This window comes from Collinsella sp. AM24-1 (assembly GCF_003470325.1).
Taxonomy (GTDB): domain Bacteria; phylum Actinomycetota; class Coriobacteriia; order Coriobacteriales; family Coriobacteriaceae; genus Collinsella.
Genome location: NZ_QRHM01000008.1, coordinates 57672 through 108153, shown reverse-complemented (window position 1 = coordinate 108153; position 50482 = coordinate 57672). Strand labels below are relative to the sequence as shown.

40 protein-coding genes, 6 tRNA genes and 1 pseudogene are annotated in these 50482 nt (G+C 59.0%); 43 read left to right on the top strand and 4 right to left on the bottom strand.

Annotated elements, in window-relative coordinates:
* A pseudogene (locus DW661_RS04785) lies at window positions 1-360 on the top strand (IS30 family transposase); the annotation flags it as partial.
* A 265-nt stretch (window positions 361-625) separates the two neighbouring features.
* On the opposite strand, the gene DW661_RS04780 reads toward DW661_RS04785, so the two are convergent.
* Window positions 626-2779, bottom strand: a complete 2154-nt coding sequence (locus tag DW661_RS04780) for an LTA synthase family protein (RefSeq protein ID WP_158551695.1) — start codon at window positions 2777-2779, stop codon at window positions 626-628.
* A gap of 193 nt (window positions 2780-2972) precedes the next feature.
* On the opposite strand from DW661_RS04780, the gene uvrA reads away from it, so the two are divergent.
* The 35 genes from uvrA (at window position 2973) to nrdD (ending at window position 43823) form a co-directional block, all read left to right on the top strand.
* Window positions 2973-5852, top strand: a complete 2880-nt coding sequence (uvrA, locus tag DW661_RS04775; protein ID WP_118934823.1) for an excinuclease ABC subunit UvrA — start codon at window positions 2973-2975, stop codon at window positions 5850-5852.
* Between the two features lie 132 nt (window positions 5853-5984).
* Window positions 5985-6485: a Cys-tRNA(Pro) deacylase gene (ybaK, locus tag DW661_RS04770; protein ID WP_089573609.1), complete on the top strand. Its 501-nt coding sequence runs from the start codon at window positions 5985-5987 to the stop codon at window positions 6483-6485.
* Between the two features lie 105 nt (window positions 6486-6590).
* The gene (gene murJ, locus DW661_RS04765) at window positions 6591-8171 is read left to right on the top strand and encodes a murein biosynthesis integral membrane protein MurJ (RefSeq protein ID WP_117564878.1); all 1581 of its coding nucleotides are present in this window, start codon (window positions 6591-6593) and stop codon (window positions 8169-8171) included.
* A 6-nt stretch (window positions 8172-8177) separates the two neighbouring features.
* Window positions 8178-10118, top strand: coding sequence for an excinuclease ABC subunit UvrC (uvrC, locus tag DW661_RS04760; protein WP_324249369.1), 1941 nt, complete (start codon window positions 8178-8180; stop codon window positions 10116-10118).
* 365 nt (window positions 10119-10483) lie between these two features.
* Window positions 10484-12097 (top strand): ABC transporter substrate-binding protein, encoded by a 1614-nt coding sequence (locus DW661_RS04755; RefSeq protein WP_117564876.1) that lies wholly within the window; start codon window positions 10484-10486, stop codon window positions 12095-12097.
* Between the two features lie 157 nt (window positions 12098-12254).
* On the top strand, window positions 12255-13211 hold the full coding sequence (locus DW661_RS04750; RefSeq protein WP_055251823.1) for an ABC transporter permease: 957 nt from the start codon (window positions 12255-12257) through the stop codon (window positions 13209-13211).
* Window positions 13212-13214: 3 nt separating this feature from the next.
* On the top strand, window positions 13215-15230 hold the full coding sequence (locus DW661_RS04745) for a dipeptide/oligopeptide/nickel ABC transporter permease/ATP-binding protein (protein ID WP_035138893.1): 2016 nt from the start codon (window positions 13215-13217) through the stop codon (window positions 15228-15230).
* Window positions 15231-16058 carry an ABC transporter ATP-binding protein gene (locus DW661_RS04740; protein ID WP_089573612.1) on the top strand — a complete coding sequence of 276 codons (828 nt, stop codon included), beginning with the start codon at window positions 15231-15233 and terminating at the stop codon, window positions 16056-16058.
* A gap of 80 nt (window positions 16059-16138) precedes the next feature.
* Window positions 16139-17116 carry an acetylxylan esterase gene (locus DW661_RS04735; RefSeq protein ID WP_118934821.1) on the top strand — a complete coding sequence of 326 codons (978 nt, stop codon included), beginning with the start codon at window positions 16139-16141 and terminating at the stop codon, window positions 17114-17116.
* Window positions 17109-17960 carry an acetylxylan esterase gene (locus DW661_RS04730; RefSeq protein WP_118934819.1) on the top strand — a complete coding sequence of 284 codons (852 nt, stop codon included), beginning with the start codon at window positions 17109-17111 and terminating at the stop codon, window positions 17958-17960. The genes DW661_RS04735 and DW661_RS04730 overlap by 8 nt, the downstream gene beginning before the upstream one ends.
* A 68-nt stretch (window positions 17961-18028) precedes the next feature.
* Window positions 18029-18949, top strand: a complete 921-nt coding sequence (locus tag DW661_RS04725) for a dihydrodipicolinate synthase family protein (RefSeq protein WP_035138887.1) — start codon at window positions 18029-18031, stop codon at window positions 18947-18949.
* A 173-nt stretch (window positions 18950-19122) separates the two neighbouring features.
* The gene (locus DW661_RS04720; RefSeq protein WP_117584276.1) at window positions 19123-20088 is read left to right on the top strand and encodes an ROK family protein; all 966 of its coding nucleotides are present in this window, start codon (window positions 19123-19125) and stop codon (window positions 20086-20088) included.
* A 140-nt stretch (window positions 20089-20228) separates the two neighbouring features.
* Window positions 20229-20915, top strand: coding sequence for an N-acetylmannosamine-6-phosphate 2-epimerase (locus DW661_RS04715; protein ID WP_022094877.1), 687 nt, complete (start codon window positions 20229-20231; stop codon window positions 20913-20915).
* A gap of 101 nt (window positions 20916-21016) precedes the next feature.
* Window positions 21017-21937, top strand: a complete 921-nt coding sequence (rapZ, locus tag DW661_RS04710; protein WP_022094878.1) for an RNase adapter RapZ — start codon at window positions 21017-21019, stop codon at window positions 21935-21937.
* A gap of 6 nt (window positions 21938-21943) precedes the next feature.
* Window positions 21944-22873, top strand: a complete 930-nt coding sequence (gene whiA, locus DW661_RS04705; protein ID WP_099431435.1) for a DNA-binding protein WhiA — start codon at window positions 21944-21946, stop codon at window positions 22871-22873.
* Window positions 22874-23066: 193 nt separating this feature from the next.
* Entirely contained in the window at window positions 23067-24092 is a 1026-nt protein-coding gene (gene gap, locus DW661_RS04700; protein WP_022094880.1) for a type I glyceraldehyde-3-phosphate dehydrogenase, read from the top strand.
* Window positions 24093-24232: 140 nt separating this feature from the next.
* A complete protein-coding gene (pgk, locus tag DW661_RS04695) occupies window positions 24233-25423 on the top strand; it encodes a phosphoglycerate kinase (protein WP_099431437.1) in 1191 nt (396 codons plus the stop codon).
* Window positions 25416-26183, top strand: a complete 768-nt coding sequence (gene tpiA / locus DW661_RS04690) for a triose-phosphate isomerase (RefSeq protein WP_089572945.1) — start codon at window positions 25416-25418, stop codon at window positions 26181-26183. Before pgk ends, tpiA begins: the two co-directional genes overlap by 8 nt.
* Window positions 26184-26188: 5 nt before the next feature.
* Window positions 26189-27742 carry a 2,3-bisphosphoglycerate-independent phosphoglycerate mutase gene (gene gpmI, locus DW661_RS04685; protein WP_118934817.1) on the top strand — a complete coding sequence of 518 codons (1554 nt, stop codon included), beginning with the start codon at window positions 26189-26191 and terminating at the stop codon, window positions 27740-27742.
* 164 nt (window positions 27743-27906) lie between these two features.
* Window positions 27907-28161: a preprotein translocase subunit SecG gene (gene secG, locus DW661_RS04680; protein ID WP_006236144.1), complete on the top strand. Its 255-nt coding sequence runs from the start codon at window positions 27907-27909 to the stop codon at window positions 28159-28161.
* Window positions 28162-28453: 292 nt separating this feature from the next.
* Window positions 28454-30130 carry an ABC transporter substrate-binding protein gene (locus tag DW661_RS04675; protein WP_118934815.1) on the top strand — a complete coding sequence of 559 codons (1677 nt, stop codon included), beginning with the start codon at window positions 28454-28456 and terminating at the stop codon, window positions 30128-30130.
* A 157-nt stretch (window positions 30131-30287) separates the two neighbouring features.
* Window positions 30288-31325 (top strand): ABC transporter permease, encoded by a 1038-nt coding sequence (locus DW661_RS04670; RefSeq protein ID WP_089572952.1) that lies wholly within the window; start codon window positions 30288-30290, stop codon window positions 31323-31325.
* Between the two features lie 14 nt (window positions 31326-31339).
* On the top strand, window positions 31340-32275 hold the full coding sequence (locus DW661_RS04665; RefSeq protein ID WP_117584279.1) for an ABC transporter permease: 936 nt from the start codon (window positions 31340-31342) through the stop codon (window positions 32273-32275).
* A 2-nt stretch (window positions 32276-32277) separates the two neighbouring features.
* Window positions 32278-33369 carry an ABC transporter ATP-binding protein gene (locus DW661_RS04660; protein WP_117564867.1) on the top strand — a complete coding sequence of 364 codons (1092 nt, stop codon included), beginning with the start codon at window positions 32278-32280 and terminating at the stop codon, window positions 33367-33369.
* The gene (locus DW661_RS04655) at window positions 33370-34398 is read left to right on the top strand and encodes an ABC transporter ATP-binding protein (protein WP_006236139.1); all 1029 of its coding nucleotides are present in this window, start codon (window positions 33370-33372) and stop codon (window positions 34396-34398) included.
* Between the two features lie 591 nt (window positions 34399-34989).
* Window positions 34990-35079: transfer RNA gene (locus DW661_RS04650), tRNA-Leu, on the top strand.
* A 59-nt stretch (window positions 35080-35138) separates the two neighbouring features.
* Complete coding sequence (locus tag DW661_RS04645) at window positions 35139-37484, top strand: GAF domain-containing SpoIIE family protein phosphatase (RefSeq protein ID WP_117776463.1); 2346 nt, start codon at window positions 35139-35141, stop codon at window positions 37482-37484.
* Window positions 37485-37561: 77 nt separating this feature from the next.
* Entirely contained in the window at window positions 37562-38308 is a 747-nt protein-coding gene (locus DW661_RS04640; protein ID WP_117776469.1) for an anti-sigma factor antagonist, read from the top strand.
* A gap of 105 nt (window positions 38309-38413) precedes the next feature.
* Window positions 38414-38489 (top strand) — tRNA-Gly (locus tag DW661_RS04635).
* A gap of 34 nt (window positions 38490-38523) precedes the next feature.
* Window positions 38524-38597 (top strand) — tRNA-Cys (locus tag DW661_RS04630).
* 42 nt (window positions 38598-38639) lie between these two features.
* Window positions 38640-38715 (top strand) — tRNA-Gly (locus tag DW661_RS04625).
* Window positions 38716-38893: 178 nt separating this feature from the next.
* The gene (locus tag DW661_RS04620) at window positions 38894-40627 is read left to right on the top strand and encodes a glycoside hydrolase family 13 protein (protein WP_233540518.1); all 1734 of its coding nucleotides are present in this window, start codon (window positions 38894-38896) and stop codon (window positions 40625-40627) included.
* Window positions 40628-40767: 140 nt separating this feature from the next.
* A tRNA-Gly gene (locus DW661_RS04615) sits at window positions 40768-40843 on the top strand.
* Window positions 40844-40846: 3 nt separating this feature from the next.
* A tRNA-Val gene (locus DW661_RS04610) sits at window positions 40847-40921 on the top strand.
* A 679-nt stretch (window positions 40922-41600) separates the two neighbouring features.
* Entirely contained in the window at window positions 41601-43823 is a 2223-nt protein-coding gene (gene nrdD, locus DW661_RS04605) for an anaerobic ribonucleoside-triphosphate reductase (protein WP_117757387.1), read from the top strand.
* Between the two features lie 138 nt (window positions 43824-43961).
* On the opposite strand, the gene DW661_RS10150 is transcribed toward nrdD, so the two are convergent.
* Window positions 43962-44135: a hypothetical protein gene (locus tag DW661_RS10150; RefSeq protein ID WP_158568412.1), complete on the bottom strand. Its 174-nt coding sequence runs from the start codon at window positions 44133-44135 to the stop codon at window positions 43962-43964.
* Between the two features lie 116 nt (window positions 44136-44251).
* Between DW661_RS10150 and nrdG the strand changes: the two genes are divergently transcribed.
* From nrdG to folB, 4 genes are all read left to right on the top strand, one after another.
* A complete protein-coding gene (gene nrdG, locus DW661_RS04600) occupies window positions 44252-44833 on the top strand; it encodes an anaerobic ribonucleoside-triphosphate reductase activating protein (RefSeq protein ID WP_117735798.1) in 582 nt (193 codons plus the stop codon).
* A gap of 66 nt (window positions 44834-44899) precedes the next feature.
* Window positions 44900-45457: a GTP cyclohydrolase I FolE gene (gene folE, locus DW661_RS04595; protein ID WP_117735797.1), complete on the top strand. Its 558-nt coding sequence runs from the start codon at window positions 44900-44902 to the stop codon at window positions 45455-45457.
* 2 nt (window positions 45458-45459) lie between these two features.
* Complete coding sequence (locus DW661_RS04590) at window positions 45460-46041, top strand: HD domain-containing protein (protein ID WP_171021502.1); 582 nt, start codon at window positions 45460-45462, stop codon at window positions 46039-46041.
* A gap of 43 nt (window positions 46042-46084) precedes the next feature.
* Window positions 46085-46570, top strand: coding sequence for a dihydroneopterin aldolase (gene folB, locus DW661_RS04585; protein ID WP_055251396.1), 486 nt, complete (start codon window positions 46085-46087; stop codon window positions 46568-46570).
* A gap of 6 nt (window positions 46571-46576) precedes the next feature.
* Here folB and DW661_RS04580 read toward each other — a convergent pair whose 3' ends face one another.
* Both DW661_RS04580 and DW661_RS04575 read right to left on the bottom strand, forming a co-directional pair.
* Entirely contained in the window at window positions 46577-47353 is a 777-nt protein-coding gene (locus tag DW661_RS04580) for a M48 family metallopeptidase (protein WP_158568411.1), read from the bottom strand.
* Window positions 47354-47427: 74 nt separating this feature from the next.
* Complete coding sequence (locus DW661_RS04575) at window positions 47428-48441, bottom strand: dipeptidase (protein WP_118934811.1); 1014 nt, start codon at window positions 48439-48441, stop codon at window positions 47428-47430.
* Between the two features lie 120 nt (window positions 48442-48561).
* Here DW661_RS04575 and DW661_RS04570 point away from each other — a divergent pair, with 120 nt between their 5' ends.
* The 3 genes from DW661_RS04570 to DW661_RS04560 all read left to right on the top strand — a co-directional run bounded on the left by DW661_RS04570 (window position 48562) and on the right by DW661_RS04560 (window position 50452).
* Window positions 48562-48990: a peptidylprolyl isomerase gene (locus tag DW661_RS04570; protein ID WP_118934809.1), complete on the top strand. Its 429-nt coding sequence runs from the start codon at window positions 48562-48564 to the stop codon at window positions 48988-48990.
* 3 nt (window positions 48991-48993) lie between these two features.
* Window positions 48994-49572 (top strand): urease accessory protein UreE, encoded by a 579-nt coding sequence (locus DW661_RS04565; RefSeq protein WP_117776461.1) that lies wholly within the window; start codon window positions 48994-48996, stop codon window positions 49570-49572.
* 82 nt (window positions 49573-49654) lie between these two features.
* On the top strand, window positions 49655-50452 hold the full coding sequence (locus DW661_RS04560; protein ID WP_117776460.1) for an HAD-IIB family hydrolase: 798 nt from the start codon (window positions 49655-49657) through the stop codon (window positions 50450-50452).
* The last annotated feature ends 30 nt before the right edge of the window (window positions 50453-50482 follow it).

Sequence of the window (50482 nt, the reverse complement as noted above, 5' to 3'; positions counted from 1 at the left end):
GGCGAGGGGCCGGGCGAGACGAGGCTGTTCTACTGCGACCCGAGGCGCAGCGACCAGAAGGGCGCCTGCGAGCGAAACCACGTCGAGATAAGGAAGCTGCTGCCCAAGGGCTCCGGACTCAGGTTCGACCGGCTCGCCCCGGCGGACCTGGCGCTGGCCATGTCGCACGTGAACTCCGAGCCCCGCGGCGCGCTCGGCTTCTCGACGCCCGCCCGCGCCTTCAGGGCGATGCTCGGGGAGGACGCGGCGGCGCTGCTGGACGCCTACGGCGTGGAGGACGTGGCGCTCGTCGATCTCGACCTGACGCCGGGGCTCATCGAGAGGGCGCGCGCCGAGAGGGGCGATGCCCCGCTGTCCTAGCCTAGAAGGAAAAACGGAATAGACGGACCGACCGTCCGGCTGAGTCTGGGAAGAGGCGCCGGGCGGCGGGCGGAGCATGGCCACCGGACCCATCGAAACACATCTCCACCGTTCCTTCAACTGGGAAAACGGCGCCCCCGGACCCCAGGAGGGGCCGCGGGGGCGTTCGGCTAACTGCGGGAATGGCCTATCCGCTCAATGTGTTCGGCTGAGATCGGAAATCAACCGTGCTTGCAATACGATGGGCCCAAGCGAATGGGCGGGCTTACTGAACTTTGCTGGCGAACTCGAGGTATTGCATGCGCTGCAGCTTGTCGATCGTCGAGGCGTAGGGGCTGTCTTCCGATTCCAAGTCGTAGCGCAGCCCGTCGGCACCGAGATAGCCGGCGACATTGATGGTGGGCACATCTGACCTTGTCGCAAGCAGGGCCTTTTGGTAATTGGTGAGCGGGGCGCCGATCTTATTAAGGGTAATGGCTGCAATCTCGTTTGCCCCGACGGTGTCGTAGACGTTGAGCTCGGTATTGCCGGCGATCTCATAGTTAGCCCAGACGAGATATGTCGACTGATAGATACGGAAAGCGTGGCTTGCCGTATCTTCCTGAGGGTACAGCTCGTCGTTGAGAGTCGTTGCGGCGCTCGGCTGATGGTCGCCAAAAAAGACAAGAACAACCGGTCTGCCGATGTTGCGGAGCTCGTTGATAAAGTACTCGAGGTCCCGGTCGGATGCGTTGATGCAGGTGAGATAGGTGTTGAGCGCGCTGTTGGCGCCTTCGCTGGCTCCCTCGACCCAATAGTTTGTCAGCTCTTCGGCGGGAACGGTGCCATGGTCGTAGCCGCCGTGATTTTGCATCGTGACGTCAAAGATGAACTGCGGCGCTTCGTCGGTTCTAAGCAGGTCGAGTATCTTGTCGTAGGTGGCGTAGTCGCATACGCCGGCATGGTAATAGGGCGCACCTTCGAAATCGCCGATTGAAAGAAAGTCTCCAAAGCCCAGCTGCTGATAGATTTTATCTCGATGGTAGTTGACGGGGTTTTGCGGGTGCATAGCGGTAGCGGTATACCCAAGCTCTTTAAGGTCCTTTGCCAGGCTGTTTACGCCATTCATCTGATACAGCTGATAGGGGATCTTGCCTAATCCGACAAAGGCCGTTGTCGCTCCGGTCAAAAATTCGAATTCGGAGTTCGCCGTTCCGCCACCGGCGACCGAAGCGAGCATGGTGCCGCGAACAAGTGTGTCGGGAAGCGAGTTGTAGAATGCGGGGCCGGTGTACCCGGCCGCCTGGAGCTGCTCAAAGCACGAAAGGTCGCTAAAACTCTCGTTCATGACGGCAACAATCGTCGGCTTGATTTCATTGAACTGGGCAACGGCCGCCGCGCGCTGCTCGCTCGAGCCGTATGCGCTGTCGTAGGCGGCGGCGAGCTCCTGCTCGATGCTCTGCGCCTCATCGGGCGTATAGCCTTCGGGCTTCTCAATGGGCAACTCGTTGACCATTTCGGTGAACGAAGTGATAAAACCCTGAGACGCATACGTGGTGATGGGCTGCCAACGGTCAAATCCAAAATCCAGCGCCTGCTCCAAGTCGATGTTGGAAAAGCCTGAGAGCCCCACAACGGTCACTAGCAGAAAAGCACAGAGGTTAGCGGCGATAGCGGGGAAGACATGGGTGGGCGTACGGAGCTTTCGCGGTCGGATGAGCGAAAGAAGCCCCAGGGAAATCTCCAGCAGGGCGAGAGAGGTTACGATTCCGGCGGTAAAGGTAAACTCGTATCCCTCGCTCACTTCCATTGCGGTGCCAAGGGCCAAGATATCGCTTGGCAGGATGGCTTCGCCTTTAAACGTTATGACGAAGTGCTCGGCAATGCCAAGGATGCAACAGACGACGGGCACGAGGGCCATGACGCCTCCATGACGCTGCCCCACCAAATAAAGGGAGAGCAGAACCGTCGCGAGCAGCCCGACGGAAAACCCGAATGAGTTGGCGGGAATGCGATAGAACGTTTCGTTGCAGGCAATTTCGAGTGAAACGAACGAGAGCGCTGAAACAGCGGCGATGACAAGGATGTCACGGCAAATACAGGCAACCGTTCCCGTCGCAAGGTCGGTTTGGTCGATAAGTCCCGAAACCAAGGGCTCGACAAGAAGCATGACGGCGGCAGCACCGAGCGCCGAATAAGAAAGGACCCATAGGGAGCTGCCCTCATTTACGAGCAATTGATTCGTAACCCATGCAGCTACCACGCCGAGCGGGATGAGGAGCGTCGCGCACCAAAAGACGCGGGCAATGGGTGGCTTTTCGTTGCGTTTGATTGAAAAATACACGCGCACGACGACGGCGGCCACGATAAGGACGGCGATGAATATGGGCAGATTGGCCATGTCGCTCGAAGTGATTTCAAGGGGGATATCTTCGGTCATGGACGTTCCTCTGGTACAGCAAATTAAGTTCAGCATTAGATTACTGTAACCTTTCCACGGCATTTCGAGAAACAAAGCGCCCGATACGCAAAGCTAAAGGTCTGCGAATCTTGTATCACGAACATCTGTGCGCGTTGAGTGCGCTAAACTCATCGGCAGTATGATTCGATGCAATAGGAGGCAAGGAGCTTCCATGTCTGATTCCTCTATCGTTATTCGCGGCGCTCGTGAGCACAACCTCCGTGATATCGATGTTTCCATTCCGCGTGACCAACTCGTGGTCATTACCGGTCTTTCTGGCTCGGGCAAGAGTTCACTGGCATTCGACACTATCTATGCCGAGGGCCAGCGTCGATACGTCGAGAGCCTTTCGAGTTATGCGCGCCAGTTCTTGGGCCAGATGGACAAACCCGACTTGGATTCAATCGACGGCCTTTCGCCGGCGGTGTCGATCGACCAAAAGACGACATCTAAAAACCCTCGCTCGACGGTTGGCACCGTAACCGAGATTTATGACTATCTGCGTCTGCTGTTCGCCCGTGTGGGCACCCCGCACTGTCCCGAATGCGGCCGCGTCATTGAGCGCCAGACGACCGACCAGGTTGCCGACAAGGTCTTGGCGGCGGGGGAGGGCCGTCGCGCGTTTGTGCTGGCACCGGTGGTGCGCGGGCGAAAAGGCGAGTACACCAAACTGTTTGAGGACCTTCGCGCCGAGGGCTTTAGCCGCGTGCGTGTCGACGGTGAAGTGCGCTCGCTCGACGATCCGATCGATCTGGACAAGAAGTTCAAGCACGATATCGAGGTCGTGGTCGATCGCATCGTGATCCGTGAGAACTCTCTGGGCCGTATCGCCGAGTCTGTTGAGCAGGCGACCGCGCTGGCTCACGGCAATGTAAACGTGTACATGCTGCCCGATCGTGATGCTCCCGAGGGGACCGAGGGCGAGCTGCTGGAGTATTCGTTGGCCTTGGCGTGCCCGGAGCATGGTCACTCCATTGACGATCTTCAGCCGCGTGATTTTTCGTTCAACGCTCCCTATGGCGCATGTCCTGAGTGCGACGGCCTGGGCTTTAAGAAAACCGTTGATGCCGAGGCGCTGATCGAGGACCCCTCGAAGTCCATTGCCGACGGAGTCTTTGGTAGCCTGTTTGGCAATTCGAACTACTATCCGCAGATTTTTGCTGCGGTCTGCAAACACTTTAAGGTGAGCACCGATACGCCGTGGGAGGACTTGCCCCCTCGCGTGCGTCGTGCATTCTTGGATGGCCTGGGCGATACGAAGATCTCGGTCGACTACCAAAAGCTCGATGGGCGCCGCAGCCAGTGGGACACCAAGTTCTCGGGTGTGCGCAATATCCTGTACGAGCGCTATACCGAGACGACGAATGAGAACACCAAGGCGCGCTTGGAGAAGTACATCCGCGAGGAGCCGTGCTCGAGCTGCCACGGCGCTCGTTTGCGCCCCGAGATGCTCGCCGTCACCGTGGGCGGCAAGTCCATTTACGAGGTTTGTTGTCTGTCGTGCCGTGAGTCGCTCGAGTTTTTTGAGGGCCTGGAACTCACCGAGCGCCAACAGTTTATCGGCGGACGCATCGTCAAGGAAATCCTGGAGCGCCTGCGTTTTCTGGTCGATGTCGGACTCGACTATCTGACCCTCGATCGTGCCTCGGCGACGCTTTCCGGAGGCGAGGCCCAGCGCATTCGCCTGGCAACGCAGATCGGCGCCGGCCTCATGGGTGTCCTGTACATTTTGGACGAGCCATCGATTGGCCTCCATCAGCGCGATAACGAGCGCCTGATCAAGACGCTTGAGCGCCTACGCGATATCGGCAATACCGTCATCGTCGTCGAGCATGATGAGGATACGATTCGTGCTGCCGACTATGTGATCGACATGGGCCCCGGCGCGGGCGTGAACGGCGGACACGTAGTCGCGGCGGGAACGCCTGCCGATATCATGGCGTGCCCCGATTCGATGACGGGTGCCTACCTGACCGGCAAGCGAATGATTCGGGTTCCCGATGAACGCCGCAAGCCCGGTCGCGGCTGCCTTAAGATCACGGGCGCCCGCGCCAACAACCTCAAAAACGTTACCGCCAAGATCGAGTTTGGTACGCTTACGGTCGTTACCGGCGTGTCGGGATCGGGTAAGAGCTCCCTGGTTACCGACACTATCGCACCTGCCCTTACGAATGCCATTCACCGTTCGACGCGCCCTGTGGGTCCGTATAAGAAAATCGAGGGCATCGAGTGTATCGATAAGGTTATCGATATCGACCAGTCGCCGATTGGCCGCACGCCGCGTTCCAACCCTGCTACGTACATTGGCCTGTGGGATGATCTTCGCGCGCTGTTTGCGAGTACGCCGGAGTCGAAGGCGCGCGGCTACTCGCCGGGACGTTTCTCCTTTAACGTGAGCGGCGGTCGCTGCGAAGCATGCAAGGGCGACGGACAAATTAAGATCGAGATGCACTTCCTTCCCGATATCTATGTCCCCTGTGAGGTCTGCGGCGGCAAACGCTATAACCGCGAGACGCTTGAGGTCACCTACCGTGGTAAGACCATCTCGGACGTGCTCGACATGAGCGTCACCGAGGCACTGGCCTTCTTTGGGAATATCCCGCAGATTAAGCGCAAGCTCCAGACGCTGTACGATGTAGGCTTGGGCTACGTGAGCCTGGGCCAGCCCGCTACGACGCTCTCGGGCGGCGAGGCGCAGCGTGTGAAGCTCGCCAAGGAGCTTCATCGACGCCAGACGGGCAAGACGTTCTATATTTTGGATGAGCCGACGACCGGCCTTCATTTTGAGGACGTCCGCCAGCTGCTCGATGTGCTGCAGCGCTTGGTCGATGCGGGCAACACGGTGCTGGTGATTGAACACAACCTTGATGTCATCAAGGTTGCCGACCGCCTGATCGATATGGGCCCCGAGGGCGGTAACGGCGGCGGTACCGTCGTGGTTTCGGGCACACCGGAGCAGGTTGCGGACTGTCCGCAGAGTTATACGGGCAAGTTTTTGGCGCCGTTGCTCAGGCGTGACCGGGAGCGTCAGGCTCAACTTGATGCTCAATAAATAGGCGATTCAGTTTATGGGCGCCATCGACTCCTTGTGATTCGATGGCGCTTGCTGTGTCGAAGTGACGTATGCAGCCGAATTGGACATATACTTAATCCTTGCGTCCGAATGCGAGGGAAAGGATATGCCATGGCAAAGGCTGTAAAGACGCCAAAAACCAATGCGATGCGCGAGCTGGAAAGCGCCGGCATTTCCTATGTTCTACATACGTACGAAGACGATGGTGATGAGTCGGCGGGCCTGGGGGTCGCGATTTCGGAGCAGCTTGGCGAGGAGCCCGGACAAGGATTTAAGACCTTGGTCTGCGTGACGCCGTCCAACGACCACGTCGTGTGCTGCATCCCTGTTGCCGACGAGCTCGATCTAAAGTCCGCCGCGCGTGCCGCGGGGGAGAAGTCCTTGGCCATGATGCATGTGAAGGATTTGCTTGCGGCGACTGGCTACGTTCGCGGCGGCTGCAGTCCGGTCGGTATGAAAAAACGCTACCGGACGCTCATTGATGAGACATGTGTCCTTTGGGATACCATTTTTATTTCGGGAGGCAAGCGTGGTTATCAGCTTGAGCTTGCACCTGATGATTTAATTGCATTTTGCGGGGCGACGGTCGCCCCGATTACGAGAGAGGACTGAGCGATGCCGCAGGAAGAATTGAAGTGCGGAGCTCATTTTGCAAAAGAATCTGCGCCTCAGACACCCTCATCCGAAGCTTCTTCGTCGCGAGACGACACTGACGACATGGGCTCGTCGGACTACTCCACGGTTGGTCGTTCCGCCGGGCTTATGACCATCCTGACCATCGTGTCTCGCGTCACCGGTTTTATCCGCACGTGGGCAATGGCGGCCGCTATCGGCATGTCGCTGCTCTCGTCTTCCTATCAGGTCGCCAACAACCTGCCCAATATGCTCTACGAACTCGTGATGGGCGGCATGCTCGTGACGGCGTTTTTGCCCGTGTACATGGGCGTGAGGCGTGAGCAGGGTCGCGAGGCCTCTAACGAGTACGTGGGCAACCTGCTCGGTATTCTGCTATTGGTGCTGGGTGGCATTTCGTTGCTGGGGACCGTGTTCGCCCCGGGCTTTATCTGGACGCAATCGTTCCTTTCGGGTGACGGCGGCAGCATGGATACCGCTGCGTTCATGTTCCGTTTCTTTGCCATCCAGATTCTGTTTTATGGTTTGGGCTCGGTGTTTTCGGGCGTCCTCAACGCACACCGCGACTACTTCTGGTCGACGTTTGCCCCGGTCCTCAACAATGTGATCGTCATTGCGAGCTTTATGGGCTTTGCGCCCGTGTCCGCACAGTTTGGCGAACGTGCCGGCATCATCTTGATTGCGGCCGGTACGACCCTCGGTGTCTTTGTTCAGATGGCATGTCAGATCCCCGCGCTTGGCAAGCACGGCGTGCATCCCCATATCCATATCGACTTTAAGGACCCCGCACTGCGCCAGACGATTGCGCTCGGTATCCCGACGCTGCTCGCCACGGTGTGCATGTTTGTCTCGACTTCTATCACCAACGCTGCTGCGCTGGTGGTCCAGCCCGAGACTGGTCCTTCCGTCATCGCCTATGCGCGCCTGTGGTACACGCTGCCCTACGCGCTGATTGCCGCCTCGCTTTCGACGGCGCTCTATACCGAGCTCTCTCACGACGCACAGGAGAAGGATTACGACAGCGTCCGCACGGGCATTTCGCGTGGCGTCGCCCAGATGCTGTTCTTCCTGATTCCATTCGCGCTGTACCTGATTGTCTTCGCGCGTCCGCTCAACATGATCTACTGCGCTGGCAAGTTCGATGAGTCCGGTGTGGCGCTGGTGTCGGAGTTCCTTATCTACCTGGCACTTTCCCTGCCGCTCTACGGCGTGGTCGTGCTGATGCAGAAGAGCTTCTCTGCCTTGCTCGACATGAAGCCCTATAGCCGCTATTGTCTGTATTCCGCCATCGGCCAGGCCGGCTCGGTTCTGCTGTTTGGCGTTGTGCTGGGCTTCGGTATGCCGGCAATCGCGCTTTCGTATGTCGTCGACTACGTGATCTTGGTCGGTTGCTCGCTGTGGTGGCTGCGTCGTCGTCTGCGTGGTCTTCAGGTTAAATCTATCCTGCATGGCGGTTTCTTTGGCCTTTTGCTCGGTGGCCTGGGTGCTGCCGCAGGCGCCGGCGTCATGTGGGCGCTTGAGCACTTTGTCGGGGCACTTGGCGGCTCGATTCTGATTACTCTTGGCTACGTTTGCGTTGCGGGTGTCGTCTCGCTTGCTGTTACCTTTGGCCTTGCCGTCGTCCTTAAGATGCCCGAGGTCTCGGCGCTGATTCGTCGCAAGTAGGTGCGCGTGGCCGGTCACGACAACATTCCAACGCTTGCCGAGCAGGTTTCGCGCGTTCCCACGCAGCCCGGCTGCTACCTTTGGAAAGACGCCAAGGGCGATGTCATCTACGTGGGCAAGGCGAAAAACCTGCGCGCCCGTATGCGTCAGTACGTGACGCTGCAGGACGAGCGCCAGAAGATCCCGCTGATGATGCAGCTGGTGGCGAGCTTTGACTATATCGTGGTGGAGACCGAGCACGAGGCGTTGGTGCTCGAGCGCAATTTGATTGGTCAGTACCATCCGTACTTTAACGTCGACCTCAAGGATGACAAGAGCTACCCCTTTATCGCCATTACAAAGGGCGACCTGTATCCCGCTATCAAATACACGCGTGAGCGTCATAAGCCGGGAACGCGCTATTTTGGACCTTATACCGATAGCCGCGCGGCACGTGAGACGATAGATACGCTGCGCAAGGTTATCCCCATCTGCTCCGCATCCTGTGCGGAGTGGCGTCGTTGTCGCCGTATCGTCGAGTCCCACAAGGGCGAGGAAGACATCGTCAATATGATTTGCGCGCAAAACGGGCGCCCCTGCTTTGACTACCATGTCGGGCGCGGCCCGGGTGCGTGTGTCGGCGCGATTTCCCCGGCAGACTATGCCAAGAACGTCAAGCGTGTCGAGCGCTTTTTGTCGGGCCATCGCAAGGATGTCGTCGATGAGCTGACCTCCGAGATGACGGATGCCGCTGAGGCGCTCGACTTTGAGCGCGCGGCACGCGTCAAACGTCGTTTGGAGGTCATCAGGGGTCTGGACGATCGTCAGCAAGTCGTTTTTCCCTCCAGTGTCGATATAGATGTCATCGGTTTCTATCGCGAGGAGACCATCTCCGCCGCTTGCGTCTTCGTCGTTCGCGAGGGCCGAACGGTTCGCACCTGCGAGTTCATTCTCGACAAGGGTCTTGATGTTGACGAGGAAGAGCTCCAGTCGGGCTTTCTTAAGCGCTATTACGACGAGACGGCTGATATTCCAGCTGAGGTCAACCTTTCCGTCGAGCTTGAGGATGCGGAGGCGCTGGGGGAGTGGCTTGCGGGCAAGCGTGAGCGTTCCTGCCATCTCCATAGGCCGCAGCGTGGCGAAAAGCACCGTCTGCTCGATATGGCATCCAAAAATGCGCGCCATGCTCTCATGCGCTACATGATGCGAACGGGGTACGCTGACGACCGCACCAATCAAGCGCTCCTGGAGCTCGAAAGTGCGTTGGCGCTGCCATCGCCGCCGTTGCGTATCGAGTGCTTCGATATCTCTACACTGCATGGCACCTTCACGGTCGCCTCGATGGTGGTGTTTACCAACGGGCGCGCCGACAAGAGTCAGTATCGTCGTTTTAAAATTCAGGCCGAATTGGACGAGGCAAACGACTTCGTGTCGATGTCCGAGGTTTTGGGACGACGTTATGCTCCCGAGCGTATGGCCGACGAGCGCTTTGGCTCGCGCCCCGATTTGCTCGTTGTCGATGGCGGTAAGCCGCAATTGACCGCTGCGATCAAGCAACTTGAGGCTCTTGGGCTCGATATACCAGTTTGTGGCTTGGCAAAGGCCGATGAGGAGGTTTTCGTGCCTTGGGACGAGACTCCCGTCGTGCTGCCGACCGGGTCCGCGTCGCTCTATCTAATTAAACAGGTGCGCGATGAATCGCACCGTTTTGCCATCACGTTCCATCGCGAATTGCGCGATAAAGCCATGACGGTTTCGGTACTCGATGACGTTCCAGGCGTGGGACCCACCAGAAAACGTGCCCTTATGCGCCATTTTGGCTCGATGAAGCGTTTGCGCGCGGCGAGCGAGCAAGAGATCGCGGAAGTTCGAGGCATTCCTGCCGATGTCGCCAAAGCGGTTCACGAGGCGCTCGTTGCATGGAATGCCGAGCGCGCCGAGGCGGCGGCAAAGCAATCCGAAAACTAAACACGCCTCTAAACAACTGATATACATGATTGCGTGATTTTCAATCATTTATTTCACGGCGATTACCAGCCGATTTCGGGTTTAATTAACGCTAAAACGTTTGACTAGCCATGGTGAACAACCCTGCTATCCTGCGGGTTGACGAAGACTGATATCTCACCTCGTCGATACATACTGTCTGGCGAATCGTTTGTCAATGAATTCGGTGAACGGTAGTAAATACCGTTCAAGCGTATGTATGTATCGGTCGCCGAGCGCGGCACCTCAGTTGGGTTCGTCGGTAGGTAAGGTATATATCGTCCGCAAGTTGCGCGGGGGCACGTCTAGGTGCTCCCGGGTAAGATTCTCTATTGATAGGAGAAGACATGGCCATCATCAACAAGGGTATGTCCAGGCGTTCGTTCCTCGGCCTCACCGGCAGCGTCGCTGCTGTCGCAGGGCTTGGTCTCACCGGCTGCGGTGGCAGCTCCAACGACGAGGGTTCCGCTTCCGGTTCCACCGATTCCGCCAACCGTGGCGGCGGCGTGATCACCGCTGGTTCCGCTTACGCTCCGTCCAGCTTCGATCCCGCCAGCACCGGCTCCGCTGTGGGCCTGGGTGCTAACTGGCACGTCGTCGAGGGCCTCTACGGCATCGATTACCACGACTACAGCACCTTCAACGAGCTCGCCACCGACGATCCCAAGTCTGTGGACGACACCACTTTCGAGGTCACCATCCGCAAGGGCGCCAAGTTTTCCGATGGCACCGAGGTCACCGCTGACGATGTCGTTGCCTCCTACACCGCTTGCGCCGCTTCCGCTACCTATGCTCCGTTCTTCCAGCCCTTCGAGTCCATCGAGGCCAAGGACGCCAGCACCGTGACGGTCAAGACCAAGGTCCCCAACTTCTCCCTGCTCAAGGATCGTCTGGCCATCGTCCGCGTTACCCCGGCCACCCAGACCGAGGAGGATCGCGCCAAGCAGCCGATCGGCTCCGGCCCCTGGATGTACGACTCTATCTCCGATACCGAGATCACCCTGGTTCCCAACCCCGAGTACAACGGTGAGTATGCTGCCGAGGATAAGAAGATCCAGTACAGCATCCTGACCGACCCCACCGCTCGCGTTACCGCTCAGCAGGAGGGCTCCACGCTCGTTATGGAGCTCGTTACCGCTGACGCCGTCGACCAGCTCGAGAGCGCCGGCTGCAAGATCGATAACGTTCAGGGTTTCGGCACCCGCTTCATCATGTTCAACGTCGCCAAGGAGCCTTGGAACAACGTCAAGGTCCGTCAGGCTGTCATGTATGCGCTCGACACCGAGAAGATGGTCAGCAACACCTTCGCCGGCCTTGCCACCGCTGCCAGCTGCTACCTGCCCAAGAGCTTCACCAACTATCATGAGGCTTCCACGGTGTACAAGACCGACGCCAAGAAGGCTAAGAAGCTCATCGAGGAGTCTGGCATCACCCCGGGTGCCATCACCCTGCGCACCACCGACAACGAGCAGATTAAGGGCATGGCCGCCCAGGTCAAGAACGACCTCGACGCCCTCGGCTTCGATGTGACCATCCAGACCGATACCTCGCCGGCCACCTACGCTGCCATCGACGGCGGCGAGGCCTACGATATCCTCCTTGCCCCTGGCGATCCTTCCTGCTTCGGCGCCGACCCCGACCTGCTGCTCAACTGGTGGTACGGCGACAACGTCTGGATGCAGACCCGTTGCCCGTGGAAGGAGTCCGCTGAGTGGCAGAAGCTCCACAGTCTCATGGACGAGGCTCTTGCCGCCGAGGGCGACGAGCAGCAGAAGAAGTGGAACGAGTGCTTCGACATCATTGCCGACAACGCCGTTCTGTACCCCGTTGTCCACGTCAAGACCGTCTCCGCTTCCTGGGACGATCCGTCCACTGCGCCCAACGGCGAGGCCCTCGATGGCTTCAAGGGCATCGGCACGACGAGCATGTCCTTCAGGGGCGTTGCGACCGTCAAGGCGTAAGACTCGCTTGAGTCTGTATGCAGGATGTCGGTCGTTGGGACCGTATCCTCATAGTTGAAACAAAGACCCGGGCGACCTCGATGTCGCTCGGGTCTTGTAATGAGTATCCGTACTCATATACCAGTTGGTCCTACCGACAAAAGAAAGGGGAGAGAACGTGAACAACTTGCTACGTTTGATTGGAAGGCGTCTTGTGGCGCTGCCGATCATGGCATTGGGCGTCACCGTCCTGGTGTTCTTCCTTATGTCGTTCTCCAAGACCGACCCCGCCTACACGGCGTTGGGTGACGGTGCCTCGCCCGAGGCGGTTGCCGAGTACCATGAGAAGTATGGTCTGGACGACCCCTGGCCCGTGCGCTACGTGCGCTATATGGGCGATTTGATCCATGGCGACATGGGCACCTATGGTGCTGCTCGCAACTCCGTTGCCAAGCGCATCTCCACGGCCCTGCCCGTCACGATGCAGCTGACCTTCATCGGCCTTGCCATCGGTGCGGTCGTTTCGTTTTTGCTCGGCGTCATCGCGGCACTGTATCGCGACAAATGGCCGGACCAAGTGATCCGCGTCTTTTCCATCGCCGGCTTGGCAACCCCGTCGTTCTGGCTTGCCGTTCTGTTGATCCTGCTGTTCTCTTCCTACCTTAAGGTGCTCCCGGCATCGGGTGCTCTGCCTCACTTCACCACGAATCCGGCTGGTTATCTGGGCCGCATGATTATGCCCGCCATCGCCTTGGCATTTCCGCTGACGGGCCAGATGACTCGTATCGTGCGTACCGCCATGGTCGAGGAGCTCGATAAGGATTATGTCCGTATGGCTCGCGGCGCCGGCGTTCCCGAGAAGGTCGTCGTCGGCATCAACGTTCTTCGCAATGCGCTGATCACCCCGGTCACCACCCTCGGTCTTAAGATCGGTTACCTCATGGGCGGCGCCGTCGTCATCGAGGTTATCTTCAACCTCCCCGGCATGGGCACCGCGATTCTGCAGGGCGTTCAGGGCAACGAGGCGAACCTGGTTCAGGGCGTCGTTATCGTCGTTGCTCTTGCCTTCATCATCATCAACATCGTGGTTGACATGCTCTACCTGCTCATCAACCCGCGCATCAGGACGGTGTAGATTATGGTAAAGATTCGAGAGAAGCAAACCGAGCAGCTCGAGAAGGCTGCCTCCAAGGGGCTCAAGCTCGGTGGCTGGAAGAAGATGACGCTGTCTTCTAAGATTGCCGCCGTCGTGTTGGTGCTGGTCGCCCTGACTGCGATTCTGGCGCCCCTTCTTGCCCCCTATAGCCCGGTCGAGATTTTTACGGCTCGCCAGGCTCCCGGCAACGGATTTATCTTCGGTACCGACGATAAGGGTCGCGACATTCTGTCGCGCATGCTCTACGGTGGTCGTTACTCGCTGATTATCGGCTTTGGCGCCACTGCCATGGCTCTGGTCTGCGGCTCGGTCGTGGGCGCCCTTGCGGCGGTTTCGCGCAAGGCCGTTTCCGAGACGATCATGCGTATCCTGGACATCATCATGTCCATCCCGGGCATCGCCCTCGCGGCCGTCTTCGTCTCCATCCTGGGCAACTCCGTGCCGTCGATCATCTTCGCCATCGGCTTTATGTACACTCCGCAGATTGCCCGTATCGTGCGCGCCAACATCGTGTCCGAGTACGGCGAGGACTATGTCCGCGCGGTCATCGTTTCCGGCGCCAAGGCTCCGTGGATTTTGATCAAGCATGTTCTGCGTAACTGCATCGCCCCGATCATGGTCTTCACCGTTACCCTGGTCGCCGACGCCATCATCTTCGAGGCCTCGCTGACCTTCATCGGCGCTGGTATCCAGGAGCCCACCGCTACCTGGGGCAACATCCTCGCCGACGCCCGCGGCGGCGTGCTCGCCGGCCGTTGGTGGCAGGCGCTGTTCCCGGGCCTGGCCATCATGATCACCTGCCTGGCGCTCAACATCCTCTCCGAGGGCATTACCGACGCCATGGCCGCTGCTCCCTCCGCCGCCCTGGATCCGACCGATTCCTCCAAGCGTCGCGAGGCCGACCTGCTGGTCTCCGACCCCGTTCGCGCCTACAAGGAGCAGGCCCAGTCCCTCTCCGCTCGCCTTGGCGCCCTGCGCGATGTCGAGCTCAAGCGTGACGATCGCCATGTGCCCGACGAGTCTGTCGAACCGATTCTCTCGGTCCGTGACTTCTGCATTCAGTTTGAGCATCACGGCGATATCAACGTCGTCGACCATGTCAACTTTGACGTCCGTCCTGGTCAGACCATGGGCCTGGTGGGCGAGTCCGGTTGCGGTAAGTCCATCACCACGCTGGCCATCATGGGCCTGACCGACGATGACGAACATCTTTCCGGCGAGGTCCTCTGGGAGGGCCGTGACCTGCTCAAGATGAGCAAGAAGGAGTGGTTCGGCCTGCGCGGTACCGATATCGCCATGGTCTATCAGGACGCCCTGTCCTCGCTCAACCCCTCCATGCTCATCTCTGCCCAGATGAAGCAGCTCACCAAGCGCGGCGGCACCCGCAGCGCCGAGGAACTCCTGGAGCTCGTGGGCCTCGACCCCAAGCGTACGCTCGAGAGCTACCCGCATGAGCTTTCCGGTGGCCAGCGTCAGCGTGTCCTGATCGCCATGGCCCTTACCCGCGACCCCAAGCTGGTCATCTGCGACGAGCCCACGACCGCTCTGGACGTTACCGTCCAGAAGCAGGTCATCAAGCTGCTCAACGACCTTCAGGCCAAGCTCGGCTTTGCCATGATCTTCGTCTCGCATGACTTGGCGCTGGTCGCCGAGGTCGCCCATAACATCACGGTTATGTACGCCGGTCAGGTTATCGAGCAGGCGCCCACCAAGGAGCTGCTCACTAACCCGATCCACGAGTACACCCGCGGTCTTCTGGGCTCCGTTCTGTCCATCGAGAGCGGTTCGGGCCGTCTGCACCAGGTGCCCGGCGCCGTTCCGAGCCCGCGCGATTTCCCCAAGGGCGATCGCTTCGCGCCCCGCTCGAGCCATCCGCGCATTGGCCTGGACACCCGTCCGGTCTTCAAGCGCGTGCCCGGCACCGAGCACTTCTATTCCGAGCTCCCCGACGAGGTGCTCAAGGCAAATGGTTTGACCCCTCACGCGGAGGTGATGTAGATGAGCGAGACCGCAGTCAACGGCGTCGAGCCGATCATCTTCCTTGATGACGTCCACGTCACCTTTAGGACCCGTACCGGCTCGATTCTGCACCCCAACCTGGTTCACGCCGTCCAGGGTGTAACGATTAGGCTCATGCCCGGTCAGACGATCGGCATCGTCGGCGAGTCCGGTTGCGGTAAGTCCACCACCGCCAACGTCATGTGCGGCCTGCAGGCCCCCACGAGCGGCAAGGTCTACTTTAAGGGCAAGGACGTAACCAAGCGTACCGCCGAGGACCGTCGCCACATGGGTCGTGTCATCTCGGTCGTGTTCCAGAATCCGGCTACGGCGCTCAATCCCCGCATGGTCGTTCGCGAGCAGCTGCTCGACCCCATGCGCGTCCACAACCTGGGTACCGAGGCCGAGCAGGAGAAGCGCGTCAAGGAGCTCTTGGAGCTCACCGGTCTGCCCAGCTCCGCCGCCGAGGTTCTTCCCGGCCAGCTTTCGGGCGGCCAGCGCCAGCGCGTCGCAATTGCCCGTGCCCTGTCGCTGAACCCCGATGCCATCATTGCCGACGAGCCCACCTCGGCTCTGGACGTTTCGGTCCGCGCGCAGATTCTGAACCTGCTGACCGACCTTAAGAAGGAGCTCGGCCTGGCCATGGTGTTCATCAGCCATGACATCCAGACGGTCCGCTATATCTCTGACGACATCATCGTTATGAATGGCGGCAAGATCGTCGAGCAGGGCGAGGCCAAGCAGGTCTTCCAGCACCCCCAGGACCCCTACACCAAGATGCTGCTCGGCGCTGCGCCGTCGCTGCTGCATCCCAAGCTCGGCGAGTAGCCTCGCTTTCCCTCCCGTGCGCCCGGTTCCCTTGCCGGGCGCACCTCCGTTGCGATTTCGAAAGGTTGGGTTCACGAGCCATGCCAAGTGCTCAGGAGCTACAACATCAATTTGGTGAATATCGAGGCGCCATGCCCCGTCCATCAGATTTCGATCTCTTTTGGAATGACCGCATGGCCGAGGCCGATGCCGTCGAGCTCGACTATGCGATCGAGGCGGCATCGGTCACCGATGCCGTGACCTGCCAGCTTTTCGACCTCTGGTATACCGGCATGTGTGGCGCTCGCCTGCATGCCAAGTACCTTAAACCCGTCTCGGACGAGCCCGTGCCATTGGTACTTCAGTTCCATGGGTATCCGGGTGCAAGCCGCAGCTGGTTTGAGCAGGCGTCGTTTGCGGGCATGGGCATGGCACTCATCGCCCTCGACTGCCCCGGCCAAGGAGGTCCCTCCGAGGACATTGGTGGATTTGAGGGCACAACGGTCGCGGGCCATATCGTCGCCGGTATCGACGGTGATCCGGCCAACCTCTACTATGTCCGCTTGCACCAAGATATTCGCATCCTGTGCCGCATCGTTCGCGAGCTCGAGGGCATCGATCTTGCCCGTGTGTTTGTGAACGGCGCGTCGCAGGGTGGCGGTTTGGGCATTGCGACCTGTGCACTTAACAGCGAGCTTATCAATCGCGCCGCCATCCTCTATCCCTTCCTGTCGGATTTCCGCCTGGTCTGGGATTTGGATGCCGACGACATTGCCTACGAGGGCCTGCGCTATTGGTCTCGCTGGTTTGACGAGGACTCGACTCGTATCGACGAAGCCTATGCCAAGCTGGCGTACTTCGATTCCAAGAACTTTGCCCCTATGGTCAAATGCCCCGTGCTGTTTGGCACCGGCACAGCCGATACCGTCTGTCCGCCAGCGACGCAGTTTGCGGTCTATAACAACCTGACCTGTGAAAAGCGTCATGAGTTCTTTGAAGGCTTTGGCCACGAGGAGATTCAGGATTTTGACGATCTGATCATTCCGTTTTTCTGCAAGGGAGGGGAGGCTTATGTCTAAGTGCGAGAGCAATGTCAATGAGCTGATTGTCTCCGACCTTGTGGGGATTCCCGGAACGGTCTCGTCAAGGCTCGCTGATTTCCGGGATTGGCGCGGTGATGCTTCTGCGGATGTTTCCGAATTAGAGATAGCCGCTTCGGACCTTGAGGTTTGCGGGCCGAGTATTACGGTGATCGATTTCGCCAATCCGTATGCCCGCTACTCCGAGGTTTCCTTTGAGCTTGGTGGCGATGTGGTCCACGCACGCTTGATTGAGCCTGCCGGTCGCGCCCGAGCATCCGAGCTTGTGCCGCTATGTCTGATGTTTCACGACATCGACCGACCCGTGCGGGGATGGCATCACGTGACGAGGTTTGCGGCCATGGGATATGCCGTGCTTGCGCTGGACGATGAGGCGATTGGATCCAGCGAGCTGCAGCAGGGGATTGCCTCTCCTGCTTTTGTCAAGCGCGTCCGTTGGGGTTGCGCGATGGCGAAGGTGGCGCGCAATCTTGATGGCGTGGACCCCGACCGCATCTTTGCATGGGGCGAGGGCCTTGGCGGCGGAGTCGCGCTGGCGGTTTCTGCTCTGGACGAGCGGGGCCTCGCCTGCACGGCGGTTGCCAATCCGCTTCCTGGCGGCCTCGAGGCGCTGTCGTCTCGGGTGCGCGGATCGGTGCTCATGGGCACATCGCTTATGGATACCGTGAGCGATCCCAAGGATCAGTTTGCCGTATTCAACGGTCTTGAGTGTGACCGGAGGCATATCATCTATGCAAAATACGCTCACGAGCGCATCAATGCGTTCGAAAACAAAGTCGTCGACTTCTTTAACCAAACGTTCTACCCGTGTTCTTTGGCCTAGACGGCCTGGACACTGCCAACAAGAGTGGGCGGCATAGGGCTGCCCGCCAGACAGCTAAGGAGATTCTTGTGGCAACTCAGAAATTCACCGGCGTTATCCCTCCCGTCGTTGTTCCCGATACCGAAGACCACCAGCTCGATGTTGCCTCCTTTGAGCGCAGCATCAACCGCATGATCGATGCCGGCGTCGATGGCTTGTTCTTCCTGGGCTCCTCGGGCGAGGTTGTCTTCTCCACCGACGAGCGTCGCCGTCAGATCATCGCCGAGGCCGTCCGTATCGTCGACCACCGCGTTCCCGTTCTGGTCGGCATCATCGACACCGAGACCGAGCGCATGATCGAGCACGGCAAGGTCGCTCAGGAGCTGGGCGCCGATGCGCTTGTCGCCACCTGCCCGTTCTATGCTCTGCAGGGCATGACCGAGGTCGAGGAGCACTTCCGCATCCTGCATGAGGAACTCGACCTGCCCATCTTCGCCTACGACATCCCCGTGTGCGTCCACACCAAGCTCCCCTGGAAGCTCCTTGCCAAGCTCGGCGCCGAGGGCGTTCTGGCCGGCGTCAAGGATTCCTCGGGTGATGACATCTCGTTCCGCTACCTCGTTCAGGAGAACGAGAAGAACGGACATCCGATGAGCATCCTCACCGGTCATGAGGTTGTTGTCGACGGCGCCTACCTCGGTGGCGCCGACGGTTCCGTCCCGGGTCTCGCCAACGTTGAGCCCGAGGGCTACGTGCGTCAGTGGAAGGCCGCCCAGGCTGGTGACTGGGCTACCGTCAAGGCCGAGCAGGATCGCCTCAATGAGATTTCGCACATCTGGGATGTCACCTCTGGCGTCCAGGGCTATGCCGGTGGCGTTGGCGCCTTCAAGACTGCTATGAACCTCATGGGCATCTTCGACAGCCCGACCATGCCGCGCCCGGTGAAGGCCATGACCGGCGAGAACGTCGAGGCGATTAAGAAGGTCCTTCAGGACAACGGTCTGCTGTAGTGCTTTCCCAGGCGCCCAACCTCGCGCCTCAACCGTGCGGCCATGACCCATTAGGTCAATGGCCACACGGTTTCTCGGCGATTTCGGGCACCTGGAAAACCTTTACCGCGCTGTGACGGCTAGCCTGACGGCGCATTTCCTGTAGTTGTTTTTTATCTCCTAAGGAGAGCGACATGGAGAACAAGTACGTCTGCTCTGTCGATATCGGCGGAACTAAGATCGCGACTGCCATCATGGAGTACCCGGCTGACGGCAGCGTGCCCCATCCCGTTTTTGAGGCCGAGGTTCCTACCGAGGCCCAGGAGGGCGGCGAGGCCGTATTCCAGCGTATCGAGGCGTCCATCAAGGCTGCTCTCGAGTCGAATCCCGATGTCGAGGTCCTTGGCGTCGGTATCGGTGCCGCCGGCGTCGTCGATCCCAAGACGGGCGCCATCGCGTATGCCAATGAGATCATGCCCGGCTGGTCCGGCGTTCAGTTGGGGCCGCGTCTGCGCGAGGACCTCGGTCTTCCCGTTGCCGTCGTAGGCGACGTGCAGGCTCATGCTCTGGGCGAGGCCCACTGGGGCGTCGGCAAGGGCAAGTTCTCCGTCTTGTGTCTTGGCATCGGCACGGGCATCGGCGGCGCATATGTCGAGAACGGCCGCGTGATGCAGGGCTTCCATGGTGCTGCCGGCCATATGGGCCACATCGAGTGCTCGGCTGCCGCCGGCATTCCCTGCGCCTGCGGGCGTTCCGGCCATCTGGAGTCGGTTGCTTCGGGCACTTCCATTGGTCGAATGTACGATGAGCGTTTTGGCCGCGTCGACCCCAGCCGTCCTTCGGTCGGTCGCGATGTGAACGACCTGTGTCGTGCTGGCGACGCAAAGGCGACCGAGGTCATCCATGACGCCGGCTTTGCGCTGGGCGCCAGCTTGGGCTCGCTTGCCAATATTCTGGATCCAGAGGTCATCGTGCTTTCGGGCGGCGTAATTCATCAGGGTCCCGATTGGCGTTCGCAGACGTGGAAGGACTCGGTGCACGAGGGCTATGCCAGCCAGGCGCTCGACCCGCTTCAGGACACGCCGATCCTCATCGGTTCTCTGGAGGGCGACGCGCCGCTTATCGGTGCCGCCGAACACCTTCTTGCGTCGTTGAAGTAAACATAACTACCAAGTGCGCCTTCTGAGGTGCCGCAGATTGACGTGAAAGAGGAGCGAAGCGTACTTCGGTACGCGAGCGACGGTTTGAACGTCAAGGTGCGGTGTCTCAGAAGGCTGTTTTGAGAAAGGTTGAGTCGCACATGACCGTTGATCCTTTGATTCAATCCCTGAAGGGAAAGCTCGTCGTGAGCGTTCAGGCGTATATGGGCGAGCCGCTTCGTACGCCCGAGACCATGGCTCAAATGTCTCGCGCTTGCGAACTCGGCGGCGCCGCCGCCATTCGCTGCCAGGGCCTTGCCGACATTGCCGCCATTAAGGGTCGCTGTGAGGTTCCTGTTATTGGCCTATGGAAGGATGGACACGAGGGCGTTTACATCACGCCGACGCTGCGTCACGCCCGCGCCTGCGTTGCTGCTGGTGCCGATATCGTGGCGATCGATGCCACCGATCGTCCGCGCCCCGATGGCAAGACGGTCGAGGATACCTTCCGTCCGCTGCACGAGGAGGGTGTGCTCCTGATGGCGGATTGTGCCACCATCGAGGACATTCGCCGTGCGGTTGATATGGGCTTCGACCTGGTATCTACCACGCTCTCTCACGGTGTCGCCGCCATCGACTGCACCATGGCCGATGGCCCCGACCTGCCGCTCCTGCGTCAGGCGACCGAGGAATTCCCCGGCCTTCCCATCATTTGCGAGGGTCGCGTGCATACGCCCGAGGAGGCTCGCGCCGCGATCGATGCTGGCGCCTGGGCCGTTGTCGTCGGCACCGCCATCACGCACCCCACGAGTATTACAAGTTGGTTCAAGGCTGCGCTTGAGGCGTAAGACAGGCCTCGTATCCGCTCGGGGCGGTATACTCAATAAAGGCAATTGACCGCGCGGGATCCGGGTTGCTGGGTCCCGTGCTTGTTTTCGGGAGGCAGCACATGCAAAAGGGAGATGCCATGGATGCGGCGGAGCGCTCGGAGCGCATCCCCGATATCGTCATCATCACCGGAATGTCCGGATCGGGCCGCACGCAGGCCATGCACGTGTTCGAGGACATGGGCTATTTTTGCATCGATAACCTGCCTCCGCGTCTGATCGCCCAGCTTGCCGAGCTCGTTGGCATTAATACGGGCGTGGGCAGGCATCTCGCCGTCACCTGCGATTTGCGTAGCCAGGGCTTGTTCGATGAGCTGCTCGATGCGGTCGCCGCGCTCGAAGAGCGCGAGATGAGCTGCGACATCGTGTTCCTGGAGGCTTCTGACGAGGTACTGATTCGTCGCTACAGCGAAAATCGCCGCCGTCATCCCATTGCCAAGCCGGGGGAGACTACGGCCGATGCGATTCAGCGCGAGCGCCTGCAGCTGCAGGGTGTGCGCGATCGAGCCGATATGATTATCGACACGAGCCGCCTACGCACCTCTGCGCTGCGCAACAAATTGCGCATGGCGTTCTCCGAGTTGTCCGACCAGCAGCTCATGGACGTTCACGTGTTCTCGTTTGGCTTTAAGCACGGTATGCCCGTCGAGGCGGACATTATGATCGACGTTCGCTTCCTGCCCAATCCGTTCTACGATCCCGAGATGCGCACCATGACCGGTCTCGATAAAAAGGTCTCCGACTTTGTTCTGGACCATCCCAAGACCCAGGAGTTCTGGAAGGCCTGGACGCAGCTGCTCGATACGGTGATGCCGGGCTATATCGCGGAGGGTAAGCCGCAGCTTTCTATCGCCATCGGCTGCACGGGCGGACAGCACCGTAGCGTCGCCATCGCCGAGGCCACGGCCCGTTACCTGGAAGGCGCCCAGTATCACGTGAGCATCTCCCACCGCGACCTGTCGCGCGCCAACACGAAGGCATAGGCCTGCATGTCGTTTACCGCCGAGGTGCGTGACGAGCTTGCGCGCTGCGAACCCGAATGTGAATACTGCGATTTGTCGACGCTTGCCGCCCTGACGCGTGTGAGCGGTACGCTTTCGTTGGCCGGCTCCGGGCGGTATCGTTTGACGGTCGCGACCGAGACGGGAGCCGTCGCGCGCACGATGATCACGCTGACGCATCGCATTCTTAAGCTCAAAACGGAATTCACCGTTCGTAAATCGGTCTTGCATAAGGTCCGTAACTATCTCATTACCCTGCCCGATCAACCCGACCTGGACAAGGCTCTGGTGCTGCTGGGCATTCTAGACCGCAGGGGAGGGCTCGTCGCTGGTGTTCCCCGACACATCGTTGCCCGTCCCTGCTGCAGGCTTGCCTACATCCGCGGCGCGCTCATCGCGGGCGGCTTCGTGGCCGATCCACGCGGCGATTTTCATTTGGAGATCGCGGTGCAGGGCGAGCAATATGCTAAGGGGCTTTGCGACCTGTTGGGGCAGATTGGGGTCCATGCTCGTGTTAATGCACGGCGGGGGTCATATGCCGTGTACATTAAGAGCGCCGAGGAAATCGAGCATCTATTAAAGCTGATTGGTGCCAAGCGCAGCGTTGCCGAGATTGAGGAGGCGCGCGCGGTCAAGTTGGTTAAGAACGATGTGAACCGTCGCGTGAACGCCGAGCTCGCCAACCAGACCAGAAGCGCCGGTGCTGCCCAACATCAGCTTGCGCTTATCGATGAGCTCGAGCAGCGCGGCCTTCGCGATGCGCTTCCGGATGCCTTGGCGGTCTTTTGCGACCTGCGCGAGCGCTATCCCGATCTGTCGCTGCGTGATTTAGGTGAGATGGCTGACCCTCCCTTGTCGAAGTCGGCCCTCTACCATCGAGTTTTGAGGCTTGAAAAGCTCATTGAAGCAAACCGGTAGTTTAAAGTATCGACTTATATACGGATTTAGCTGCTATTTTATTCTTTAAAACGTTTTAACGTAAATTTGATTTTCAATTTCGACTATTCTCGTGAAATTCAAGTCAAAAAAAAGGTATATTAGGCGAGTGGTTAGTTTGTGGGCCTCAACGGCGGGCGCTGTAGCTTGCGGGGGCCTTACGAAAGGAGACACAATGGCAGTAAAGGTTGCTATTAACGGCTTCGGTCGCATCGGTCGTCTGGCTTTCCGTCAGATGTTCGGTCATGAGGGCTCCGAGATCGTCGCTATCAACGACCTCACCTCTCCCGATATGCTCGCTTACCTGCTGAAGTACGACTCCACGCAGGGCAACTACGCTCGCGATCACGAGGTCGTTGCTGGCGAGGATTCCATCACCGTTGACGGCAAGGAGATCAAGATCTACAAGGAGGCCGACGCCAACAACCTGCCTTGGGGCGACCTCGACGTCGACGTCGTTCTCGAGTGCACCGGCTTCTACACCAGCAAGGCTAAGGCTCAGGCCCACATCAACGCTGGCGCCAAGAAGGTCGTCATCTCCGCTCCGGCCGGCAGCGATCTGCCCACCATCGTGTACAACGTCAACCACGAGACGCTGACCGCTGAGGACAACATCATCTCTGCTGCTTCCTGCACCACCAACTGCCTCGCCCCGATGGCCAAGGGTCTGAACGACTTCGCTCCCATCGTGTCCGGCATCATGACCACCATTCACGCCTGGACTGGCGACCAGATGCCGCTCGACGGCCCGCAGCGCAAGGGCAACAAGCGTCGTAGCCGCGCCTGCGCCGTCAACATCGTCCCCAACACCACCGGTGCTGCCAAGGCTATCGGCCTGGTTCTCCCCGAGCTCAACGGTAAGCTCATCGGTGCCGCCCAGCGCGTCCCGACGCCGACCGGCTCCATCACCAACCTCTACGCTGTCGTTGACAAGAAGGTCACCGTCGACGAGGTCAACGCCGCTATGAAGGCCTACGCTGCCACCATCTCCGAGACCTTCGGTTACAACGAGGACGACATCGTCTCCACCGACATCATCGGCGAGACCCACGGCTCCATCTTCGACGCCACTCAGACCATGTGCTCTGATCTCGGCAACGGCCAGACCCTCGTTCAGGTCACCTCTTGGTACGACAACGAGAACTCTTACACCTCTCAGATGGTCCGCACCATCAAGTACTTCGAGAAGTTCGTTGCTTAATTTAGCTTTTAGCGAATAGCTCGTTGAGCGTCTAAAGAAGGGCGCGGCCTTATAGGGCTTACACCCTAGGGTCGCGCCCTTTTTATAGGAAATCGTCTGCCGTAATGGGAGGCAGACACGTACGAAAGGTAGAAGCAAACATGGCCTTTACCAAGAAGACCGTCCGCGACATCGATGTCGACGGCAAGCGCGTTCTCGTCCGCGTTGACTTCAACGTGCCTATCAAGGATGGCGTCGTTGGCGACACCACCCGCATCAAGGCTGCCCTGCCCACCATCAACTACCTCGTTGAGCACAACGCTCGCGTCATTCTCATGAGCCACCTCGGCCGTCCCGAGGGCACCGGCTTCCAGCCTGAGCTCTCCCTTGAGCCTGTCGCCAAGAAGCTCGCTGAGCTCTCTGGTCTCGATGTTGCCTTTGTCGCCGACACCTACGGCGAGAAGGCTGCTGAGGCTGTCGCCGCCGTCGAGCCGGGCAAGGTCCTCGTTCTCGAGAACGTCCGTTTCGACAAGCGTGAGAAGAAGAACGATCCCGAGATCGCCAAGAAGCTCGCTTCCTATGGTGACGTCTTCGTTCTCGATGCCTTCGGCACCGCTCACCGCGCCCAGGGTTCCGTCGTGGGCCCCGCCGCTTACCTGCCTGCCGTCGCCGGCTTCCTGCTCGAGAAGGAGGTCGACACGCTGACCGGCATCTTCGCCGAGCCCGAGCGCCCCTTCGTCGCTATCGTCGGCGGTTCCAAGGTTTCCTCCAAGATCGGCGTTCTCGATCACCTCATCGACTCCGCTGACACCCTGATCATCGGTGGCGGCATGGCCTACACCTTCTTCCTGGCTCAGGGCCTGACCGTCGGTCAGTCCCTCAAGGAAGAGGACTGGGTCGAGCGCGCCGGCGAGATGCTCAAGAAGGCCGAGGAGAAGGGCGTCAAGATCCTGCTCCCCATCGACAACCGCGTTGCCGATCACTTTGGCGAGGACGCTGTCCCCGAGGTTGTCGCTTCCGACGCTATCCCCGACGATCGTGAGGGCATGGACATCGGCCCCAAGACCGAGGAGCTCTACGCCGAGGCCGTCAAGGGCGCCAAGACCGTGTTCTGGAACGGCCCCATGGGCGTCTTCGAGTTCGACAACTTCGCTCACGGCACCCAGGCTATCGCCGAGGCCGTCGCCGAGGCCGACTGCACCTCGATCATCGGCGGTGGTGACTCTGTCGCGGCTGTCAACAAGTTCAACCTGGCCGACAAGATGAGCTGGATCTCCACCGGTGGTGGCGCTTCCATGGAGCTCGTCGAGGGTAAGGCCCTGCCCGGAGTGGAGGCGCTTCTCGATGCCTAATCGCACCCTTCTTATCGCTGGTAACTGGAAGATGAACAACGACGTCGCCGAGGCCGCCAAGCTCGCCGACGAGCTGGCTCAGGCTCTGCCCGAGGTTCCGGCTGGCGTCGAGGTGCTCGTCTGCCCTCCGACCATTGACATCACCACGGTTCATGACCGCATTCAGGCTGCCCCCATCGCCCTCGGTGCACAGAACGTGTACTGGGAGGCCAAGGGTGCCTTCACCGGTGAGTCCTCTTGCGACATGCTCAAGTCCGCTGGCTGCACCTACTGCATCATCGGTCACTCCGAGCGTCGCGACTACTTCCACGAGACCGACGAGGACCAGAACAAGAAGGCCAAGGCCCTCGTTGCCGCCGGTCTTGTTCCCGTCTTCTGCTGCGGCGAGTCCCTCGAGGTCCGCGAGGCTGGCACCTATGTCGAGCACGTCGTGAACCAGGTCAAAGCTGGCCTTGCTGGTCTTGAGATCACCTGCCCCAAGCAGGTCGTCGTCGCCTACGAGCCCATCTGGGCCATCGGCACCGGCAAGACCGCTACCGCCGAGGACGCTCAGGAGGTCTGCGGCGCTATCCGTGAGACCCTCAAGGAGATGTTTGGCGAGGAGCTCGCCGACGGTATCCGCGTCCTGTACGGTGGTTCCGCTAAGCCCGGCAACATTGCCGAGCTCGTCGCCAAGCCCGACGTTGACGGCGCCCTCGTGGGCGGCGCTTCGCTCAAGGCTGCCGACTTCGCCTCTATGGTCGTCAAGGCAGGCGAGTAGGACATATGGCACAGCGTCATCTTCCTGCACTCCTGATCATCATGGATGGCTGCGGCCTTGCTCCGGCTGATGGCGAGAACGCCGTCGCCGCTGCCAAGACGCCCTTCCTTGATAGCCTGTACGAGAAGTATCCTCACACCACGCTCGGTGCTTCGGGCGAGGACGTGGGCCTTCCCGACGGCCAGATGGGCAACTCCGAGGTGGGTCACCTCAACATCGGTGCCGGCCGCATCGTGTTCCAGGAGCTTTCGCGCATCAACAACGCCATCAAGGACGGCTCCATCGCCAAGAACGAGGTCTTCGTCAAGGCTATGGACGACGTCAAGGCTGACGGCAAGACTCTCCACCTTATGGGCCTTATGAGCCCTGGCGGTGTTCATTCTCACATGAACCACGTCGAGGCTCTGGTCAAGATGGCTGCCCAGCATGGCGTCAAGACCGTTCGCGTCCACGCCTTCATGGATGGCCGCGACGTCGACCCGCAGTCCGGTGCCGGCTACATGAGCGAGTTCTGCGCTTTTCTGGCTAAGATCTCCGAGGAGACCGGTTGCGACGCTCGCGTTGCCACCGTTTCGGGCCGCTATTGGGCCATGGACCGCGACAACCGCTGGGAGCGCATCCAGCGTGCCTACGACGTCATGGTCAACGCGTCCGATGCCGATACCGACCCCGTTGCCGGTATCAAGGCCTACTACGAGAAGGATCCGCGCGGCGACGAGTTCGTCGAGCCCTTCGCTGCCCACAACGAGGGCATCCACGAGGGCGACGCGGCCATCTTCTTCAACTTCCGTCCCGACCGCGCTCGTCAGATGACCCGCGTGTTCACGGACAAGGAGTTCGACGGCTTTGAGCGCGAGCAGATCAAGCTTTCGCACTTTGTGACGATGACCGAGTACGATCCGACGTTTGACGTTGAGGTCGCCTTCCCCAAGACGTTCCCCGAGAACGTCCTGGCCGACGTTGTTGCCGCCAATGGCCTGAAGCAGCTGCACACCGCCGAGACCGAGAAGTACGCCCATGTGACGTTCTTCCTCAACGGCGGCATCGAGGAGCCCAAGGAGGGCGAGGAGCGCGTGCTCGTCGCTTCCCCCAAGGTCGCTACCTACGATCTGCAGCCTGAGATGAGCGCTCCCGAGGTTACCGAGAAGCTCGTCGCCGCAATCAACGAGGATCGCGCTGATTTCTACATCGTGAACTTCGCGAACTGCGACATGGTTGGTCACACCGGTGTCTTCGACGCCGCCGTTAAGGCCGTGGAGGCTGTTGACGATGCTCTGTCCAAGGTTGTCCCGGCGATTCTCGCTAAGGGCGGCTTTGCTCTGATCACCGCCGACCACGGCAACGCCGATCACATGTTTGACGTTGCTTCCGACGGTTCCAAGCATCCGTTCACGGCTCACACCACCAACCGTGTGCCGTTCATCATCGTTGATGAGAAGGCACAGCTCACCGGTATCGAGGACGGCCGTCTTTCCGATATCGCTCCGACCATGCTCACCATGGCTGGTCTTGAGCCTTCCGCCGAGATGACGGGCCGCGTGCTCGCCACCGAGGCCTAATAGAAAACAAATACCGTTTTCTAGTAAGGGGGTTGTCCACAACCGGACAACCCCCTTTTTTGTATTTCTGCCATTTCTACCCTGTCCCTAAATGGCAGGTGGGGGAGTGTTGAAGGTTGTGGTACAGTACTGGAGTTTGAATTGTTCTATTAAGGAGCTTATCTATGGGTCCGTTCCAGATTCTTCTGTTTGTCGTTTGGGCTGTCTCTGCCGTGGCGCTGACGATTCTCGTCCTGATGCACTCCGGTAAGGGTACCGGCGTTTCGGATATGATTGCCAGCTCGCTGTATAACTCCAGCTCTGCCACGGGCGTTATGGAGCAGAACCTCGATCGCCTGACGGTAATTATGGCCGTCGTTTTTGCCGTGTGTGTCGTTCTGTGCATGTTCTTTTTCCCGCAGGGCATCGTGGGCTACTAAGCTCGTGTCGCATATATGCATGAAAAGGGTTCCGCTTTGTGCGGGACCCTTTTTGTTTACATGTTTGTAACAGGGTCAAAATATCCCCACATACTTCGCCCAACTAAAGAAATTCTCGACCGTTAACCGGAATCAGCGCCAAATTGTGCATAAAATGCGCTACTGTATTGCAAAACGTTGGCCCGCATTGCATAACCAGCCATAACGGCGGACCGCGTTTGAATAGTTCGACTGGGCTGTCTCGACGTTGCCCGGCCGAATTCACTTTGTCCTATCTCATAAGGAGGATGGCATGGCTGATTCTATGTTCCACCAGCCCGTTATGGGTCGTCGCGCCTTTGTTGGCGGCACCCTCGCTGCGAGCTCCATGGCTTTTCTTGCCGCATGCGGCAAGAAGGGCGGCGACGCTTCCGGATCTGACTCCGGTTCGACGCTGAACTTCTACATCAACAACCCGGTCTGCATCGACCCCTACAACGTCCAGGAGGATCAGGGCACTCAGGTCGAGTACCAGCTCTTCGACGCTCTGACGGAGTACGATAACGAGAAGGGCGAGATCGTTCCGCTGGCTTGCGAGTCCTTTGAGGCTAACGACGACGCCACCGAGTTCACCTTCAAGATCAAGAAGGCCAAGTTCCACAACGGTGACGACGTTACCTCCAAGTCCTTCAAGCTCGGCTGGGAGCGCCTGGTCAACACTAAGTCGGCCATCGCTACCGAGTATGGTCCTTCCGAGGTCTCCTACCACCTTTCCATGGTCGAGGGCTATGACGATCTGCTTGCCGGTAATGCTACCGAGCTGTCCGGCGTTACCTGCCCGGATGACGAGACCCTCGTCGTCAAGCTGACTTCCGCCTACGCCGACTTCCCCTTCGTCGCCTCTCACCCGGCTCTGTCCCCGGTTCCCGAGTGCGCCGAGACCGATGTCAAGAGCTTCTATCTTGCCCCGGTCGGCAACGGCCCGTTCATGATGGACGGTAAGTGGGAGGATGGTCAGGAGATCAACCTCAAGAAGTTCGACGATTATTATGGCGACAAGGCCAAGATCGACGCCATCCACTTCCAGGTCATCAAGGACGTGGAGACCGCTTACAAGGAGTTCCAGGCCGGTAACCTTGATGTCTGCGACGTTCCCGTTGCTCAGATCGACGCCGCCAAGAAGGACCGCGGCGAGTCCAAGGATGGCTACACCATGAGTGATGGTGCGCGCATGCTGCTCGGTTCCGAGCCTTCCACGTACTATCTGACGTGCAACACCACGGCCGAGCCGTTCAACAACGCTGACCTGCGTAGGGGCATCTCCCTGGCTATCAACCGTGAGGCCATCTGCAAGACCATCTTCAAGGGCACCCGTACCCCCGCTGACGGCATCGTTCCTCCGGGAATCGCCGGCTACAAGGAGGGCGCATGGGAGTTCTGCGCCTACGACGTCGACAAGGCTAACGAGTACCTCGACAAGGTCGCTCCCGCTGGCGCTAACGGCGATCGTGGCATCAATGTGACCCTGTCCTACAACCAGGACGGCGGCCACAAGGAGATCATGGAGTCCATCATCGGCGACCTCGCCAAGGTGGGCGTCACCGCCGTCTCCGATACCCCTGAGTGGTCTGCCCTGCTCGAGCAGTATCAGAACTTCAACTATCAGTTCGGCCGTCTGGGCTGGATCGCCGATTACCCGATCATGGACAACTTCCTGTATCCGCTGTTCCACTCCGACTCCCTGGGTGGCGACAACCGCTCCGGTTACAGCAACCCCGACTTTGACGCCAAGGTTGACGAGGCCCGTGCCACGGTTGACGACGACGAGCGTATCGCCAAGATGCAGGAGGCCGACGCCATGGTCGCCGCCGACTGCCCGGTCATCCCGGTGATGTTCTACACGCACACCATCGCTGGCTCCGACCGCGTCAAGTACCTCTACGTTGATCCGCAGAAGCACGCCGATCTGGGTACCGCTGAGCTCGCCTAAGAGTTTTGCAGCTTCCGTGAGGGTCAAGTATTTACGTAGACCTCATGGGAAACATACAGTTCCCCCTAACCTGGGGTAAACTGGCTGATGGTAATTTTGGGATGCCGGTCTGGCGATCGGCATCCCATTTAGGTTAATCCCTAGATAGGGGAGTGGTATGGGTAAGTACATCGTTAAACGTGTGCTTCAGTTCATCCCGGTGTTTTTGGGCGTCACGCTGATTCTGTTCGCCCTCCAGAATATCGTGCCGGGAGATCCGATCAAGTTGATCGGTGGAGACAAGGCTCTGTCCCCCGAGGTAGAGCTTCAGCTTCGCGTACGCTATCACCTGGTCCAGACGGACGAGGACGGTAACGCGATCCTTGACGAGAACGGCGATCCCGTTCAGACGTCGCTTGTAGACCGTTATCTGTATTACATGAACGGTCTGCTTCATGGCGATCTGGGTAATTCGTACCAGCGCAAGCTGCCGGTTACGGAAATCTTTGCCCAGAAGTATCCGTATACGGTCAAACTCGCCGCGTGCGCCATCGTGCTCGAGGCGATCATGGGTATCGGTGCGGGTATCATTTCGGCGGTAAAGCGTTATTCCTTCTGGGATATTTTGGTAACGCTCACCACGTCGATCCTCGTTGCCGTTCCCGCCTTCTGGCTCGGCATGCTGCTGCAGCTGTTCTTCGGCGTCATCCTTAAGGATCTCACCGGCGGCGCATTCTCCATGCCGATTTCGGGTGCCGGCGGTTCCAGCTCTCAGTATCAGGATTGGATGCACTATGTGCTTCCGACCATTACGCTGGCTTCGGTTTCGACCGCTTATGCTGCCCGCATTATGCGTTCACAGCTGCTTGACGTCATGAACCAAGATTACATCCGTACGGCAAAGGCCAAGGGTCTCTCCAATCGCGCGATCATCATCAAGCATGCGCTTAAGAATGCACTCATCCCCGTCGTTACCTATATTGGTGTCGACTTTGGCGGCATGCTTTCGGGTGCCATCCTGACCGAAACGGTCTTTAACTGGCCCGGTATCGGCTATGAGGTCTATCGCGCCATTAGCATGCGTGACTGGCCCATCGTTATGGGCGGCGTTACGCTCATCGTCGTCGTCGTCATGGTGATCAACCTGCTCGTCGACATTAGCTATGCATTCCTCGACCCGCGCATCCGCCTTGGCGGTCCGTCGGATAAGGCCTAAGGGAGGTACGTCTCATGCAGGAAACTGATTCTCAGTCTCAGGAGCAGGCTACCGCCACCAAGGCCGCATCTGCTCCCGCCAAGTCCCGCACGCTGTGGGGCGACGCTTTTAAGCGTCTTCGCAAGAACAAGCTCGCCGTTATCGGTGTCTGCTGGATCATCGTCGTCGTTTTGGTTGCCCTGACCGCAGATCTGTGGGCTAAGCCCTGGCTCGGTTCGCCGACGGCTTCCGACTCGACCACCATGGCCGAGACGTCGCTGCTGGCTCCGTGTGCCGAGCACCCGTTTGGCACCGACGCCCTTGGCCGCGACATTCTCGTTCGTGTTATCTACGGTGCACGTGTTTCGCTTTCCGTCGGTATTATGGCCACCGCCATCTCCACGGTGATCGGTCTGGTCATGGGCGCCCTTGCCGGTTTCTATGGCGGCATCTGGGATACGATTATCATGCGCTGCGCGGACATCTTCCTGGCGTTCCCGTACGTGCTGTTCGTCGTCGCCATGATCGCCGTTATCGGCCGTGGCCTTCAGAACGTCTTTATCGCCATCGGTATTCTCGGCTGGCCTTCGATTGCGCGCGTCTTTAGATCCGCGATCCTCACGGTCAAAGAGAACGACTATGTTGACGCCGCCCGCGCCATGGGTGCATCCGATGCCCGTATCGTTATGCGCCATATCTTCCCGAACTCCGTTGCTTCCATCGTGGTCTACGCGACCATGAACATCGGCGGCGCTATTCTGACCGAGTCCGCTCTGTCCTTCCTCGGCATGGGCGTTATTCCGCCTACGCCTTCGTGGGGCTCCATGATTCAGGACGGTCAGCAGTATCTTCTGACTGCTCCCTGGATGATGATCATGCCCGGTCTGGCAATTCTCTCGACGGTGCTCGCCTTCACCCTGCTGGGTGACGGTTTGCGCGACGCCCTCGACGTCAAGATGAAGGACGCATAAGGATGAAGAAGAACAAGAACTATGTGGACCTGAAGGACCAGCCGGTTCCCGAGGGCCAGCATCTGCTCGAGGTCGATGACCTTAAGATGTATTTCCACACCGAAGATGGCGTTGTTCGCGCTGTCGACGGTGTCTCCTACACGCTCGATCGCGGCGAGACCCTCGGTGTCGTCGGTGAGTCCGGCTCCGGTAAGTCTGTGACCGCCATGACCATCATGGGTCTTATCTCGATGCCTCCGGGAAAGATTGAGGGCGGCGACGTTCGCTATCGCGGCCGTTCTATCCTCGAGATGACCGAGGAAGAGATGCAGCACATTCGCGGTAACGACATCGCGATGATCTTCCAGGATCCTATGACCTCCTTGAACCCGGTCTATAAGATCGGCAAGCAGGTGGGCGAGGGCCTTCGTCTGCACCGCGGCTACTCCAAGCAGGAGGCGCTCAAGCGCGCTACCGAGCTTTTGGACCTCGTGGGTATCCCCGAGCCCGAGAAGCGCGTCAATGAGTATCCGCACCAGTTCTCCGGCGGTATGCGTCAGCGTGTCATGATCGCTATGGCTCTTGCCTGCGATCCCGATATCCTGATTGCCGACGAGCCCACGACGGCTCTGGATGTTACCATTCAGGCTCAGATTATCGAGCTCATGCAGGAGATGCAGGAGAAGAACGGCAACGCCATTATTATGATTACCCATGACCTGGGCGTCGTCGCCGATATGGCCGATAAGATTATGGTTATGTACGCCGGCCGTCCCGTCGAGTTCGGTACTGCTGAGGAAATCTTCTACGAGAGCCGCCATCCCTACACCTGGGGTCTTATTCGCTCCATCCCGGAGCAGGCCATCGATGAGAAGAAGCCGCTGACGCCGATTCACGGCAACCCGCCTTCGCTCATGAACCTGCCCGAGGGCTGCGTCTTCTCTCCTCGCTGCCCCTATGCGACCGACAAGTGCCGCAAGCAGCGCCCCGAGCGCGTTGTCACCGAGTCCGGCCACTATTCTGCGTGCCATTATTCCGGTGACCCCGAGTTCCTCAAGAACGCCCCTGAGACGTCCCGCACGCGCAAGGATTCCAAGAAGGGAGGCGAGGCGTAAATGGCAGACAATAACGAGCGCACTCCGCTGCTGAAGGTCGAGCATCTTTCTAAGGAGTTCCCCGCAGAGTCCGGCATGTTCGCCAAGCGTTTTTCCAAGCGCGTCGTCTCTGCTGTGAATGACATTTCGTTCGAGATTTATCCGGGCGAGACCTTTGGCCTGGTCGGCGAGTCTGGTTGCGGTAAGTCCACCACGGGCCGCACCATCATGCGCCTGACCAAGCCGACGGCAGGTAAGGTGTTCTTCCAGGGCAAAGACGTTGCCGAGATGAGCAAGCATGAGATCAAGGACATGCGTCGTGAGATGCAGTTCATCTTCCAGGACCCCTATGCTTCGCTCAATCCTCGTATGACCATCGGCGAGATCGTCTCCGAGCCCATGACTATTCATGGCGTGGGCACCAAGGAGGAGCGCATTGAGCGTGTCCGTGAGCTGCTGGACGTCGTCGGCCTCAACCCCGAGCACATCAACCGCTATCCGCACGAGTTCTCGGGCGGTCAGCGTCAGCGTGTCGGCATCGCCCGCGCGTTCGCTCTGAAGCCCAAGCTGATCATCTGCGACGAGCCCGTTTCCGCTCTGGATGTTTCCATTCAGGCCCAGGTTCTGAACCTGCTCAAGGAACTTCAGGACAAGTTCGGTACGGCGTATCTGTTTATCGCCCACGACCTGTCCGTCGTGCAGCACATCTCCGATCGCGTTGCCGTTATGTATCTGGGTAAGATGGTCGAGGTTTCGGACTGGAAGACACTCTATAGCGAGCCGCACCACCCGTACACGCAGTCACTGCTGTCTGCCGTGCCGGTGCCCGATCCGGATATCCAGAAGACCCGCAAGCGCATCATTCTCGCTGGCGATCCGCCGTCGCCGCTGGATCCGCCGACCGGTTGCCGTTTCCACACGCGCTGCCCGATCGCGCAGGGCATCTGCTCCGAGAAGCTTCCCGAGTTTAAGGAAGTCGCACCGGGTCACTGCTGCGCCTGCCACTTCGCCGAGCCGTTCCCGATCAAGGAATCGCACATCGACCTGTAGTCGGTGTTCTCGTTCGGGCCCGCCCTGGTGTTGCTTTTCAGAACGTCCTCGGACATGTCGGAAGCCCCGCTGCGCGCTACGCGCTGCGGGGCTTCCTCCGTCCTGCGGGACGTTCTGAAAAGCAACACCAGGGCGGGCCCTGCGTTAACGCGGCAGAGGGGAGTGAGATTCCTTGATCGCTCACTTAATCTAATAGGAAAGTTAGTGAGGCCGGAGCTTTGGCTCCGGCCTCCCCATATAAGGGCTCGGCTTTGCCGAGCCACCAAATTTGCATCAGCCCCCAAAACATGTTTGAGAACTGTGCATGAAGCATGTGCCCCTAGGGCAGGAATGAGGTCGCTTTCCAACGCATTCCGCAGGGGGCGGCATTATTTTGTAGCGCGAAGCGCGGATCAAAATAATGCCGCATGCCCGAGGACGCGTTGGAAAGCGACCTCATTCCTGCCCGAACAGGTCGGTCTACCTGCGCAATTACAAATTCGTAAACTTTTTTGAAAAAAGTGCTTGCACAGTTCTCGAATCATAGGTTATTATTTTCCTCGTTGAACGCGCGGGTCCAACAAAACGAACCGCGAGTCAACAACATAGCATGTCGGAGTGGCGGAATTGGCAGACGCGCTAGCTTGAGGTGCTAGTGACCGCTTTTTGGTCATGCGGGTTCAAGTCCCGCCTCCGACACCATCGCATCTGAGAAGCCTCTTCGGAGGCTTTTTTGTTACCGATAGACGGTGGGGTCCACGATGGAAACGCTTGAACGCAACGAGTGGGCAGACGTTGCCCAACTAGTCGAGATCACGAGCGATGCTGTCATCATCTGCGAACTCGACGGAACCATTCTGCATGTGAATAATCGCTTACTTGGTTTGATGTGCGAGGAACGCGCCGACGTCATCGGTGGAGATGTTAAAGACGTCCTGTACTCGTCCGCTTTTGAACGTGCGACGGAACATCGTCTGCCATTTGAAACTGATGGCTCCGAGAACGAACTGATGCTCAAGCTGAGTGACGGCTCTTTTATCCCCGTCTTGGTTCGTGCGGGCTCCGTAACGCCTCCACGCATCTTTGGGCGCCGTGCACCACGTGTCCTGGTGGCGCTTCACAGTATCGAGGAACAGTATTCTCACGACCGTCAACTCAAGCGTGCGTTATCGGAGCTTAGAGTGGCGAACAAACGTCTCTCTGGCACGCTCTCGGTCATTATGAGCACTGTGGGCTCCGATGAGTTGCCCAGCCTGCTTGATACCGTTTTGAACCAGCTTGTAGGAACGCTCGATGCTTCGGGTGCCGCTATCTATTTTTCTGAGAGCGGCGGTTTTAAGCTACGCGGTGTTTCCAAGGAGCTGTACGATAGCTACCTGCCCGAGTTTTTGCCGTATGGCGCTGGCATTCCGACGTATGTTCTTCGCGAGTCACGTGCCTGTCGCTTGTCGATTCAACAGGACCTTGAGGGCGATAGGGCCGCCTCCGGTATGTTCATGGACTTGGACAATCGTTCTAAGCACCTGTTGCGCGTGCAGGATATGCCTCCGTACCGCAGCGAGATTTGTCTTCCCGTTTTTTACGGTACGCAGATCCTTGGCGTGCTGGAAGTTGGTTGGAAACGCCCCCAGGCACCGCTCGCCTATGACGTTAATGTACTCGAGGTCATTTGCGATTACCTGTCTATCCAGCTGGTCGGCATGGCATCGAGCCTTCGCTCTCGTCGTACGGCCGAGCTCGGCCGCTCGCTCAATGTCTTACGTGATGAGTTGTTTACCTTTCTAGACGATTCCGCCGCGGCTACCCAAGCGGTATCGTCCGAGATCTGCAATATGCTCAACTGCCATTTTTGCCCTATTGAGTATGACGCCAGTCTGGATTCCTACGTCATAGATTTTGAAGGCGGCAGTCGCGTTGCTTTGCCGGACAATCCCGAGAAGCTTTTCTTTTCCACGACGGCGCCGGCGGCACGTCTGGGGGCTGGCCCTGATGGCTTTGAGGCATCTGCTTTGGGCGGCACGAGTGCCGAGGACCTTAAACACGTCCGTATAACTCGCGTTGACGAATCGATGCCTATGGGAGGCTGGCTTAGGGCGCATGGTCTGCCTTGTCAAGGTCTCTACGTCGACTCCGGCATCGAGGCGGGGCGCCCGCGCTCTGAGGGTGATGGCAAGCACAGTAACGACGCGATTGTTCCTGCTTCTGTTGCGAAGAGCCCGACTACGCGTGCGCTGCTGCTTCGTGATGGTAGCCAAGAGCCGATTGATGACCTTGAATATGACTACTTGGTGCACTTAGCGCATGATTTTGAACTGATCTACGAAGGCGAATCTCAAAAGCGCGAGGAGCGCCATATCGCTCAGACCCTCCAGATCGGCATGAGAAATTCCCTGGGGGATGTTCCGGGTATCGCAACCGATTCGGTGTACCTGTCGGCCACGAACTCGGCGTTGGTCGGCGGCGATTTCTATACGCTCATCCGTCTTCCCGACGACTGCGCCGTCATGATTCTGGGTGATGTGTCTGGCAAAGGCATTGAGGCCGCATCGATGTCCGCGCTCGTCAAGACGGCCCTGACGGCATATGCTTGGGAGGGCGCTGGACCGGCCCGCATGGCACGCTCCCTTAACAGCATGCTCATGGGCTTTTCGAGGGTCGAGACGTTCGTGACGGCCTTTATCGCCAAGATTGACCTTAAAGCCGGACGCGCAACGTATTGTTCGGCGGGCCATCCTCCGACCATGGTCATCAGGCCAGAGTCGATGCCGCTGGGTGGCGGCGAGGCCCGTGGGGGAGAGGTCGAACTGCTTGGATGCCAATCGGGCGTAATCGGCGCATTCGAAGGCATGGTGTACGAGACGGGTGCCTTTACGTTCGCCCCCGGCGATATGCTCTTTATGTATACGGATGGAACGATTGAGGCCCGTGACCGCACCGGAGCGTTCTTTGGCGAGCAGCGCTTGCGCGATCTTCTGCTTTCTGTTTCGGCGGAGGGCGTGTCGGGCATTTGCGGCAAGGTCTTGAGCGAGCTTGACCGATTTACCGATTCGGCGCTGGACGATGACATTGCATTGGTGTCCCTTGAGTTTTTACGGGGTCGTTCATAGACGACGCTGGGCGGGTTGAATCCGCACGGTTGGGGAAACGAATGCATCGAGTGGGCTTTTTTGGGAACCATGGTCGTATGAATGAGTGGAATGACATAGCGGTTTTGACGCCACCGGGTGATGTCGACATCGCCTCGGTACCCGTGCTGCGCCGACGGTTGGATAATTTGATCGACCGGGGCGTGCGTCGCGTTGTCATCAATTGCCAGGCCGTGGGCTTTATCGACTCGACGGGTTTGGCGTTTTTGCTTACACGTGCCAGAGAGCTTATGAGGCGAGAGGGCCTGCTTTCGCTTGTTAACGCCTCCGAGGAGGTTATTCGCTTTTTGGAGATTGCCCGACTTGTCGACATCCTGCATGTAGCGGGTCCGGCACGGGAGTCTATTCCCGCCATTCCGGTGGGGGAGCTGCCTCGCTGGAGTAAGAGCGTCGAGGTCCGTCAGGGTATCGAGAATCTTCCATACTATCGACATCGCATTGCCGAACTCCTTGAATCGCTTCCGTTGCGTCGCGACGAGCGCTACGATGTCGCATTGGCGTCGGGGGAGGCGCTGGGTAATGCCTATGACCATGCGGGCGGTATCGGGTGCGTCCTGACGGTTCAGGCCTATGGCGATCGCGTTGTGGTCGAGGTACTTGATCGAGGTGCCGGCTATTCTATCGATGAAACGAGCGAACCGGTCGCATCTGAGGAGCGCGGCCGTGGTATCAAGCTTATGCGTATGCTCGTCGATAACGTGGAGGTTGCTCGTCGTACGGACGGCGCCGGCACGCGCGTGCAGATGGTGAAGCTGTTTAGCGGAGCGCTGGAATCGTGTGCCTAGCCAATCGCTTTAGCGCGTTTAGCTACTAAGAACATGCGGCAGACAAGTTTTTTGAAAAAAGTACTTGCGTCTTTTGGACAACTCGCGTAAATTAATAACCCGCAAGCGGACATGGCTCAGTTGGTAGAGCACAACCTTGCCAAGGTTGGGGTCGCGGGTTCGAGCCCCGTTGTCCGCTCCATTGCATTTCCGGACCGTTTAGGCGGTCTTTTTTCGGCGAAGTGGCCAAGTGGTAAGGCAGAGGCCTGCAAAGCCTTTACCCCCGGTTCGAATCCGGGCTTCGCCTCCAGGCAACATCCGGGCGCTCCGGCGCCCGTTTTGTTTTACATATGCGGACATGGCTCAGTTGGTAGAGCACAACCTTGCCAAGGTTGGGGTCGCGGGTTCGAGCCCCGTTGTCCGCTCCAAACGTAACAGCCCGACTACTACGGTAGCCGGGCTTTTTCGTACCCATCTTCTGGGCCCGAACCCGAGAGGGAGCGAGCGTTTTGGGGCGTGTCTGTGGCGTTGTTTGCCGCGAATGTCCGCTTTGGGCGTATCATCGTGGGCATCTCGCAAAACCTCGTTGCAAGGGAGACTCATCCCATGGCTACAGAAAAGTCCTCGTCGCGCCCATGGATGTCCGATGCCGCGATCTATCAGATCTACCCGCGCTCGTTTAAGGATTCGACTGGTTCGGGTCTGGGCGATATCGCGGGCATTACCCAGCAGATGGACTATCTTGAGCGGCTGGGTATCGAGGCCATCTGGCTGAGCCCGTTTTACCCATCGCCTCTTGTTGATGGCGGCTATGATGTGGCGGACTACTGCGATGTCGACCCACGTCTCGGCTCGCTTGATGACTTCGATGACATGATCGCTGCGGCTCATACGCACGGCATCAAGGTCATCGTCGACATCGTGCCCAACCATTCGTCCAACCAGCACCCCTGGTTCAAAGCCGCTCTTGCCGCCGGCCCCGGATCGCCCGAGCGCGCCCGTTATATCTTCCGCGATGGTCGCGGCGAGCACGGCGAGCTGCCTCCCACCAATTGGAATGCCAACTTTGGTGGCCCCGCCTGGACGCGCGTCGCGGACGGTCAGTGGTATCTGCACATGTTTACGCCCGAGCAGCCGGACTTTGACTGGTCATGCCCCGAGGTTCACGCGTTCTTTTGCGACGTCCTGGCGTTTTGGAGCGATCGAGGCGTCGATGGCTTTCGCATTGATGTGGCGCACGGTCTCGCCAAGGACCTCGACCGCGATGACCTCGACCGGTGGCATCTCGCCGAGGGCGATGACATGGTTGACGACGGCACCCATCCGCTGTGGGACCGCAACGAGGTCCACGAGATCTATCGCGAGTGGCGCCGAGTGTTCGACCGCTATAATCCGCCGCGCAGCGCCGTTGCCGAGGCGTGGGTGCTGCCCGAGCGCCAGTATCTCTACGCGCGCCCCAGCGAGCTTGGCCAGACATTCAACTTTGAGTTTGCCAAGGCCACTTGGACCTATGATGACATGCACGCTGCAATCGAGGAGGGCTTGAAGGCGGCTATCGAATCCGATTCCGCCTCGACCTGGGTACTCTCCAACCATGACGTGCCGCGCGTGGCGACGCGCTATGCCCTGCCGCAGATCAAGGCGACGCGCTACCACCAGATTGCGCTCGACTGGCTCTTACGCGACGGGTCGTCTTATGACGAGGACCGTGAACTCGGCGAGCGCCGCGCGCGGGCGGCCCTTTTGCTTGAGTTGGCGCTTCCGGGCTCGGCATACGTGTATCAGGGTGAGGAGCTCGGCCTTTTTGAGGTGGCTGACATCCCGTGGGCTGCACTCGAAGATCCCACTGCGACCAATACGCACGGACCGAAGCGCGAGAAGGGGCGCGACGGCTGTCGTGTGCCCCTGCCGTGGGTGGCGGCGGACGACCCCGTGCAGGGCGGATCGTTTGGGTTTTCACCGGCGGACGCCGATGCGGCGCCCCATCTGCCGCAGCCTGCATGGTTTTCCGATTACGCTGCCGATAGGGAAGAAGCGGATCCGACATCGATGCTTGCGCTCTATCGCGACGCCCTCTGGCTGCGGCGCAAGCTGCGCGGGTGCGCCAACGATCTTGCGTGGCTCGATCTTGACGGGCGCACCGGCCTTGCGGATGGTGCCGAGGGCGCTGAGGGTGGCGTCATCGCCTATCGCCGCGACAACGGCTGGGCGTGTGTGACGAACTTCGGCGCAGCACCCGTGGAGCTGCCGGCGGGTAGGGTCCTGCTCACCTCATCACCGCTTGTAGACGGTGGGCTCGCGCAGGACAGCTCTGCCTGGATCATGCTCGGTGAGATGTAAGGGCCTCTTGCGGCGAGCTTGCGTTTGCCTGCACCTTCCGTGGTGGTTGATGTCTTCGCGAGGTTCGCGAGGGTATCGCAAAACTTTTCAAAAAAGTTCTTGCATAGGATGCGGGTATCACGTAAGATTAATCCTCGTAAGCGGACATGGCTCAGTTGGTAGAGCACAACCTTGCCAAGGTTGGGGTCGCGGGTTCGAGCCCCGTTGTCCGCTCCATTTGGGCGTTTAGCTCAGGGGGAGAGCGCTTCCCTGACACGGAAGAGGTCAGAAGTTCAAATCTTCTAACGCCCACCAAATGTTCGCAGCTCAGAGGCATCGCCTCTGGGCTGTTTTGTTTTGGTCGCCAAATGGGTCGCCAAATACGTCACCAAATTTCGAGTTTTTGATCTTCCGGGATGCCTCTCAGTAGTCATCCGAGGAAACTCTCATCTTCTCCGTTTGCATACACATATCTTTCAAGGATTCGTGCCGCGGTTGCATGAGGCTCGGCAAGGCATGACCGCAACATGTTGGTCAAGCATAATCTTTTGGATTCTTTTGGCGTGAGCGGCTTGGTTTTGGTAGGATTTGTCAGCGGCTTGACTAAGGGGGTTTTATAACTGCCATGCAGGTAGCCGTGTTGGTAACGTTTTACCGACTTGTCAAATACCCCTCATTTTTAATGCGTCTGCAAAATGACTAATTGTTTTGACCTGCTGAAACACTATATGTTGTGTTTGATTTAAAAAAAGAATACAGGATATAGATGCCTCTTTGTCGTATGATAGATGGCGGACAGAGAACGAAGACCTTAACTGCCTCTTTTGAACGTATCCTTGAGCCGCTTGATCGGCTCCTGGGAATGTCCGCATGGAGGCTTATGGTTTATCGAGAACACAGATTGCGCGACGGCGCCGCAAGACAGGGGCAAGCCCTGCCGGGCATCGTTTGGCTCTGAAGCGCAATGAGGCTACGATGCGAAAGAGGCAAGAGGATGAAGATCATCAAGCGCAGCGGCACCGAGGTTGTCTTTGACATCGATAAGATCGTCAATGCCATCCGCGCCGCCAACTTGGAGGTCGAGGAGAGCTCTCGTCTAACCGACCGCCAGGTGGTTTACGCGGCACAAAACGTCGCCGAGGCATGTGAGAACGCGGGCCACACCGTTTCGGTCGAGGAGATCCAGGATTTGGTCGAGGACGAGATCATGCGTCTCGACTGCTACGAGGTTGCCCGCCACTACATCATCTATCGCTATGTCCAGAGCCTGAAGCGCCAGAAGAACACGACCGACGACAAGATTCTGTCGCTGATCGAGTGCAATAACGAAGAGGTCAAGCAGGAGAACTCTAACAAGAACCCGACCGTCAATTCCGTCCAGCGCGACTATATGGCCGGCGAGATTTCCAAGGACCTGACTCAGCGTGTGCTGCTGCCCCAGGAGATCGTGGATGCCCACAATGAGGGCCTGATCCACTTCCACGATTCCGACTACTTTGCCCAGCACATGCATAACTGCGACCTGGTGAACCTAGAGGATATGCTCCAGAACGGTACTGTTATCTCGGGTACGCTGATTGAGAAGCCGCACAGCTTCTCGACGGCTTGCAACATCGCGACGCAGATCATCGCCCAAGTTGCTTCCTCCCAGTACGGTGGCCAGTCGATTTCGCTGACCCATCTTGCCCCGTTCGTCGAGGTGAGCCGTCAGAAGATTCGCGGCGAGGTCGCCCGCGAGCTCGAGGAGCTCGGCGTTTCCGCATCTCCCGAAAAGGTCCGCGAGGTTGTTGAGGACCGCCTGCGTGACGAGATCCGTCGCGGCGTCCAGACGATTCAGTATCAGGTCGTGACCCTTATGACCACGAATGGCCAGGCGCCGTTCGTGACGGTCTTTATGTATCTCAATGAGGCCCGTACGCCCCAGGAGAAGCACGACCTTGCCATGATTGTGGAGGAGACGCTTCGTCAGCGCTATGAGGGCGTTAAGAACGAAGCCGGCGTGTGGATCACCCCGGCGTTCCCCAAGCTCATCTACGTGCTCGAGGACGATAACATTCGCGAGGATTCGCCGTACTTCTATCTGACCAAGCTCGCCGCCAAGTGCACCGCCAAGCGCATGGTGCCCGACTACATCTCCGAGAAGAAGATGCGCGAGCTCAAGCTGTCTAAGGGCGAGACTGCCGGCAACGGCGATTGCTACACCTGCATGGGTTGCCGCAGTTTCCTGACGCCCGACCGTTCGGGCAACGGCTTTAACAATGTCGCCAACGCGCTGAACTATGACCCGACCAAGCCTAAGTACTACGGTCGCTTTAACCAGGGTGTTGTGACCATCAACCTGCCCGATGTCGCGCTGAGCTCGCATCAGGACATGGATAAGTTCTGGAAGATCTTCGACGAGCGCCTTGAGCTGTGCCATCGTGCCCTGCTTTGCCGTCATGAGCGCCTGATGGGCACGCTTTCGGATGCCGCGCCGATTCTTTGGCAGTACGGCGCCCTGGCGCGTCTGAAGAAGGGCGAGACGATCGACAAGCTGCTCGTGGGCGGCTATTCCACCATCAGCCTGGGCTATGCCGGCCTGTATGAGTGCGTCAAGTACATGACGGGTCACAGCCACACCGAGAAGGAGGGCACGCCGTTCGCCATGGCCGTCATGCAGCGCATGAACGACAAGTGTGCGGAGTGGAAGGCCGAAAGTGATATCGATTTCTCGCTGTACGGTACGCCGTTGGAGTCGACGACCTACAAGTTCGCCAAGTGCCTGCAGCGCCGTTTTGGCATTATCCCGGGCGTGACGGACAAGGGCTACATTACTAACAGCTATCACGTCCATGTGTCCGAGGAGATCGATGCCTTCGACAAACTTAAGTTTGAAGGCATGTTCCAGCAGCTTTCGCCGGGCGGTGCTATCTCCTACGTTGAGGTTCCCAACATGCAGGACAACCTCAAGGCTGTCATTCGCGTGATGCAGTACATCTACGACAACATCATGTACGCCGAGCTCAACACCAAGAGCGATTACTGCCAGGTGTGCGGCTACGATGGCGAGATCAAGATTGTCGAGGATGACGGCAAGCTGGTGTGGGAGTGCCCCAGCTGCGGCAACCGCGACCAGGAGAAGATGAACGTCGCTCGTCGTACGTGCGGCTACATCGGTACCCAGTTCTGGAACCAGGGTCGAACCGAGGAGATCCGCGACCGCGTGCTGCATCTCTAATAACCATTCCAGGCCGCCCCGTAGCGAGGCCCCGGACCTTTACTCGCTATTTCGGACAGTCCTGGCTCACGAACAGGAGGCGCCACTGGCGCCTCCTGTTCGTGCGGAACTCATAGCGAGTAAAGGTCCGGGGCCTCGCTACGGGGCGGCCAAGTTGATGTAACTGAGATGCAGCACGTAGCCTGCTCGCTCCTCGAAGTTCTTAGCGGAAATGAGTTGACTTGCAACAACGCTTTGCTTGCGATGGCGGTTGAGCCGCAACCCAGTTTTTATTAGACCTCGAACCCTATACTCGATGTTCGCTTCGTTCATTGAGTTACCCTTTGCATGAGGCCGGGACATATCGTCCCGCCCGCAGTTTCGCAGGCCGAAGGCCGAGAATGTTTGAGGACGGGATGATATGTCCCGGCCTCCCGGGAGAGTTACCTATGAACTACGCGAACATTAAGTATTTCGACATTGCTGATGGAGAAGGCGTCCGCACTTCTCTGTTTGTGAGCGGGTGCCGTCGTGGCTGCAAGAATTGCTTTAACTCCGTCGCGTGGGACTTTGCCGCGGGCGAGCCGTTTGATCGTGCCGTCGAGGACAAGATTATCGAGAGCCTCGATCATCCCTTTATTGACGGCCTGACGATTCTGGGCGGCGAGCCTATGGAGCCCGAGAATCAAGCGGGACTCGTTGATTTTGTCGAGCGTGTTCGCGCGGCCTATCCAGCGGGGTCGGGGAAGACTATTTGGTGCTTCACCGGCGATGTGCTCGAGGAGCTTATGCCGGGAGGCCGCCACCATACCGAGGTCACGGACCGTATCCTTGCCTGCCTCGACATGTTGGTGGATGGCCCGTTTGTTCAGGATCTGTATGATATCTCATTGCGTTTTAGGGGCTCGAGTAACCAGCGCGTGATCGATATGAACGCTACGCGCGCCCGTGCTGAGCGCGAGGGCGTTGCGCTTTGTGATGCGGTTGAACTTTGGCGTGATGATCCGGTCTATTCGACCCATACTATGTAGCTTGTGGTCGATGCCGGAGGGCGTGGTACCATAGCGCGAACGTGAAATCGGAAAAGTGAGGCCCAGATGGTCGATCAGGAAAAAGTCGAGGCCGCCATTAAGCTATTGCTTGAGGGCATAGGCGAGGACCCAACTCGTGAGGGCCTGTTGGAGACCCCGGCGCGCGTTGCCCGTATGTATGGTGAGATCGCCGGCGGCATGGGCCAGAGTGCCGAGGAGCACCTGTCCAAAACCTTTGCCGTCGCTTCGAACGATTTGGTTATCGAGCGCGACATCACGTTCTATTCGCTGTGTGAACATCATCTGCTACCGTTTTATGGCAAGGCCGCCATTGGTTATATCCCTAACGGTCGGGTGGCTGGGCTTTCCAAGCTCGCCCGCACGGTTGAGGTTTATGCCCGCCGTCTGCAGCTGCAGGAGCAACTGTGTGCACAGGTTGCCGATGCCCTCATGGACTATCTCGCTCCCCAGGGAGCGATTGTGTTGATGGAGGCCGAGCATATGTGCATGACGATGCGTGGCGTGCAAAAGCCCGGCACCAAGACCGTGACGCTCGCTCGCCGCGGCGTCTTTGAGACCGATCCCGCGCTCGAGGAGCGTTTCTTTAGGATGTTGGGCCGCTAACCATGAGAGTCGTCAACGACTTTACATCGAAGACCGATGAGGGGACGTCGCGTCGCGGCTTTATGGCTTCGGGCCTGGCCCCCTTTGGTGCCATGCCTCGCATTGATTACATTTGTGCCAACGGGCTGTTCCGACGGCACCTGGGCAACATTGCACAGTTGGAATCGGGGCGCATCTTCTGCCGCCACGGTATTGACCATCTGCTCGATGTCGCTCGCATTATGTGGATCAAGAATCTCGAGGAACAGCTCGAATTTGACCGCGAGGTCATCTACGCCACGGCACTTCTTCACGATATCGGCAAAGATGAACAGTATGAATCGGGTATATCCCATGATGTTGCAAGCGAACGCGTCGCTGATGCGATTCTCGGCGGCATGCCCGATGACGTGGCGTTTGAGCCGGCCGATGCCGCAGCCATTAAGACGGCCATTCTGGGCCATCGAAAGCTGCGCGTGAACAGCCAACCGCTTGAGCGTCTGCTCTATGCAGCCGACAAAGCGTCGCGCGCCTGCTTTGCATGCCCCGCGCGCAATGCTTGCAACTGGAGCGATGATAAAAAGAACCTGTCGATTCGCGTGTAGTTAGTTTGCGCGGTCGGGGTTCTAAACGAAGGAGACGATCGCGTTGAGTAACAAAAAACTGCCCGAGAATGCAACCAAGACTGAAGGTGCTGAGCTCGCCCGCCGTGGAAGGGGCGAAATATCCACCGCAACGGCGGTGCCTCACGTGAGCTATGACGATCTGCGCCATGCCGATCGTATTGTCATTGACGGCCTTGAGGTTTTTGCCAACCATGGCGTGTATCCCGAGGAGAACGCGCTGGGTCAGAAGTTCATCGTTTCTCTGGTGCTCTATGCCGACCTGCGCGCGGCGGGGGAGCACGATAACCTGGATGCCTCGATTGACTACGGCTCGGTGTGCCACGATGTCGATGGCTATCTGCGCGAGCATACGTTTAAGCTCATCGAGGCGGCAGCCGAGGGGACAGCCCAGATGCTGCTGCGCCGTTATCCCTCGCTGCTTGGTGTGCGCATAAAGCTCGATAAGCCGTGGGCTCCTGTTGGCCTGCCCCTGGCAAGCTGCGGCGTCGAGATCGAGCGCGTGCGCTAACCGGTTCTAATACGACTCTATGGGTGGCTGCTTGAGCCGCTGCGACAGAGCTTTATTGTTGGGACAGTACGTGTCGAGCAGGGCGTGGAATCGCTGATTGTGGCTTGGCTCGAGCAAGTGGACGAGCTCGTGGGCGACAACCATGTCGAGGCATTCGATGGGATAGGCGGCAAGTTCGAGTGCGATGCGAATGGCGCCGGTCTTGGGCGTGCATGATCCCCAGCGCGTTTTCATGCTGCGCACGGAGACGCGGGCCACGGTGACGCCCATTGCGATTTCGTACGCGTGCACCATATCGTACAGCGCCGTGGTGACCTCGGTTGCATAGAGCTGGTCGATACGGGCTTGGAGCTCATCGGACGTTAGGCCGTCGAGGATTGCGTGCCGCTTGGCCTGTGGGCCTTCGTCCGATTCATCGGTACCCATAAAACTTGCGAAGGTGGCCTGTTTGGGTCGCGGTGCGGGTGATGTAAAGTTGTGATCGAGTGCATCCTGTACCGTGATGGGCTTGCCCCAAAGTGCAATGATGGACGAGGGGCTGAGCGGCTCTCGTGCCGTCGCCTGACGCTGCTCGCGCTGGGCAAGTCGGCTGGTAATCCAGGCGCTGTTGCGCTTCACAAACGCTTCGATACGCTCGCGGGTGGCGCCGAGCGGTGCGCTGGCGTGGACCTCACCGCTCGAAGTGACGCGTAGGTTGAAGTTCTTGACGCACTTTTTGGTAACGACGACGGGGATGGGTGTCCCATCCGGTCGGGATGCGGAAATCGTAAACTGCTGCGTCAAAAGCGGTCCTTTGGATTGGGGACGGGCCGGCATGTCGACCGTTCGGCATGCCGGCCCGCTCAAGGGATGTGAAATTAATAACGCTCGAAGAAGGCAAGCGCGTTGTCGCTGCAGAGCTTTTGCATCACGGTCTTGCCAAAATGCTTGGAAAGCATGTTCTGGAACTCGGGCATCATGCTGGCATCGGAGAGGAAGGCGGGCACCGTGGCACCGTCCCAGTCGCCACCGAGTGCGATGACGTCCTCGCCGCCCAGGTCGAGCCAGTGCTCGATATGTGCCGCCAGCTGGTCGAAGGTGACGTCTGCGGCGGTCTTGTTGGTTGCGTCGTTGGAAAGGAACTCGCTGCAGTAGTTGAGGCCGACGATACCGCCCATGTCGCGAATGGTGCGGAACTGGTCGTCGGTGAGGTTACGCTTGACGCCGCAAACCGCGCGGGAGTTGGAGTGGCTGGCGACGAAGGGGCGCGTGGCGCGGGCGGCGACCTCGTCAAAGCACTCATCGTTGAAGTGGGAGACGTCGAGCACCATGCCGGCGTGCTCCATCTGCGTAAGCGCCTCGATGCCGGCGGCGGTGAGGCCGGCGTGGGTGTTGTGGCCGCTCGCGAGCGGTCCCTGCGCGTTCCAGCTGAGTGACGACATAAGCACGCCCAGGCTCTTGAGCACCTCGATCAGCGCGGGGTCCTCGGCAAAGAACGTGGCGTTTTCGATGGTGTGGATGCAAGCGACCTTGCCGTCCTTGAGCGCGGGGCGAATGTCTGCGGCGCTGCGCACGTTGACCATACGGTCGTGGTTGAGCATTGCCTGGCCGCTCATATGCGCCATGATCTGCGCCTGGAAGCGCGCGGCGTGGGCGGTGGGAATCTCGTCGGGGACAAACGTGGCGAAGCACTGTGCCCACGGCGTGTTGCCGATCTTTGCGAGCGAGATGGCACAGGCGTTACCCTCGATGAGGTCGAAATCTTGCGGATGCGTTTCGTCGCCGGGGAAATAACCGTCGGTGCCGGCGGTAAAGCGCAGGTCGAGATCGAGCGTGGCCCAGCCGATTCGGTCGGCAGTGTCGCAGTGTAGGTCAAATACGGGATATGCCATGGTTCCTCCGGTTGCAGCGTTTCTTTGCAAACTGTCATTGAATTGTATGACTAGGGTATAGTTAGCGCCATATGTTCACGGCGGCCCGCGTTGTGCGCCGCCCTTATCACGGAGGTTACCATGTCCAACCAGGGCAAGAAGGTCAAGACCCATTATCGCGGCACGCTCGATGACGGCACGCAGTTCGATAGCTCCTACGATCGCGGCGAGCCGCTGGAGTTCACCTGCGGCGCCGGTCAGATGATCAAGGGCTTCGACGCCGCTGTTGTCGACATGCAGGTGGGCGAGAAGAAGACCGTGCACATTCCTGCTGCCGATGCCTACGGCGAGCACAATCCCGAGATGGTTCTGACCTTCCCGGCCGAACAGGTTCCCAACATCAAGCAGATCGAGAAGGGCATGAAGCTTTTCCTGTCCACGCCGAGCGGTATGCCCGTTCCCGCCGTGGTCATCGACGTAACGCCCGAGGCTGTGACGCTCGACGCCAACCACGAGCTGGCCGGCAAGGACCTCAACTTTGATATCGAGCTCGTTGAGGTCGAGGGTTAGAGTATGCCTGAACGCTTGGTTTCGACGACATGCTTGGGAAATCTCAACGATCCGTCCTATGAACTCCTGCTTCGCCGGAAGTTGGGCGGCGTCTTTGAAGTTGACGAGCTACTGTTCGATTGGGACCGGGCTGATGTATGCGCGTTTGCGGGCGTGACGGAGCTGGGGCGCACGATCGATGTTCGGCTGGATGCTGCCGACGGCGGTCGTCTTGCCGATGGCGACGTGCTCGCCATCGACCGTTCGGGCATGGAGCCCGTGGCGGTTGTCGTGCGCCTGCGCAGCGCCGAGGTTTATTTGGTCGAAGTCGACCGCATGGATTCGATTGCGCTCGCGCATGCGTGCTGGGAGATCGGCAATATGCACGCGCCGCTTTTCCGAGGCGATTCGGACGAGCATACCGTGCGCATGTATACGCCGGTGCAGCCTGTTTTGGGCCGCATGCTCCGGGGCGTCGAGGGTGTTCGGCTCTCGGTGGTTACCCGTGAACTCGATGCGGACCGGCGCTTTGCATCGAGTGCGGCGGAGGCCGTCGTGAGCATGGCTCCCGACTTTACCATCGTAAAAAAGACGCGCGGCTAAGCGCGTATATACGCAAGGCGGGCTTTGAGGGGCGACCAATCAAGGTCCGTCTTGCTGTTGATAGGAGGCTTTGGGGAAGCATATGGGTCTTGAGGGAATCAAGCTGATTGCATGCGATTTGGACGGCACGTTGCTGCATCCGGGGGAGCGCGAGCCGCGTTCCGAGGCCTTTGAACTCATCGATGAACTGCATCGTCGCGGTATCGTGTTTATGCCGGCGAGCGGCCGTCAATATGCGAGCTTGCGCTACCTGTTTGCCCCGGTGGCCGATGAGCTCGCCTATGTATGCGAAAACGGAGCCCTGGTGATGAGCGAGGGGCGTGCCGTTGTCAAGCGCTCTATGGAGCGTGACCTGGCGATGGATATCGCGAATGCCGTGGTCGCCTACCCCCATGCCGACGTTACCCTTTCCTGCGAGGGGCACCTCTACACCATAAGCTGCAACGATGCGTTCGTCGACCATTTGCGCTATGAGGTCCACTGCGATGTGGCGGTGGTCGGCCGTCCCGAGGACATCGACGAGGACGTCATTAAGATTGCCTTCCAGATGCCCGAGGTGGATCAGCCGGCGGCCCTGGAGTATTTCGAGCGCCTCTTTAGCGACCGTGTTGACGTGATGACGTCGGGAACCGAATGGACGGACTTTATCGGCTTTGGTTCGGGTAAGGGTTCCGCGCTTGCCGATTACGGTCGTGCCCTGGGTATTTCGCCCGATGAGATGATGGCGTTTGGCGATAACGAAAACGACCGCGACATGCTCAACGTAGTGGGCCATCCTTATCTAATGGAGAGCTGCAATCCCTCTATGCGTGGCATCAACGACCACGTCCGCTACGTGCGCACGGTCGAAGAGGAGCTGCGCCGCCTGCTCGCCGAGTAGGTTTTCGGGACATACCTAGAAATCTATTTT

Coding starts and splice junctions, on each gene's coding strand:
- DW661_RS04780 (WP_158551695.1), bottom strand. CDS start 2,779: ATGACCGAAGATATCCCCCTTGAAATCACTTCGAGCGACATGGCCAAT.
- uvrA (WP_118934823.1), top strand. CDS start 2,973: ATGTCTGATTCCTCTATCGTTATTCGCGGCGCTCGTGAGCACAACCTC.
- ybaK (WP_089573609.1), top strand. CDS start 5,985: ATGGCAAAGGCTGTAAAGACGCCAAAAACCAATGCGATGCGCGAGCTG.
- murJ (WP_117564878.1), top strand. CDS start 6,591: ATGGGCTCGTCGGACTACTCCACGGTTGGTCGTTCCGCCGGGCTTATG.
- DW661_RS04755 (WP_117564876.1), top strand. CDS start 10,484: ATGGCCATCATCAACAAGGGTATGTCCAGGCGTTCGTTCCTCGGCCTC.
- DW661_RS04745 (WP_035138893.1), top strand. CDS start 13,215: ATGGTAAAGATTCGAGAGAAGCAAACCGAGCAGCTCGAGAAGGCTGCC.
- DW661_RS04740 (WP_089573612.1), top strand. CDS start 15,231: ATGAGCGAGACCGCAGTCAACGGCGTCGAGCCGATCATCTTCCTTGAT.
- DW661_RS04735 (WP_118934821.1), top strand. CDS start 16,139: ATGCCAAGTGCTCAGGAGCTACAACATCAATTTGGTGAATATCGAGGC.
- DW661_RS04730 (WP_118934819.1), top strand. CDS start 17,109: ATGTCTAAGTGCGAGAGCAATGTCAATGAGCTGATTGTCTCCGACCTT.
- DW661_RS04720 (WP_117584276.1), top strand. CDS start 19,123: ATGGAGAACAAGTACGTCTGCTCTGTCGATATCGGCGGAACTAAGATC.
- DW661_RS04715 (WP_022094877.1), top strand. CDS start 20,229: ATGACCGTTGATCCTTTGATTCAATCCCTGAAGGGAAAGCTCGTCGTG.
- rapZ (WP_022094878.1), top strand. CDS start 21,017: ATGCAAAAGGGAGATGCCATGGATGCGGCGGAGCGCTCGGAGCGCATC.
- whiA (WP_099431435.1), top strand. CDS start 21,944: ATGTCGTTTACCGCCGAGGTGCGTGACGAGCTTGCGCGCTGCGAACCC.
- gap (WP_022094880.1), top strand. CDS start 23,067: ATGGCAGTAAAGGTTGCTATTAACGGCTTCGGTCGCATCGGTCGTCTG.
- pgk (WP_099431437.1), top strand. CDS start 24,233: ATGGCCTTTACCAAGAAGACCGTCCGCGACATCGATGTCGACGGCAAG.
- tpiA (WP_089572945.1), top strand. CDS start 25,416: ATGCCTAATCGCACCCTTCTTATCGCTGGTAACTGGAAGATGAACAAC.
- gpmI (WP_118934817.1), top strand. CDS start 26,189: ATGGCACAGCGTCATCTTCCTGCACTCCTGATCATCATGGATGGCTGC.
- secG (WP_006236144.1), top strand. CDS start 27,907: ATGGGTCCGTTCCAGATTCTTCTGTTTGTCGTTTGGGCTGTCTCTGCC.
- DW661_RS04675 (WP_118934815.1), top strand. CDS start 28,454: ATGGCTGATTCTATGTTCCACCAGCCCGTTATGGGTCGTCGCGCCTTT.
- DW661_RS04670 (WP_089572952.1), top strand. CDS start 30,288: ATGGGTAAGTACATCGTTAAACGTGTGCTTCAGTTCATCCCGGTGTTT.
- DW661_RS04665 (WP_117584279.1), top strand. CDS start 31,340: ATGCAGGAAACTGATTCTCAGTCTCAGGAGCAGGCTACCGCCACCAAG.
- DW661_RS04660 (WP_117564867.1), top strand. CDS start 32,278: ATGAAGAAGAACAAGAACTATGTGGACCTGAAGGACCAGCCGGTTCCC.
- DW661_RS04655 (WP_006236139.1), top strand. CDS start 33,370: ATGGCAGACAATAACGAGCGCACTCCGCTGCTGAAGGTCGAGCATCTT.
- DW661_RS04645 (WP_117776463.1), top strand. CDS start 35,139: ATGGAAACGCTTGAACGCAACGAGTGGGCAGACGTTGCCCAACTAGTC.
- DW661_RS04640 (WP_117776469.1), top strand. CDS start 37,562: ATGAATGAGTGGAATGACATAGCGGTTTTGACGCCACCGGGTGATGTC.
- DW661_RS04620 (WP_233540518.1), top strand. CDS start 38,894: ATGGCTACAGAAAAGTCCTCGTCGCGCCCATGGATGTCCGATGCCGCG.
- nrdD (WP_117757387.1), top strand. CDS start 41,601: ATGAAGATCATCAAGCGCAGCGGCACCGAGGTTGTCTTTGACATCGAT.
- DW661_RS10150 (WP_158568412.1), bottom strand. CDS start 44,135: ATGAACGAAGCGAACATCGAGTATAGGGTTCGAGGTCTAATAAAAACT.
- nrdG (WP_117735798.1), top strand. CDS start 44,252: ATGAACTACGCGAACATTAAGTATTTCGACATTGCTGATGGAGAAGGC.
- folE (WP_117735797.1), top strand. CDS start 44,900: ATGGTCGATCAGGAAAAAGTCGAGGCCGCCATTAAGCTATTGCTTGAG.
- DW661_RS04590 (WP_171021502.1), top strand. CDS start 45,460: ATGAGAGTCGTCAACGACTTTACATCGAAGACCGATGAGGGGACGTCG.
- DW661_RS04575 (WP_118934811.1), bottom strand. CDS start 48,441: ATGGCATATCCCGTATTTGACCTACACTGCGACACTGCCGACCGAATC.
- DW661_RS04570 (WP_118934809.1), top strand. CDS start 48,562: ATGTCCAACCAGGGCAAGAAGGTCAAGACCCATTATCGCGGCACGCTC.
- DW661_RS04565 (WP_117776461.1), top strand. CDS start 48,994: ATGCCTGAACGCTTGGTTTCGACGACATGCTTGGGAAATCTCAACGAT.
- DW661_RS04560 (WP_117776460.1), top strand. CDS start 49,655: ATGGGTCTTGAGGGAATCAAGCTGATTGCATGCGATTTGGACGGCACG.